The sequence below is a fragment of the Vibrio hepatarius genome, assembly GCF_001274785.1.
GTDB lineage: Bacteria > Pseudomonadota > Gammaproteobacteria > Enterobacterales > Vibrionaceae > Vibrio > Vibrio hepatarius.
This window is the reverse complement of record NZ_LHPI01000001.1, coordinates 288,358-346,028: the sequence shown is the minus strand read 5'-3', so window position 1 is coordinate 346,028 and position 57,671 is coordinate 288,358. Positions and strand designations below refer to the sequence as shown.

The 57,671-nt window shown below is 46.4% G+C and carries 56 protein-coding genes (2 of these 56 only partly in view); 28 read left to right on the top strand and 28 right to left on the bottom strand.

The genetic code is table 11. The features are described from left to right. Window positions 1–206 carry the beginning of a UTRA domain-containing protein gene (locus tag AKJ31_RS01635; RefSeq protein WP_245639010.1) on the bottom strand. Its footprint begins 529 nt before the window's first position, so 206 of the gene's 735 nt are visible here — the first part of the coding sequence; it begins with the start codon at window positions 204–206; its stop codon lies beyond the left edge, outside the window. Window positions 207–423: 217 nt separating this feature from the next. Between AKJ31_RS01635 and AKJ31_RS01630 the strand changes: the two genes are divergently transcribed. The 10 genes from AKJ31_RS01630 to AKJ31_RS01585 all read left to right on the top strand — a co-directional run bounded on the left by AKJ31_RS01630 (window position 424) and on the right by AKJ31_RS01585 (window position 12,458). Beyond that, window positions 424–1,491 (top strand): ABC transporter substrate-binding protein, encoded by a 1,068-nt coding sequence (locus AKJ31_RS01630; protein WP_053407342.1) that lies wholly within the window; start codon window positions 424–426, stop codon window positions 1,489–1,491. A 9-nt stretch (window positions 1,492–1,500) separates the two neighbouring features. Further along, complete coding sequence (locus AKJ31_RS01625) at window positions 1,501–2,307, top strand: alkaline phosphatase family protein (RefSeq protein WP_053407341.1); 807 nt, start codon at window positions 1,501–1,503, stop codon at window positions 2,305–2,307. Next, window positions 2,304–3,206 carry an ABC transporter permease gene (locus AKJ31_RS01620; protein ID WP_053407340.1) on the top strand — a complete coding sequence of 301 codons (903 nt, stop codon included), beginning with the start codon at window positions 2,304–2,306 and terminating at the stop codon, window positions 3,204–3,206. The genes AKJ31_RS01625 and AKJ31_RS01620 overlap by 4 nt, the downstream gene beginning before the upstream one ends. Further along, entirely contained in the window at window positions 3,193–3,981 is a 789-nt protein-coding gene (locus AKJ31_RS01615) for an ABC transporter permease (protein WP_053407339.1), read from the top strand. Before AKJ31_RS01620 ends, AKJ31_RS01615 begins: the two co-directional genes overlap by 14 nt. Next, on the top strand, window positions 3,978–4,997 hold the full coding sequence (locus AKJ31_RS01610) for an ABC transporter ATP-binding protein (RefSeq protein WP_053407338.1): 1,020 nt from the start codon (window positions 3,978–3,980) through the stop codon (window positions 4,995–4,997). The genes AKJ31_RS01615 and AKJ31_RS01610 overlap by 4 nt, the downstream gene beginning before the upstream one ends. A gap of 1 nt (window position 4,998) precedes the next feature. Continuing rightward, complete coding sequence (locus AKJ31_RS01605; protein ID WP_053407337.1) at window positions 4,999–5,658, top strand: HAD family hydrolase; 660 nt, start codon at window positions 4,999–5,001, stop codon at window positions 5,656–5,658. Window positions 5,659–6,045: 387 nt separating this feature from the next. Then, a complete protein-coding gene (locus AKJ31_RS01600; protein WP_053407336.1) occupies window positions 6,046–6,705 on the top strand; it encodes a TetR/AcrR family transcriptional regulator in 660 nt (219 codons plus the stop codon). After that, complete coding sequence (locus tag AKJ31_RS01595) at window positions 6,692–8,002, top strand: efflux RND transporter periplasmic adaptor subunit (protein WP_053407335.1); 1,311 nt, start codon at window positions 6,692–6,694, stop codon at window positions 8,000–8,002. Before AKJ31_RS01600 ends, AKJ31_RS01595 begins: the two co-directional genes overlap by 14 nt. After that, window positions 7,999–11,100 (top strand): efflux RND transporter permease subunit, encoded by a 3,102-nt coding sequence (locus AKJ31_RS01590; RefSeq protein WP_053407334.1) that lies wholly within the window; start codon window positions 7,999–8,001, stop codon window positions 11,098–11,100. Before AKJ31_RS01595 ends, AKJ31_RS01590 begins: the two co-directional genes overlap by 4 nt. Window positions 11,101–11,129: 29 nt before the next feature. Beyond that, complete coding sequence (locus AKJ31_RS01585; RefSeq protein WP_053407333.1) at window positions 11,130–12,458, top strand: D-serine ammonia-lyase; 1,329 nt, start codon at window positions 11,130–11,132, stop codon at window positions 12,456–12,458. Window positions 12,459–12,501: 43 nt separating this feature from the next. Here AKJ31_RS01585 and AKJ31_RS01580 read toward each other — a convergent pair whose 3' ends face one another. Both AKJ31_RS01580 and AKJ31_RS01575 read right to left on the bottom strand, forming a co-directional pair. Continuing rightward, the gene (locus AKJ31_RS01580; RefSeq protein WP_053407332.1) at window positions 12,502–13,017 is read right to left on the bottom strand and encodes a cytochrome b/b6 domain-containing protein; all 516 of its coding nucleotides are present in this window, start codon (window positions 13,015–13,017) and stop codon (window positions 12,502–12,504) included. Next, window positions 13,010–13,291, bottom strand: coding sequence for a PepSY domain-containing protein (locus AKJ31_RS01575; RefSeq protein ID WP_053407331.1), 282 nt, complete (start codon window positions 13,289–13,291; stop codon window positions 13,010–13,012). Before AKJ31_RS01575 ends, AKJ31_RS01580 begins: the two co-directional genes overlap by 8 nt. A 455-nt stretch (window positions 13,292–13,746) precedes the next feature. Here AKJ31_RS01575 and AKJ31_RS01570 point away from each other — a divergent pair, with 455 nt between their 5' ends. After that, a complete protein-coding gene (locus AKJ31_RS01570) occupies window positions 13,747–14,946 on the top strand; it encodes a type III PLP-dependent enzyme (protein ID WP_053407330.1) in 1,200 nt (399 codons plus the stop codon). A gap of 72 nt (window positions 14,947–15,018) precedes the next feature. On the opposite strand, the gene tyrS is transcribed toward AKJ31_RS01570, so the two are convergent. The 4 genes from tyrS to AKJ31_RS22930 form a co-directional block, all read right to left on the bottom strand. Continuing rightward, the gene (gene tyrS / locus AKJ31_RS01565; protein ID WP_053407329.1) at window positions 15,019–16,275 is read right to left on the bottom strand and encodes a tyrosine--tRNA ligase; all 1,257 of its coding nucleotides are present in this window, start codon (window positions 16,273–16,275) and stop codon (window positions 15,019–15,021) included. An 89-nt stretch (window positions 16,276–16,364) separates the two neighbouring features. Next, window positions 16,365–17,162: a helix-turn-helix transcriptional regulator gene (locus tag AKJ31_RS01560; protein WP_053407328.1), complete on the bottom strand. Its 798-nt coding sequence runs from the start codon at window positions 17,160–17,162 to the stop codon at window positions 16,365–16,367. A gap of 160 nt (window positions 17,163–17,322) precedes the next feature. After that, a complete protein-coding gene (katG, locus tag AKJ31_RS01555; protein ID WP_053407327.1) occupies window positions 17,323–19,488 on the bottom strand; it encodes a catalase/peroxidase HPI in 2,166 nt (721 codons plus the stop codon). A 368-nt stretch (window positions 19,489–19,856) separates the two neighbouring features. Then, window positions 19,857–20,009: a hypothetical protein gene (locus AKJ31_RS22930; protein WP_157052293.1), complete on the bottom strand. Its 153-nt coding sequence runs from the start codon at window positions 20,007–20,009 to the stop codon at window positions 19,857–19,859. A gap of 167 nt (window positions 20,010–20,176) precedes the next feature. On the opposite strand from AKJ31_RS22930, the gene AKJ31_RS01550 reads away from it, so the two are divergent. Further along, complete coding sequence (locus AKJ31_RS01550; RefSeq protein WP_053407326.1) at window positions 20,177–20,641, top strand: HAD family hydrolase; 465 nt, start codon at window positions 20,177–20,179, stop codon at window positions 20,639–20,641. Window positions 20,642–20,738: 97 nt separating this feature from the next. On the opposite strand, the gene AKJ31_RS01545 is transcribed toward AKJ31_RS01550, so the two are convergent. From AKJ31_RS01545 to AKJ31_RS01535, 3 genes are all read right to left on the bottom strand, one after another. Beyond that, a complete protein-coding gene (locus tag AKJ31_RS01545) occupies window positions 20,739–21,341 on the bottom strand; it encodes a DUF6198 family protein (protein ID WP_053407325.1) in 603 nt (200 codons plus the stop codon). Window positions 21,342–21,495: 154 nt separating this feature from the next. Then, window positions 21,496–22,860: a diguanylate cyclase domain-containing protein gene (locus AKJ31_RS01540; RefSeq protein WP_053407324.1), complete on the bottom strand. Its 1,365-nt coding sequence runs from the start codon at window positions 22,858–22,860 to the stop codon at window positions 21,496–21,498. A gap of 14 nt (window positions 22,861–22,874) precedes the next feature. Beyond that, the gene (locus AKJ31_RS01535; RefSeq protein WP_053407323.1) at window positions 22,875–23,876 is read right to left on the bottom strand and encodes an ABC transporter substrate-binding protein; all 1,002 of its coding nucleotides are present in this window, start codon (window positions 23,874–23,876) and stop codon (window positions 22,875–22,877) included. Between the two features lie 453 nt (window positions 23,877–24,329). Between AKJ31_RS01535 and AKJ31_RS01530 the strand changes: the two genes are divergently transcribed. Next, window positions 24,330–25,208 carry an AEC family transporter gene (locus AKJ31_RS01530; RefSeq protein WP_053407322.1) on the top strand — a complete coding sequence of 293 codons (879 nt, stop codon included), beginning with the start codon at window positions 24,330–24,332 and terminating at the stop codon, window positions 25,206–25,208. On the opposite strand, the gene soxR is transcribed toward AKJ31_RS01530, so the two are convergent. Then, window positions 25,179–25,646, bottom strand: coding sequence for a redox-sensitive transcriptional activator SoxR (gene soxR, locus AKJ31_RS01525; RefSeq protein ID WP_053407321.1), 468 nt, complete (start codon window positions 25,644–25,646; stop codon window positions 25,179–25,181). The genes AKJ31_RS01530 and soxR overlap by 30 nt on opposite strands. A gap of 94 nt (window positions 25,647–25,740) precedes the next feature. Between soxR and AKJ31_RS01520 the strand changes: the two genes are divergently transcribed. From AKJ31_RS01520 to AKJ31_RS01500, 5 genes are all read left to right on the top strand, one after another. Further along, window positions 25,741–26,952, top strand: a complete 1,212-nt coding sequence (locus AKJ31_RS01520; protein WP_053407320.1) for an MFS transporter — start codon at window positions 25,741–25,743, stop codon at window positions 26,950–26,952. A 335-nt stretch (window positions 26,953–27,287) separates the two neighbouring features. Continuing rightward, on the top strand, window positions 27,288–28,907 hold the full coding sequence (locus AKJ31_RS01515) for a methyl-accepting chemotaxis protein (protein WP_053407319.1): 1,620 nt from the start codon (window positions 27,288–27,290) through the stop codon (window positions 28,905–28,907). Window positions 28,908–29,353: 446 nt separating this feature from the next. Then, on the top strand, window positions 29,354–29,659 hold the full coding sequence (locus AKJ31_RS01510; protein ID WP_053407318.1) for a helix-turn-helix domain-containing protein: 306 nt from the start codon (window positions 29,354–29,356) through the stop codon (window positions 29,657–29,659). A 257-nt stretch (window positions 29,660–29,916) separates the two neighbouring features. After that, window positions 29,917–31,083 (top strand): substrate-binding protein, encoded by a 1,167-nt coding sequence (locus AKJ31_RS01505; RefSeq protein ID WP_053407317.1) that lies wholly within the window; start codon window positions 29,917–29,919, stop codon window positions 31,081–31,083. Continuing rightward, window positions 31,073–32,866, top strand: a complete 1,794-nt coding sequence (locus AKJ31_RS01500) for a sensor domain-containing diguanylate cyclase (protein ID WP_053407316.1) — start codon at window positions 31,073–31,075, stop codon at window positions 32,864–32,866. The genes AKJ31_RS01505 and AKJ31_RS01500 overlap by 11 nt, the downstream gene beginning before the upstream one ends. 48 nt (window positions 32,867–32,914) lie before the next feature. Here the strand turns inward: AKJ31_RS01500 and AKJ31_RS01495 are convergent, their stop codons facing one another. Further along, the gene (locus tag AKJ31_RS01495; protein ID WP_053407315.1) at window positions 32,915–33,109 is read right to left on the bottom strand and encodes a hypothetical protein; all 195 of its coding nucleotides are present in this window, start codon (window positions 33,107–33,109) and stop codon (window positions 32,915–32,917) included. A 339-nt stretch (window positions 33,110–33,448) separates the two neighbouring features. On the opposite strand from AKJ31_RS01495, the gene AKJ31_RS01490 reads away from it, so the two are divergent. Then, window positions 33,449–35,215 (top strand): alpha-amylase family glycosyl hydrolase, encoded by a 1,767-nt coding sequence (locus AKJ31_RS01490; RefSeq protein ID WP_053407314.1) that lies wholly within the window; start codon window positions 33,449–33,451, stop codon window positions 35,213–35,215. Between the two features lie 78 nt (window positions 35,216–35,293). Here AKJ31_RS01490 and AKJ31_RS01485 read toward each other — a convergent pair whose 3' ends face one another. Genes AKJ31_RS01485 through AKJ31_RS01455 form a run of 7 tightly spaced genes read right to left on the bottom strand, consistent with a single transcriptional unit; the run spans window position 35,294 to window position 41,703 of the window. Continuing rightward, window positions 35,294–36,079 carry a LytR/AlgR family response regulator transcription factor gene (locus tag AKJ31_RS01485; RefSeq protein ID WP_053407313.1) on the bottom strand — a complete coding sequence of 262 codons (786 nt, stop codon included), beginning with the start codon at window positions 36,077–36,079 and terminating at the stop codon, window positions 35,294–35,296. A gap of 18 nt (window positions 36,080–36,097) precedes the next feature. Continuing rightward, complete coding sequence (locus AKJ31_RS01480) at window positions 36,098–37,126, bottom strand: sensor histidine kinase (protein WP_053407312.1); 1,029 nt, start codon at window positions 37,124–37,126, stop codon at window positions 36,098–36,100. Further along, window positions 37,126–38,391 (bottom strand): hypothetical protein, encoded by a 1,266-nt coding sequence (locus tag AKJ31_RS01475; protein WP_053407311.1) that lies wholly within the window; start codon window positions 38,389–38,391, stop codon window positions 37,126–37,128. Before AKJ31_RS01475 ends, AKJ31_RS01480 begins: the two co-directional genes overlap by 1 nt. Window positions 38,392–38,394: 3 nt before the next feature. Further along, window positions 38,395–39,132, bottom strand: a complete 738-nt coding sequence (locus tag AKJ31_RS01470) for an outer membrane lipoprotein-sorting protein (RefSeq protein WP_053407310.1) — start codon at window positions 39,130–39,132, stop codon at window positions 38,395–38,397. Further along, entirely contained in the window at window positions 39,125–40,384 is a 1,260-nt protein-coding gene (locus AKJ31_RS01465) for an ABC transporter permease (protein WP_053407309.1), read from the bottom strand. Before AKJ31_RS01465 ends, AKJ31_RS01470 begins: the two co-directional genes overlap by 8 nt. Further along, on the bottom strand, window positions 40,372–41,055 hold the full coding sequence (locus AKJ31_RS01460) for an ABC transporter ATP-binding protein (protein WP_053407308.1): 684 nt from the start codon (window positions 41,053–41,055) through the stop codon (window positions 40,372–40,374). Before AKJ31_RS01460 ends, AKJ31_RS01465 begins: the two co-directional genes overlap by 13 nt. 9 nt (window positions 41,056–41,064) lie before the next feature. Next, window positions 41,065–41,703, bottom strand: a complete 639-nt coding sequence (locus tag AKJ31_RS01455; RefSeq protein ID WP_053407307.1) for a hypothetical protein — start codon at window positions 41,701–41,703, stop codon at window positions 41,065–41,067. 228 nt (window positions 41,704–41,931) lie between these two features. Between AKJ31_RS01455 and AKJ31_RS01450 the strand changes: the two genes are divergently transcribed. After that, window positions 41,932–42,180, top strand: a complete 249-nt coding sequence (locus tag AKJ31_RS01450) for a hypothetical protein (RefSeq protein ID WP_053407306.1) — start codon at window positions 41,932–41,934, stop codon at window positions 42,178–42,180. A 268-nt stretch (window positions 42,181–42,448) separates the two neighbouring features. After that, entirely contained in the window at window positions 42,449–42,982 is a 534-nt protein-coding gene (locus AKJ31_RS01445) for a hypothetical protein (protein ID WP_053407305.1), read from the top strand. A 64-nt stretch (window positions 42,983–43,046) separates the two neighbouring features. Here AKJ31_RS01445 and AKJ31_RS01440 read toward each other — a convergent pair whose 3' ends face one another. The 4 genes from AKJ31_RS01440 to AKJ31_RS01425 form a co-directional block, all read right to left on the bottom strand. Next, a complete protein-coding gene (locus AKJ31_RS01440; protein ID WP_053407304.1) occupies window positions 43,047–44,141 on the bottom strand; it encodes a YdcF family protein in 1,095 nt (364 codons plus the stop codon). Between the two features lie 197 nt (window positions 44,142–44,338). Then, window positions 44,339–45,595, bottom strand: coding sequence for a PTS ascorbate transporter subunit IIC (locus AKJ31_RS01435; protein WP_053407303.1), 1,257 nt, complete (start codon window positions 45,593–45,595; stop codon window positions 44,339–44,341). Window positions 45,596–45,607: 12 nt separating this feature from the next. Beyond that, window positions 45,608–45,895: a PTS sugar transporter subunit IIB gene (locus AKJ31_RS01430; protein WP_053407302.1), complete on the bottom strand. Its 288-nt coding sequence runs from the start codon at window positions 45,893–45,895 to the stop codon at window positions 45,608–45,610. A 46-nt stretch (window positions 45,896–45,941) separates the two neighbouring features. Next, on the bottom strand, window positions 45,942–46,385 hold the full coding sequence (locus AKJ31_RS01425; RefSeq protein ID WP_053407301.1) for a PTS sugar transporter subunit IIA: 444 nt from the start codon (window positions 46,383–46,385) through the stop codon (window positions 45,942–45,944). A gap of 485 nt (window positions 46,386–46,870) precedes the next feature. On the opposite strand from AKJ31_RS01425, the gene AKJ31_RS01420 reads away from it, so the two are divergent. Then, complete coding sequence (locus AKJ31_RS01420) at window positions 46,871–47,884, top strand: LacI family DNA-binding transcriptional regulator (RefSeq protein ID WP_053407300.1); 1,014 nt, start codon at window positions 46,871–46,873, stop codon at window positions 47,882–47,884. Between the two features lie 204 nt (window positions 47,885–48,088). On the opposite strand, the gene AKJ31_RS01415 is transcribed toward AKJ31_RS01420, so the two are convergent. Beyond that, the gene (locus AKJ31_RS01415; protein ID WP_053407299.1) at window positions 48,089–49,354 is read right to left on the bottom strand and encodes a RidA family protein; all 1,266 of its coding nucleotides are present in this window, start codon (window positions 49,352–49,354) and stop codon (window positions 48,089–48,091) included. A gap of 596 nt (window positions 49,355–49,950) precedes the next feature. Here AKJ31_RS01415 and trpB point away from each other — a divergent pair. The 6 genes from trpB (at window position 49,951) to AKJ31_RS23585 (ending at window position 56,110) form a co-directional block, all read left to right on the top strand. Next, window positions 49,951–51,174 (top strand): tryptophan synthase subunit beta, encoded by a 1,224-nt coding sequence (trpB, locus tag AKJ31_RS01410; RefSeq protein WP_053407298.1) that lies wholly within the window; start codon window positions 49,951–49,953, stop codon window positions 51,172–51,174. A gap of 475 nt (window positions 51,175–51,649) precedes the next feature. Further along, window positions 51,650–52,630 carry a helix-turn-helix transcriptional regulator gene (locus AKJ31_RS01405; RefSeq protein ID WP_053407297.1) on the top strand — a complete coding sequence of 327 codons (981 nt, stop codon included), beginning with the start codon at window positions 51,650–51,652 and terminating at the stop codon, window positions 52,628–52,630. Beyond that, window positions 52,611–53,003 carry a tellurite resistance TerB family protein gene (locus AKJ31_RS01400; RefSeq protein ID WP_053407296.1) on the top strand — a complete coding sequence of 131 codons (393 nt, stop codon included), beginning with the start codon at window positions 52,611–52,613 and terminating at the stop codon, window positions 53,001–53,003. The genes AKJ31_RS01405 and AKJ31_RS01400 overlap by 20 nt, the downstream gene beginning before the upstream one ends. Window positions 53,004–53,005: 2 nt before the next feature. Next, window positions 53,006–54,070: a hypothetical protein gene (locus tag AKJ31_RS01395; RefSeq protein WP_053407295.1), complete on the top strand. Its 1,065-nt coding sequence runs from the start codon at window positions 53,006–53,008 to the stop codon at window positions 54,068–54,070. Between the two features lie 64 nt (window positions 54,071–54,134). Next, window positions 54,135–55,841, top strand: coding sequence for an ATPase (locus tag AKJ31_RS01390; protein WP_053407968.1), 1,707 nt, complete (start codon window positions 54,135–54,137; stop codon window positions 55,839–55,841). Beyond that, complete coding sequence (locus AKJ31_RS23585; RefSeq protein ID WP_072161201.1) at window positions 55,838–56,110, top strand: YkgJ family cysteine cluster protein; 273 nt, start codon at window positions 55,838–55,840, stop codon at window positions 56,108–56,110. Before AKJ31_RS01390 ends, AKJ31_RS23585 begins: the two co-directional genes overlap by 4 nt. Window positions 56,111–56,321: 211 nt before the next feature. Here the strand turns inward: AKJ31_RS23585 and AKJ31_RS01385 are convergent, their stop codons facing one another. The 4 genes from AKJ31_RS01385 to AKJ31_RS01370 form a co-directional block, all read right to left on the bottom strand. After that, window positions 56,322–56,567: a hypothetical protein gene (locus AKJ31_RS01385; protein WP_053407294.1), complete on the bottom strand. Its 246-nt coding sequence runs from the start codon at window positions 56,565–56,567 to the stop codon at window positions 56,322–56,324. A 43-nt stretch (window positions 56,568–56,610) separates the two neighbouring features. Continuing rightward, complete coding sequence (locus tag AKJ31_RS01380) at window positions 56,611–56,826, bottom strand: DUF3820 family protein (protein WP_053407293.1); 216 nt, start codon at window positions 56,824–56,826, stop codon at window positions 56,611–56,613. Between the two features lie 84 nt (window positions 56,827–56,910). Then, window positions 56,911–57,279 (bottom strand): helix-turn-helix domain-containing protein, encoded by a 369-nt coding sequence (locus AKJ31_RS01375; RefSeq protein WP_053407292.1) that lies wholly within the window; start codon window positions 57,277–57,279, stop codon window positions 56,911–56,913. Between the two features lie 204 nt (window positions 57,280–57,483). Further along, window positions 57,484–57,671: the 3' end of a D-alanyl-D-alanine carboxypeptidase family protein gene (locus AKJ31_RS01370; protein ID WP_053407291.1), read on the bottom strand. It continues 967 nt past the right edge of the window; the window shows 188 of its 1,155 coding nt (coding positions 968–1,155); the start codon falls outside the window, past its right edge; the stop codon is at window positions 57,484–57,486.

The following is a 57,671-nucleotide window of genomic DNA, read 5'->3' as shown; positions in this document are numbered from 1 at the left end:
CCGCGTCGTTCTTCGCGATAGATGAGCCCTTCGGTTTCTAGTGAGACTAACGCATCTTTGATTGTGATTCTCGTGGTGGAAAATAGCACGCTGAGGTCTCGTTCAGAAGGCAGCTTCTGCCCTTTCAGCATCATGCCTGTATTGATTTGTTCTCGTAAGCTGTTCTTTATTCGACTTAATTGGGTCGTTGGGGACGCTGTTTGCACTCTGAGTCCTGATCTAGTCCACGTTATGATTGGCGTTCAAGTTAAGCCAATCAGATAACAGAAATATGACACTGCGTGCAGCGTTATTTTTTGAGCAAATGAAATATAAGTGACACGAAAAATAACAAAAACTGTCAATGGAACTGCGATAAACCGTCACACTCGATCCATAGCATACAAAGCGAACTTACTGACCTAGTCCAGAAGGATAGAGACAATGAAAACTTTGCTTTGCCGCACTACCGCGCTCTCAGCAGCGCTAATTGCTACCACTTTTTCTGCGCACACTTTTGCCAAAGACGCAGACCTACAATCACTGGTGAAAGCTGCGCAGAAAGAAGGCGCGGTTTACAGCGTAGGCATGCCTGATAGTTGGGCAAACTGGAAAGGAACTTGGGCGGATTTGAAATCAAACTATGGTTTAAAGCACCAAGATACCGACATGAGCTCGGCGCAAGAGATTGCGAAATTCGAAGCAGAGAAAAAGAAAGCAACCGCAGACATCGGTGATGTAGGCTTTGCTTTTGCACGCGTTGCGGTTAAGAAAGGCGTGACTCAACCATACAAGCCGACAACATGGAGCGAAATCCCTGATTGGGCAAAAGACAAAGATGGACACTGGGCACTGGCTTACACAGGCACGATCTCGTTTATCGCCAACAACAATCTAGTTAAAGACGCACCACAATCTTGGGACGACCTACTAAAAGGCGACTACAAAGTTACCGTCGGTGACGTCGGTGTGGCGGCACAAGCGAACAACGCGGTACTTGCTGCGGCATTCGCTAAAGGCGGCAACGAATCGAACCTCAAACCAGCGATCGAGTTCTTTAGCGAGCTAGCAAAACAAGGCCGCCTATCGTTCACCGATCCAAACATCGCGAACTTAGAAAAAGGCGAAGTCGAAGTTGCCATCATGTGGGACTTCAACGCGTTGAACTACCGCGACCAAATCGACCGTGAACGCTTTACAGTAACGATTCCACAAGATGGTTCTGTGATTTCGGGTTACACCACTATCATCAATAAATATGCTCAGAACCCAAACGCGGCGAAACTAGCACGTGAGTACATCTTTAGCGACCAAGGACAAATCAATCTGGCTGAAGGCTACGCGCGTCCAATCCGTAGCAATGTCACTCTTCCTCAATCAATCAAAGACAAGCTGCTACCAAATGACCAGTACACCAACGTACACCCAGTCACGAACTTCAAAGCGTGGGAAAAATCAGCGCGCAAACTGCCGCGTCAATGGCAAGAAAGCGTGTTAATCCACCAGCAATAAGAGGTCACTATGAGCAATAAGGTTATCCTTGTTGTTCTGGATGGACTGAACTATCAGGTAGCCCGTGACTGCATGGGCTACCTAAACGGTCTATTGGAACAGCAACGCGCTACTCTCTATCCGATTCAGTGTGAACTACCATCAATGTCTCGCCCGCTATACGAGTGTATTCTTACCGGAGTCCGACCTGTCGAGAGTGGCATCGTTAACAACAACATCGTTCGCTTATCTAAGCATGACTCGATTTTCAGCTTGGCAAAGTCACAAGGTAAAGTGACCGCTGCTGCCGCATACCATTGGGTCAGCGAACTGTACAATCGAGCGCCGTTTGACGCACCACGTGACCGCTTCACTAACGATAAGAGCCTGAACATACAGCACGGCTGCTTTTACCACTGGGATCACTACCCTGATGAAGCGTTGTTCCTCGATGCAGAACATTTACGTCGCACCTATCAGCCGGATTTTCTCTTGATTCATCCGATGAACATCGATGATCTCGGACACAAGTTCGGCCTGGATTCGCGCCAGTACAGAAACAGCGCCCGCGCAGCCGATATCTACTTATCAAACTACATTGAACAATGGCTCTGTGACGGCTACCAAGTGATCATCACCAGTGACCACGGGATGAACAACGACTTGTCACACGGCGGCATTCTGCCTGAAGAACGCGAAGTGCCTTTCTTTGTGATTGGCGAGCGATTCACTCATCAAGATTGCCACATCAACCAGACCGACATCTGCGGCATCGTGTGTCAGCTCCTCGGTCTTGAGCACCACAAACCTTACTCTCAGGAATTGTTAGCATTATGAGCAGTTCTGCCATTTCTCAAACGCAACAAGTACCGCAAAAACGGATGTTAAAGTCGCTGCAACGCTTTAAGCCGTTAATTTGGGTCACGCCGCTTGCGCTATTTTTCTATCTGTTTCAGTTAGCGCCAATGATTTGGGTCCTGATTAACAGCTTTGTTTACGAAGAGGAATTCTCACTGGAGAACTACCTCGAGATCCTCGACTCCGGCTTTATGTTGCAAGCCTTTGGCAACAGCCTGTGGTTGGCGGTGTGGTCGAGTGTGTTTGGCTTGGCGATCGCAACGCTATTGGTGTCATCACTGCGCCGACTGGACTCTAAGATTCGTGACGGCGTGATTGCCTTTACCAATATGAGCAGCAACTTTGCCGGCGTGCCACTGTCATTCGCGTTTATCATCATCCTCGGCACCAACGGAGCCATTACCTTGTTGCTCAAACAGTATGGACTGATTGGCGATTTTGACCTTTACGGTAAATGGGGACTGCTGGCGATTTACGTCTACTTCCAGATCCCGCTGGCGGTGCTTCTGCTCTACCCTGCGTTTGATGCATTGAGCGATGACTGGCAATCCGCCGCGTCTCTACTAGGCGCGAACACCGCGCAATACTGGAGCAAAATCGCCTTACCAGTGTTATCTCCTGCTCTGTTTGGCACCTTCATCATTCTGATTGCCAATGCCATCGGTGCTTACGCCAGCGTTTACGCTCTGACGTCGGGGAACTACAACGTCATTACGATTCGTATTGCCAGCTTGGTTTCAGGCGATCTGTTCTTAGAGCCGAATCTCGCCGCCGCGATCTCGGTGCTGCTGATGCTGCTACTCGCTTTCATCACTGTCATTAACCAATGGCTTATTTCCAAGAGTTACGCAGGGAAGAAATCCAATGCAACACGTTAATACTGCTTGGCACAAAACCGTGGTTTATTCGATTGTCGGGATCATGCTGATTCCAATTATCGCCACTTTCATCTATTCGATTTCATCCCGTTGGGGCGCTACGATTCTCCCTGACGGCTTAACCTTTGACTGGTATATCAAACTACTGACTGACCCTCGGTTTATTGAGTCATTTGGTCGCTCACTGTTTATCGGTATTTCCTCGCTGCTGCTCAGCGTAGTGTTGATCCTGCCAGCCATCTTCGTCGTGTTTTACTACTTTCCTAAGCTCGACAAGCTGATGAACCTATTGATTCTGCTGCCATTCGCCGTTCCGCCTGTCGTGTCATCGGTTGGCTTGCTACAGCTCTACGCCGACAGCGAAATCGCACTGGTCGGCACGCCGTGGATACTGATTGGTACTTACTTCACGATCGCATTGCCGTTTATGTATCGTGCGATCGCAAATAGCTTTGATGCGATCAATCTGCACGATTTGATGGACGCCGCTCATTTGCTTGGCGCGAGCACAACGAAAGCGTTTCTGTTGATTGTGTTACCCAATATCAAAAAAGGCTTGATGGCGTCGCTGTTTCTCTCGTTTTCATTCTTATTGGGCGAGTTCGTCTTTGCCAATATTTTGGTCGGCACTCGCTACGAAACGCTGCAAATCTATCTCTACAACATGCGCCAAACCAGTGGCCACTTTACTTCGGCACTAGTGATGACCTACTTCCTGTTTATTTTCTTACTGACTTGGTTGGCAAGTCGTTTCAGCCAAGGAGCGAAATCATGAGTTACGTAACCGCGCAACAACTCAGCAAATCATTTGCTGACAACACGGTGTTTGAAGACATCCATTTTACGATTGAAAAGGGTGAATTTATCACTCTGCTAGGACCGAGTGGCTGTGGCAAGTCGACGCTTTTAAGAAGCCTCGCAGGACTCAACCCAGTCGACAGCGGTCAAATCTGGGTAGACGGCGAAGAGATCACTCACCAAGCGCCACAACAACGCGGCATTGGTATGGTGTTCCAATCGTATGCCCTATTCCCCAACATGACCGTTGAAGCCAACATTGCTTTCGGCCTGAAAATGAAAGGCTTATCAAGCTCAGCTATCAAGCCGGATGTGGCAAAAGTGATTGAACTGGTCGAGCTAACGGGCAAAGAACATCATTACCCACACCAATTGTCCGGCGGACAAAGGCAGCGTGTGGCACTGGCTCGCGCTTTGGTGGTAAAACCTCGCATCTTGTTGCTGGATGAGCCACTTTCAGCGTTGGATGCAAAAATTCGCAAACACTTGCGCCAGCAGATTCGTGATATCCAGAAAGAGATGAACCTCACCACCATTTTCGTCACACACGACCAAGAAGAAGCGATGATCATGTCTGATCGCATCTTTTTGATGAACAAAGGTGAGATCGTACAAGCTGGCACACCAGAAGAGATTTACACCCAACCTGCGGATGAATTCGTTGCCGGATTTATGGGCCACTACAACCTTGTAGCGGCCGATAAAGCCAAAGACTTGTTTAACATTGATGCTGATTCCAAGGTCGCGATACGACCTGAATCTATCTACGTGAAAGAAGCAGGCCGTCAGTACGGCAGTCACATTTCCGCCCCACAACTTGCGACCATCAAAAATCATCAACTGCTTGGCAACGTGATTCGCTACCAAGTCGATGTGCAAGAGTGCGAACTGACCGTTGATTTACTCAACCGTTCATCTGAGCGATTATTAGCGAATGGTAGCCAACTTGAGCTTCTGTTTAACCTCAACGAAATTCAGCCAGTGAGAGCTTGATATGTCTAAGCCTTTATACGTTTTCGATATGGACGAAACCTTAATCAATGCTGACTGCGCGATGATATGGAATGCTTTTCTGGTCGAAAAAGGCATCGCAACCGACCCAGACTTCATCGAACAAGACCAACGCTTGATGACGCTCTACAGCGAAGGAAAAATGGATATGGAAGACTACCTTGAGTTTTCTATTGCGCCGTTGACCTCAATACCCAAGCCGCAAGTCAAAGCACTGGTCGAAGAGTGCGTTGTTGAGCGCATCTTACCGAAGCAGTTTACGCAGGCAAAATCTCTGATCGAGCAGCTGCATCACGATCAAACTGAAATGGTGATCATTTCTGCGTCAGTAGCCTTTCTGGTTGAAGCCGTCGGCGAAAAATTGGGGATCCAGCACGCGCTCGGTATTGATTTGGTCGAAAAAGACGGTTGCTTTACCAGTGAGATTTCCGGTATTCCTAGCTATCGAGAAGGTAAAGTGGCTAGGTTACACCAGTGGCTAGCAGATCAGCCTCAGTCTTACTCAGAGATCCACTTTTTCACCGACTCGATAAACGATTTACCCCTTTGCGAGGCGGCAGACTTTGCCTACTTAGTTAACCCGTGCCCTCAACTAAAGCAGTACACCGATAGGCCAAACTGGAGCCTGTTAGAATGGCATTAGTTCAACGAACTTGTAGCCCGAACTTTTCATTAGTGGAATTTATCTTTTCACTTTTGATTGTTTAAATAAACGTGACAAAAGTGTTACTTTAAACGTCATTGGTTACACTGATATAAAGTGAAGTTAAAGACCGCAATAGCTTTATAACAGTTTGGATATGGATATTGGACCAACGATCTCCAAACTAACAACAAAAAATTGTTGCCCTTTTTGCCCGCAAGGTTTGCCCACTTTGCGGGTTTTTCTTTTTAAGACTCGCCACTTAGCACTCAGCTCACATTTTCCAAAAAATTAATCATTTGATTAAATAGCGTTGAATTATTCCCGTGTTGTTCATTTAAGCATCGCTCTATAATTAATCATCTGTTTAATATTGAGTGTTCAAGGATGAGTCATCACCAACGCAAAGTCGGACGCCCGAGCGACAACATCGACGCTCGTGAAAAACTAATTCATCACGCACGAGAACTGTTTGTTGTGATGGCGTATGACAAAGTCTCTACCCGGATGATCGCCACCAAAGCAGGGGTCAATGTTGCTATGATCCGTTACTACTTTGGTAGTAAGGAAGGCTTGTTCGAAACCATGCTGCGCGAGACCCTCTCGCCGATACAAAAGCAGCTACAAGCGCTCATTGCAGACAACTCTGAAAAAAACTTCCTCGATATCATGCGTACCTACTATCAGGAAATGATCAAAGTGCCGCAGTTTCCGCGTCTGGTCGCGCAAGTCATGCACATGCCGCCATCTGAAACCCAGCGTAAATTGCTGGAAAAGGTGTTCAGCGATATCAGTAAACCAATGCAAGGCATGATGTTTAACAAACTGGTTGAAAGCGGGATCTTAAGAAAAGACGCCGATCCGAAACTGTGCCGCGTGTCGTATCTCAGTTTGATGGTCTTTCCGTTTATCGCGCCACCAGCGTTACTGGCAGTGCATGGCATCGAGCTAACGGAAGAGTTCCTAAACCAGTTGCTCGAACACAACATCAAATTAATGAAACATGGATTCCTAGATACCCAAGGCGGTAGTCATGAAAATCAATAAAAAGCTTCTCTTCTTCCCTGCTCTTGCGGTTGGAATCGTCTTTCTCGTATTGGCAATCAAACTCAAACCCGAGTTGCCAGTTAAACCCGCAGGGGACCGAGCAAGATTAGTCGAAACGATTCCACTCGAGTTAAAAGCGATTGCTCCAGTGGCAGTGGGCTTTGGCAAGGTGGCACCGAAAGTCGAGTGGAAAGCGATCGCCGAAGTCACAGGTAAAGTTATCTACCGTCACCCTCAGCTTGAGAAAGGTCAAATCCTCAAAGCGGGAACCGAGATCTTACGTATCGACCCGCTCGATTATGAGCTTAAACTGGTGCAAGCGCAGGCTGATTTAAAATCTTCTCAGACCTCTTTAGCCAAGCTGAACCAAGAAGAAGCTAACCTCAAACAAACGCTAAAAATTGAAAAGAACCGTTTGGTGATTGCCAACAAAGAGTTGGAGCGTAAACGCAACTTGCGACAGAAGAACTTAACCTCACAGTCAGACGTTGACCAACAAGAACAGTCTACTCTGTCGCAGCGCAAACTGGTGTTGGATATTGAAAATCAGATCGGCCTGATGCCGGACGAGAAGAAAGTGGCAGAGGCTCTGGTGAAAGTAAGCGCCGCCAAAGTCGAAGAAGCTCAGCGTTCGCTGGATAAAACGGTGATCACTTTGCCAATGGACCTACGCATATCACAAGTGGATATCGAGCAAGACCAGGTGGTCAACTTGCAACAGACCATGTTCGTCGCTCACGGCATCAAGGTTATGGAAGTGGAAGCGCAACTATCTATCCACGATATGCGCACGCTGGCTTCAAGTATTGGTGAGTTCAGCCGCGACGAGTCCGGCATCCCACGCCCAGATATGACGTTTGTTAAAGCTGAAATCGAACTGAACAGCGGCAACTTACACGCGACTTGGCCCGCGCGCGTGGCTCGCATTAGTGAAACAGTCGACCCTAGTCAGGCAACCGCTGGCGTAATTTTGGAAATCAAACAGGATTATCGAGATCTAAGCCCAAGCAGCACGCCGCCACTGGTCAACGGCATGTTTGTCCGTGCCAACATTGAAGGCCAAGAAAACCCGAGTTGGGTGATCCCAGAGCGCGCGTTGCACGGCGACAAAATCTATATCAAAGACGAAAACAACACGCTAAAAATTGTCGCGGTTGACGTGCTCTATCGCAGAGACAATCAAGTGGTTATTGATGGCGAGTTGATGCAAGGCGAACGCTTGGTGATCAATGATTTGTTGCCAGCTATCGAAGGTATGGCGCTTAAAGAAGCAAACCTTGAGGAGTCTGATTCATGATTCGATTCTTCGCCAAACACCCAACCGCCGCCAACCTGCTGATGCTGTCGTTGCTGCTACTGGGGATCACCACTTTACCTAACATCAAGCGTGAGACATTTCCCGAGTTTGACCCTCCTTACATCATGGCAGGCGTGGTGTATCCGGGCGCTTCTCCACAAGAAGTGGAAGAAAGCCTTTGTGTGCGCATGGAAGACGCTGTCGACGGCCTTGCCAACATTGAAGAAACCCAATGTGAAGCGATTGAAGGCTCTGCACGTCTGATCCTTAAATTGAATGAAAAAGCCGATATCGGCCGAATGCTGGTCGACGTCCAGACACAAATCAACTCGATCAACGACTTCCCAGCAGAGATCGAATCGCCAGTGGTTCAAGAACTCGACTGGAACGAACCCGTTGTCGACGTCGCCATCACCGCCGATACCACTTGGCCAGAGCTGAAAGCGTACTCAGAGCAATTAAAACGTACATTGAAACTCGATTACGGCGTGTCCCTTGTCAGCGTCGCGGGCTTTTCTGACCACCAATATCGTGTTGAGCTTGATAGCCAGGCCATTCGTCAATTGGGCTTAAGTGTCGGTGATATTGCCGAGCAAATCGGACGCCAAAACGTCAAACTGCCGAGTGGTAATGTTGAAACACCAGACAAAAACTTTTTGATCCGTTTTGATGAGCGCCGTGTAACACCACAAGAGCTCGAAACCATCGTCATTGGCTCAGGTGAAAATGGCTCTATCATCCGTCTCAAAGACATTGCGAAAATCACCGATCGATTCGAACTGGATGAACAAAAGGTGCTGTTTGACGGCCACCCGTCTGCCCTACTTAAAATCAGCAAGAACAAAGAGGATGACGCGCTACGAATCAAAGACCGTGTCGCGCAGTTTGTTGAAGACCAGCAAGCTATCGCGCCCGACGGCGTTAAACTTGAATTGACCAACGATCTCTCCTCTGTACTTTGGGACCGTTTGACCATGATGGTTCGCAATGGCTGGCAAGGTATCGTATTGGTGTTCGCCACTATGTGGTTGTTCTTTAGCTTGCGATACTCGTTCTGGGTTGCAGCAGGTTTACCCGTGGCTTTCTTGGGCGGATTGTTCCTGATGGCGCAACTGGGCTTATCCATCAACATCATGTCTCTGGTCGGCTTATTGATGGCCATCGGTATTATGATGGACGATGCGATCGTGATAGCGGAGTCGATCGCCTCTCACCTCGACCGCGGCGAAGATATCGACAATGCCGTGGTCAAAGGGGTAAAGAAAGTGCTCCCTGGGGTACTTTCATCTTTCCTCACCACAGTGTGCATCTTTGGTAGCTTGCTGTTTCTTGAAGGGGAAATGGGCGCTGTGCTCAAAGCCGTGCCTCAAGTGCTGATTTTGGTACTGACGCTCAGCTTGATTGAAGCGTTTCTTATCTTGCCGAACCACTTGTCGCATTCACTGCACAAAGAAAAACACGACAAGCCACCAGCGAAGTTTAAGAAGAAGATTTTGGATGGATTTGAGAACTTTAGAAATACCCGTCTTATCAACGCAGTAGAAAAAGTGGTGGAATATCGCTACGCGTTTCTGGGTTCAGTGGTTGCCATTCTGCTAATATCCATCGCTACTATCGTTGGCGGTATCCTAAAGTTTCAACCGTTTCCCGACTTAGACGGAGATATTGCTGAAGCGCGGATTATTCTCCCGCCCGGATCTTCGCTATCGCAGACCGAAGCGGTAGTCGATCGAATCGTCGCGTCAGCACAAAAGCTAGCCGTGGAATGGAGTGAGAAAAACGAGAATGGCACGCCGTTGGTGGAGCATATCACCAGCCAATTTAACGCCAACGCAGACGCGAATGAATCTGGCCCACACATTGCCACCGTGCGTTTAGATTTACTCGGCGCAGAGAGCCGCAATACCGTCATCGACGACTTTATCAACGCATGGCGTGACGATATTGGCGAACTGGCCGACCCAATTTCTCTGGTGTTTAAACAACCGACGATGGGCCCTGGTGGACGTGCAATTGAGATTCGTGCTAAGCACGACAACCTTGATGAGTTAAAAGCCGCTTCCATCGATATTCAGCAGTATCTAAAGGAGTTTGACGGCGTACACGGTGTGCTTGATGACATGCGCATGGGTAAAGAAGAGATTCTGGTCAAACTGCGTCCGGGCGCAGAAGCGTATGGCATCAATGGTCAGTTGATCGCCGCCCAGCTTCGCGCTGCATTCTTTGGCCAAACCGCCGATGAAATTCAAGTTGGGGTGGAGAATATCTCAATTGAAGTACGCTTAGACAAAACCCAAGCGGGTGACTTGCAGCAGTTGGCTAACTTCCCGATCATTATGCCAAACGGTAGTCAGATTCCATTGGCGACGATTGCCACACTCGATTTCCAGCGTAACTACGTGCGCATTCAACGCATCGACGGTTTGAGAACCATCAGCGTGTTTGGCGATACCGACAATACCAAAGCGAACTCGACAGCAATCATTCGTCAGTTCCAGTTAGAAGAAGCGCCGAAGCTCGTCGCTAAGTATCCAGGTTTGCGTTTCGATTTCGAAGGTGAAGCAAAAGACGCAGCCGAAACTGGCGCTTCAATGGGCAAAGGCTTTTTGCTCGGCTTGTTCGGCGTCTTTGCGATTCTCAGCTACCAGTTCCGCAGTTATCTCGAACCGTTTGTGGTCATGCTCGCGATCCCTCTCGCCTTTATCGGGGTTGTTTGGGGACATATATTGCTGGGTCACTCACTGAGTATGCCGAGTATGATGGGCTTTGTTTCTTTAGCAGGGATTGTGGTCAACGACTCCATTTTGTTGGTGCAATACATTCGCCATCACGTCGATGAAGGCGACAGCGTGCACGATTCGGTGGTCAAAGCGAGCCGCGAGCGTTTTCGCGCCGTGTTCCTAACCTCAATGACGACAGCCGCAGGTTTATTACCATTGCTGACTGAAACTAGCTTGCAAGCGCAAGTTATCCAGCCACTGGTGATATCAATCGTATTTGGTATCTTTGCCTCGACGCTACTGGTACTGTTTATGATTCCTGCCGCTTATGCGATTCTTGCCGACTTTGGCTTGGTCCATAAACACGAAGAAATATAAAAGATAAAAATCAGCCCGTTAGGAATCCTATGACGAATGATATTGAAACGCTTAGCCGCGATTTTCCACTAGTGAAACAGCTTATTGAACTGGAAGAAGTGGCATGGTTTAACCCCAATGTGACCAGCCTAGAAAAAGGCTTGCCTTACGTGGGGCTGAACGCCAAAGACATTCAAGATGCGAGCGACAGGCTTAGCCGCTTCGCTCCGTATTTGGCCAAAGCCTTTCCAGAGACCAAAGCCAGCAATGGTATTATCGAGTCGGAGATCGCAGCGATTCCAGCAATGCAAACCTGGCTGGAACAAGAGTATCAAACCGAGATTCAAGGCAAGGTACTGCTGAAGAAAGACAGCCATTTGCCGATTTCTGGCTCCATTAAAGCCCGCGGCGGTATTTATGAAGTGCTGAGCCACGCCGAGCAGTTAGCCATCAAAGCGGGTTTACTCTCAACCAACGACGATTACAGTAAGTTGTTCAGCGAGCAGTTCCGCGACTTTTTCAAACAGTACAGTATCGCGGTAGGCTCAACAGGGAACTTAGGTCTGTCGATTGGCATCATGAGCGCTAAACTCGGATTCTCGGTATCCGTTCACATGTCGGCTGATGCTCGTCAATGGAAGAAAGACAAACTGCGCTTCCATGGCGTTAATGTGGTCGAGTATCAACAAGATTACGGGGTCGCGGTTGAGCAAGGACGAAAAGAAGCGGAGCAAGACCCGAACTGCTTTTTTATCGATGATGAAAACTCGAAAACCTTGTTCCTTGGCTACTCGGTGGCCGGAGAAAGAGTGAAACAGCAATTTGACCAACAGGGCATTCGTGTTGATGCAGAGCACCCTTTATTTGTCTATCTGCCTTGTGGCGTAGGCGGTGGCCCGGGTGGCGTCGCATTTGGCCTTAAAATGGCGTTTGGCGATCACGTGCACTGCATTTTCGCCGAGCCGACTCATTCACCGTGCATGCTGCTTGGCGTGCATACCGGATTGCACGACAAGATTTCGGTACAAGATATTGGTATCGATAACATTACCGCTGCGGACGGTCTTGCTGTCGGTCGCGCGTCGGGGTTTGTTGGCCGAGCGATGGAACGCTTACTCGACGGCTATTACACGCTCTCAGATGAACATATGTACCGCTTACTCGGGCAGCTCAACCAAACCGAGGGGATTCAGTTAGAACCCTCTGCCCTCGCTGGAATGCTTGGCCCAGTATTGGTCAGTCAGAATCCAAGTTATTTGAATCGCATTAGCATTAGTGAGAACGCATTCAAACAAGCGACGCATTTAGTCTGGGCAACAGGTGGCGGCATGGTTCCAAAGCAAGAGATGGAAAGTTATTTAAACAAGGCCGCTGGTTAGACTCTCAGTGAGTTACGGCATAGAGATAAAACGCCACTACGATTTAGTGGCGTTTTTGTTTCCAAAGCATTGAGCGGATATAGCTGTTTCCGGTCACTCGGCTCATCACCGCAATGGCCGTAACATGAATACAGACACATGCGAAAGTTAGATTCGCCGCCAATTCGTGGAACTCTTCGACCCAATCCTCACCCCAAAACTGATCGGTTTCCATCAAATAACCTGACAGTCCTGTCATCAACAACCCAATCCACATACACCAGATCATCACCGAACCTGCAGGATTGTGACCAGTATGTTGGTCCTCTCTAGTTTCAAATACCCGCTTTAAATGCAGCAATGCTGAACGTGGAGAAGGTAAAAACGAAGACAGTCTCGCCGGAGGTGAAGCAATGATTCCCCACAACAAACGAATCACTACCAACCCAACCACGCTGTATCCGACCCACTCATGGATATCGCTGCCCTCTTCGGTAACCAAGTAGTTAGCCAAAAACAAAGCAGCGACAGACCAGTGCGTCACACGCACCAATCTGTCCCAAACAAAGTGCTTAGTCATCTTTTTCCTCTTTCACGACTTTGAGGTTGGTTGGGTCATAATAGATTTCTACGCGTTTACCCTGTGCATCTTTGCCATACAGTTCGTAGCAACCCGTGTCTGTCGTTTTGAATTTTTTAATGCTATAGCCTTGGTCCATCACTTGCTGTTTGGCTTGTTCGAACGGAATCCAGGTGTCTTGGCTCGCTTTAGTGCAAGTTGGATCGGCGTAGGCAGAAGATGCAAACATACCCACTACTAACCCAGAAAGAACAAGTGCTTTGTTGATCGTCATGGTCTATCTCCATTGATGTTTGATTTCATAAACCACATTAATCAGCGAATCTTAAGAAACCCTTAAGAAAACTAAACTAATTGAATATTGCACTAAATGGCTTGCCTCAAATACCAACAATTTAGCCCCTAGACTTACGTAAAAATTGCCACACCGCCCATGTGACGGGAGGTCGCAATCACGTTCAACAATTTCTATCCTGACAACAAAAATGTTTTGCTTTCAAAAACCGCATTGGGTGTTGCGCGAGAAAAATTATCCACTTAATATCGCCCTGCTTCTTGATGATAGCCAATCCGAGTACATCACAGCGTGTTTTGTGGCAAGGCGATAGAGCAACTATCCAAGAGTGACTTTGACTGCGCAATTGCGCTTTTTTTGACGCTCCACTTTTCATCATTACCTCACTGTACAAAGTGCGAATGAAAAGTGCCTTTACACGTTGGAGGTTTACTATGGCTCACGCTCATTCTGTATTGGATTTTCAATCTTTTTCTTCTCAAACTCTGTCTGCTGCTGAAGTTTCTCTTATCGAGTCTTCTGTTGAGCAGTTCGGTGCGCCATTACTGCTACTTGATTGCGACGTCATTCGCAGCCAATACCGTGAGCTGAAAAATGCACTACCGACGGTTACGTTACACTTTGCACTTAAGCCATTGCCACACCCAGCAGTTGTAAAAACTCTGCTTGAAGAAGGGGCGAGCTTTGACCTAGCAACCACAGGCGAAGTGGAGTTAGTCGCACAGCAAGGCGTCCCAGCGGAGCGTACTATTCACACGCATCCAATTAAACGCGATTCGGATATTCGTGACGCGTTAGCGTACGGCTGCAATGTGTTTGTGGTGGATAACCTAAACGAGCTGGCAAAGTTCAAAGCATACAAAGACGAAGTTGAACTATTGGTGCGTTTGAGCTTCCGTAACTCTGAAGCGTTTGCTGACCTTTCGAAGAAGTTTGGCTGCTCACCAGAGCAAGCTCTGACCATCATCGAAACAGCGAAAGAGTGGAATATCCGTATCAAAGGCCTGTCGTTCCATGTTGGTTCACAAACCATGAATCCACAGAAATACGTAGATGCGATCCTCACTTGTAAACAAGTCATGGAACAAGTAGTGGAACGCGGTCTGCCAGCGCTTAGCACACTAGACATCGGTGGTGGTTTCCCGGTGAGTTACTCAAAACACGTGACGCCAATCGATGAGTTTTGTGTGCCGATTAACGAAGCGTTGAATGAGTTGCCAGAAACGGTTCACGTCATTGCTGAACCAGGACGTTTTATCGTTGCGCAGGCAATGATGAGTGTCGCATCGGTGATGGGCCAAGCAGAGCGCGAAGGTCAGATTTGGTACTACTTGGATGATGGTATTTACGGTTCATTCAGCGGCTTGATGTTTGACGACGCACAGTACCCACTAGTTACACTAAAACAAGGTGGCGAATACCTACCAAGCGTTTTGGCCGGCCCGACTTGCGACAGCATTGATGTGATTGCAGAAAATGTCATGCTGCCACAACTGGACAACGGTGACTTAGTCGTTGGCCGCATGATGGGCGCTTACACGAGCGCAACAGCAACGGATTTTAACTTCTTCAAACGTGCACAAACGATTGTGTTTAACGAGGAAGCAGCAGCGCAAGAGCGCATGATTGGTTAATAGCCAAACCATAACAGGTAGAAAAAACGCTCACTTCGGTGGGCGTTTTTCTATAAACAAATACTACTAGGATTAGCGACTCAATAAGCGGAACGCTTTCTTCCCGCGTTGAACAATCCAATATTTATCAAACAAAGCAAACTGTTGCTCAAGAGACTCTCCCGACACTACCTCGCCATTGACCTTAATCGCATTGCTGGCCAAAAGCTCGCGCGCGATACGCTTTGACTTGGCCAAATCGCTTGCCACTAAGGCGGTGGGCATATCCCATTCAGACTCAATAGTGAACGTTGGTAGGCCATCAAGTGCCAGTTGATTCACCTCTGAGCGGCTGAGTGTTTTGAGCTCGCCATCAAACAACGCCTGGGTAATGCGTTTTGCGCTGGCCAACCCCTCTTCACCATGAACAAATCGCGTCACTTCTTCTGCCAAAATACGCTGCGCTTGTGGTTTACCGGCTTGGTTTTGGTCTTGCTGTTCTATCTCTTCAATTTCGCTTAACGACAAGAAGGTGTAGTAACGCAGAAAGCGGTAAACATCGTCATCAGCGGTGTTAAGCCAGAACTGGTAAAAAGCATAAGGCGAAGTTTTCTCCGCGTCTAACCACACTGCGCCACCTTCGGTTTTACCAAATTTCACGCCGTCCGATTTAGTGATCAACGGAAGCGTCAAACCAAACACGTTGTCGTTGTTGATACGACGCGTCAAGTCAATTCCGCTGACGATGTTACCCCATTGGTCACTGCCGCCGATTTGCAGCTTGCAACCAAACTCTCGGTTAAGGTGAACAAAATCGTAGGCTTGCAGTAGCGCATAACTAAATTCGGTAAATGAGATACCTTGCTCTGGACGCTGCAAACGCTGCTTAACCGACTCACGGTTAATCATCGCGTTGACGGAGAAGTGTTTACCGATATCACGTAAAAACTCAATCACGTTGATTTGCCCTGTCCAATCGGCGTTATTGACGATCTTGAGCGGGCGACTTAAGTGAGAACCCATCACTTGATTAATCTGTTGCGATAACTGTGATAGCCAAGTTTTTACCGTTTCTTCGCTGTTCAAGCTACGCTCGGTCGCTTTAAAGCTTGGGTCACCGATCATTCCCGTTGCACCGCCTATTAGCGCGATCGGTTTGTGCCCTGCGTTCTGAAAACGTTTCAGCATCATCAAAGGAACCAGGTGGCCGATATGCAAACTACCCGCGGTAGGGTCAAAGCCACAGTAAAGCACTTGAGGCGTTAATAGTTGTTCACTGAGCTGTTCTAGGTGGGTGGTTTGCGCGATCAGACCGCGCTGCTGTAGGTCTTGAATAAGTGACTGTGTCATGGCTTCCTCTCTCTGCTAGACAATCAGAGTACTGGTGCTGGAAACCATCAGACATATCCCTAAAGGGACAATTTTGGCTTTATTTTGCCTTAACCTGTTGCGATAAGCTGACTTAAAAAGATACGAAACAGTTCGCTGAGCGAAGAGACGTTCAACTTGGCGTAAATACGCTTACGATGATTTTTGACCGTGCCGACACCAATCTCTAGTTGGCTGGCGATCTCTTTAGAATCAAAACCCTGCACCAACAAAGCCGCGATCTCTTGCTCTCTTGAGGTAAGTAATTCTGCACCTAACTGCGCTAAGGTTTTCTCGATCGCGTGACGTAAATGAACCGCCTCATCGCCAACTTCCGGCAACGAAAAAGCGCTTCTTGCCCAATGTTGCTGACACAGAGAACTCAATACCGCAAAGCGCGCTTGCAGGTCCGCCAAGTGCTGCGTACTAAACGATGTATCTCCCATGACACCAAGGTAAATCGCGATACCACGCGACGCATCTAATGGAATCGACAAGCAAAGCTCATCATTCCAGCCCGTTTCTAAATAGAACTCACGTTGGTATTGCTTGTACTCGGTCGCCGAGGACAACACATCTTTGAGGCGATAAATTCGCGCTTGCGGGTGTTGTTCGATTTGTCGATAGAAAGGGTCATTTTGAAATGAATCGGTCAGGTAGCGCTGAAACAACAGCTCACGAGACTCGTTGATCGAATCATAGAGATAAACCGGACGTTTTCCTTGGCGATAGCCGAGCACCACAGAGCAATCAAACGGCACAACCGCATGAATAAAAGTACAGAGTTGGGAAGTAAAACTCGGAGAATGCACCGCACTGATCGCGTTCGCGAGTGCCTGATATTCATCTGGAGTTACGTCTGTTTTCATCGTCTAAGCCTAAAAAGTAGATAGCGTCAGCTTACTCAATTTCAGCCGCGATTCAAACGCTTGCTCTCAGCTTGTTGACTCAGAGTGAATTGGACTAATCGAAAAACAAAGCCACCCCAAAGGGTGGCTTAATTGCTTTACGCTTAGGTTCACACTACGACTAGATGTCGAAACGGTCAGCGTTCATCACTTTAGTCCAAGCTGCAACGAAGTCATTGACGAACTTCTCTTGGTTATCGTCCTGTGCGTACACTTCTGCGTAAGCACGTAGGATTGAGTTAGAACCAAACACTAAGTCAACGCGAGTTGCAGTCCATTTGGTTTCGCCAGACTTACGCTCAACAATATCGTAAGAGTTGCGACCTGTTGGTTTCCAGCTGTAGTTCATGTCAGTCAGGTTAACGAAGAAATCGTTGGTTAGACTGCCGACGCGGTCTGTAAACACGCCATGCTGACTGCCACCGTGGTTAGTGCCAAGAACACGCATACCGCCCAATAGAACCGTCATTTCCGGTGCGGTCAGACCAAGCAGTTGTGCTCTGTCTAGCAACAACTCTTCCGGTTTAACCGAGAAATGTTGCTTCTGCCAGTTTCTAAAGCCATCAGCGACAGGTTCAAGAACGTCAAACGAATCAACATCGGTTTGCTCGGCTGACGCATCACCACGACCCGGTGCGAATGGAACAGTGACGTTAAAGCCAGCCGCTTTCGCCGCTTGTTCTACACCCACGTTACCAGCTAGAACGATTGTATCCGCGATACTCGCACCCGTTTCAGCCGCAATTTGCTCTAGTGTATTGAGCACTTTGCTCAGGCGCGCAGGCTCGTTACCTTGCCAATCTTTTTGCGGCGCAAGGCGAATACGAGCGCCGTTTGCACCACCGCGTGCATCCGAGTGACGGAACGTTCTCGCGCTATCCCAAGCGGTCGATACCATATCTGCCACGCTTAAGCCACTTGCAGCGATCTTCGCTTTTACTGCGTCGACATCGTACTGCGCATTGCCTGCTGGGATTGGGTCTTGCCAGATCAACTCTTCCGCTGGTACATCTGGGCCGAAGTAACGAGCACGTGGGCCTAAGTCACGGTGAGTCAGTTTAAACCAAGCGCGCGCAAACACTTCTTCAAAGTATGCAGGGTCGTTATAGAAACGCTCAGCAATCTTGCGGTATTCTGGGTCCATCTTCAGCGCCATATCCGCGTCTGTCATGATAGGGTTGTAGCGAATCGATGGGTCTTCTACGTCAACTGGTTTGTCTTGCTCTTCAATATCCACTGGTTCCCACTGCCATGCACCTGCTGGGCTCTTGTTCAGTTCCCAGTCGTATTTGAATAGCAATTCAAAGAAGCCGTTGTCCCATTGTGTCGGATGTGTTGTCCACGCACCCTCTAGGCCACTGGTGACTGTGTTTCGACCGATACCACGTGATTTGTGGTTCATCCAACCAAAGCCTTGCTCTTCAAGATCCGCGCCTTCTGGCTCAGGTCCAAGGTCTGCTGCATCGCCGTTGCCGTGTGCTTTACCAACAGTGTGACCACCCGCAGTTAGCGCAACCGTTTCTTCGTCATTCATCGCCATACGCGAGAATGTCACACGCATATCTTGCGCTGTTTTCAGCGGGTCTGGGTTGCCATCCACACCTTCTGGGTTTACGTAAATCAAACCCATCATTACTGCTGCGAGAGGATTTTCTAGGTCGCGCTCACCAGAGTAACGGCTGTTCTCAGAACCACTTGGCGCTAACCATTCTTTTTCTGCACCCCAGTAAGTGTCTTTCTCTGGGTGCCAAATGTCTTCACGACCAAAGGCGAAACCGAAGGTTTTAAAGCCCATTGACTCGTAAGCCATGTTACCTGCGAGGATCATCAGATCCGCCCAGCTGATTTTATTGCCGTATTTCTTCTTGATTGGCCAAAGTAGACGACGCGCTTTATCTAGGTTGCCGTTATCAGGCCAAGAGTTTAGTGGTGCGAAACGCATGTTACCCGTCGCTGCGCCACCGCGACCATCTGCAGTTCGGTAGCTACCCGCAGAGTGCCATGCAAGACGAATCATCAAACCGCCGTAGTGCCCCCAGTCTGCAGGCCACCACTCTTGGCTATCCGTCATCAGGGCTTTTAAATCATTCTTGAGCGCTTCTACGTCTAGCTTCTTAAGCTCTTCACGATAGTTGTAGCTTTCGCCTAATGGGTTGGTCTTAGAATCGTGCTGGTGCAGGATGTCCAGATTCAGTGTTTTTGGCCACCACTCTTTCGCCATGTTATTGGATGTCATGCCGCCGTGCATTACTGGGCATTGACCTGCTGTGCTTTTATTATCTGTCATTTATATTTCCCTTCTGTCGTAGTCGGTATTGGATTTGGACAAATAACCCGAGGGGTAAATTAGCCATTTCGAATCCGCCTCTACTCAACGTTATTTATAGATTCGAGTACGGCGTACATTATAAGTTCGTGTTCTGATAACCAGTTTAGATGAAGTGCACAAAAACCACATATTGATAATGGTTATCAATTCAATAGGAGAAAGCTATCAGTAGTATTAAACTGTAGTAAAAGATAATAAAACGTGGGTATAAGAGGCGTTTTTAATTTTTGTTAAATATAGATTAAGTCTAATAACAAATAAAAAAGGCTTGGTTATAAACCAAGCCTGAATAATTTATAAAAGGTCTTAAGATCGAGATCTCATTATTACACTTTTTTTAGGTCTTTAGCTGGGTAAGTCAGTGTACTTTCTCCAGCTTTAACATGGACATAGTAACCACCAGCACTTAAACCAGTAACAACCATCTCACCTAAATCGATACCTTTGATCGCTACTACGACATCGTTAATTGATAGCATTTTTATACCCTTGACTGAAATATGATTGGATTTCAGTGCGGTATTTAATACGAGCTAAATCATTTGTCCAAATCAGGTTTATTATCGTTTGGATTAATTTTGCTTTTGAAGCGCAAACGCTCCACACTTGATATACCAAGGAAAGACAGCAACACACCGAGGAATAAATGACAAAAACGTATTTATTTGATTGGGGCGACACTTTGATGGTGGATGATCCAAACAACCAAGACAAAATGTACTTGTGGCCAAATGTCGAGGCAATCGCAGGCGCAGAAGAGACGTTAAAAGCGCTCTCAGCCGATCACACCATCTATATCGCCACCAGCGCCGAGCAATCGACAGAAGCAGACATTCAACAAGCGTTTCAACGTGTCGGGCTGGATCGTTACATCAATGGCTATTTCTGCCGCGCGAATCTTGGCATAGAAAAAAACTGCGCTGAGTTTTACCTCGCGATCGCGCAGGAGCTCGGAGAAGAGCCAGCGGAGTTAACCATGGTGGGCGATGTGCTCGACAAAGATATCTATCCAGCGCAGAAAGCAGGATTAAAAACGGTGTGGTTTAACCCAAACGGTGAAGCAGTGCCTGACAACGTCACCAGTATTAGCAAGCTAGAAGAGCTGATCTAACCAACGTCAGAAGTAGACAAGAAACAGCACATTCTTGATAGCAACAAAAAACGGCTTAGTGAATCACTAAGCCGTTTTGGATTCTGTCTCAGAGAACTTAAGCTGCTTGGGGTTGATAACGCCCTGGCTTATGGTTCATCGCAAGAATTAGGTTAGTCGCTACCGCGCCCAGCACTGATAGTAGGATCAACTGAATATCAACAATAAACAGTGACATCACAACGATAGTGCAATCAAGAGCCATTTGTACTTTGCCTGCACGAATACCGAATCGTTCTTGAAGAAATAGCGCGAGGATATTAAAACCACCAAGACTCATCTTATGGCGGAAGATCACCAGCATCCCGATACCAATTAGTCCACCACCTAACAGTGCAGCATAAAAAGAATCGATACGCGCAATCTCAATCACATGATGTAAATGGTCAACGGCGAGAGAAACAATCGTGACCGCAATAAATGTATTGACGGTAAAGCGCCAGCCCATACGAGTGACCGATAAAATGTAAAACGGCAGGTTAAGTAAAAAGAACACCTGTCCAAAACTGAAGTCACTAATTTTGGTGAGAAAGATAGCCAGCCCTGCCGTACCACCAGTTAGCAAGCCTACCTTATTGAAGAAGATAACGCCGAGAGACACCAACGCACTACCCAGCACCAGCGCGAGCATGTTCTCGCGAAAACTATGTTCTTTGTCCATTTCGAAATCCTATCCTTGGGCGATTCACTCAAAAGGTGGTGAATCAAACGGGCATAAGATGTCGATATTTGGGATTAATGTCGAGATTCAGGCTTAATTCTATTGATAAATAGGTGTTAAAAGAAATTTACACCTTGGTTATCGCTATCAAGTCTCATTGCTTTACTGAAGCGAGCGTGACTACCGACTCACATGTTTCAGGGCTAAGGTTGGTATCACTTTCGTTGCTGGCTGAACGTTTAAGCTGTTTAGCACGATACATCGCCTCATCGGCGATACTAAGTAGCGTTTCTTTGTTCAGGGTTTGGTCTGGGAAATAACTTACCCCTATACTCGCCCCGACTGTGTAGCTGTGTTCGTTAAACGTAATCGGTTCGTTGATAACATCAATCAATTGCTGCGCCTTGTTTGGCACAATATCGAAATCGTGCAGATGGTCCAAACAGACAAGGAACTCATCGCCACCAATGCGCCCAACAAAGTCAGTATCCCTAACCGCACTAGCCAAGCGTTCTGCCACGGCAATAAGGATCGCATCTCCGGCGTCATGACCACGCGTATCGTTCACGTCCTTGAAATTATCTAGGTCGATAAAAAACAGCGCCAGTTTGGTGCGAGTTAATTTGGCGTTCAAGATGGAGCTTTCAAGCCGACTGTCAAACGCGCGGCGGTTCATAATATTAGTCAGAGAGTCATGCTCAGATAAGAAGATCAATTGCTCTTGCTTCTGTTTTAACTGCTCAGTTTGACGCCTAACCTCTAACTCCAACTCTTCTTTTGTAACAGTGGTTTCTCGCAGGGTTTTGGTCATCTTGTTAAAGAATTTGGCAATGGCTAAAAACTCACTATCGAAGTTTTCACCTTTAATTTGTGTATCCAGCTTGCCTTCCGTGAGATCGACAATTGCGTTTTTAATCGCACTAAAGCCGTTGCGAAAGCGGAAAAACATCCACCACGCGATGCCCGTTACAACCACCGAGCAAGCAATCAACCAAAGTGCGGCCTGTTTCATTACAAGATTCTGCCGCTCATCATTGTGATTCATTACCGCGTTATGCACATACGCCAATTCTTCGGTCATGTTTTGCACGATCATGTTGTATCGAGAATGCAGTAAACCACGTGCGGTAATGTCATCCGCTCCAAGCGCTTCCAGTCCCCCTGACTCATCAAAGTAGACATTTTTTTCCTGTTCGAGAATCGAACTCAGACTGCGATTCATGCGGATAATGTTGTCGAGCATACTGTTGCCCTGCTGGTACTTTTGAAGTTTAGTCGCCAGTTCCTCTTTAGCGTATTCCACTTGATCCAAACTTTGCTTGTCGCCAAATTGCAGAAAGACCCATAGCTGGCTGCGTAATAGGTCAACACTGAGTTGCAGATCGACAACTTGGTCGAGTTCAGCTTTGGTTTCTTCCCTTTCTGAACCGACACGAGAGAACGACAAAATAATCGACAAAGTTAGAATCATTGTCGTAATAGAGAGCGCCAGTAGTTTTTTGTATAAGGAACCCAGCATAAGTCTGTCTCTATCTAATCTCGCGTGACCCGAACCTGTCGATAGGGTTCGGAATAAAATACTTTTCTAAAGTCAGGAAGCGCATCATCCACCAGACCGCGCTCGATCGCCCAGCGAGCTTGAAGTTGAATATTGGATAGTAATGAATTGCCCAGCGCGAGACGGAACATCAAGTCTTCCCACGACCATTCCACTTGACTGACCGACAAATTCAGCTGCTTAGCGATCATTTCTAGCGCTTGGTTTGGGTTCTGGTTTATCCACTCAACCGCAGAGTCTAGTGCACGAATCAGCTTGATTGGTTCTTCGCCTGACATCTCAAGATGCTCGGTTACTGATAACAAGTTGAATGAGAGCTGATAAATACCATGATTGCCTAAATTAATCACTTTAGCAGCAGACAGGGTATCCGCTTTATAACCGAGTGGCTCCCATGCGGATATCGCATCGACTTGATAGGACAAAAGAGCTGGCACCATTTCTTGGGGCGAAAGATAAACCTTTTCAATATTTAGATTCTTTAAGTTGTTAGCGATCAAAACAGAATCAAAATAAAACTCACTGGCGCTGCCTTTTACCACTCCCACTCTTTTACTATCTAAGTCTGCTACTGAATTGATATTTGACGGTTCTAAAGTTAACAGCTTCAAATCGTTGTCGGTTTCAACAAAACTGACCAATAAAGCAACATCGTTGTGCTTAAAGCTCTGGAACATCACCACAGATTCCGACGCTGTTGCGTATTCAACTTCACGGTCAATCATCATCTTGGTACATGCAACGCCACCATCACACGGCATCAAACTAACGTTTAATCCCTGTTGCTTGAAGAATCCTAGTTTCTCTGCAACCAAAAACGGCGCAGACAACGGAGTCCGTGACACTGCGATGGTAACAGTGGCGTCGTTGATTTCCTGTTCCTCGCCTTTCAAGCTATGTGTTGCGTAAACAACAGCAGTGGCAAGCAAAACAGAAATAAACCCAAAAGCAATAAATGTTCGCTTGGTTGGCGACATATTAAACAAATCCATGTTAAGAAAATAGGCTCATATAATATTTAGCGCATTAATTCTTTCGAAGGCGTTAAAAACCTAGCTTTCCATCAAATGAAACACACACATTTACCAAAGTGTGTTCGGTATCACTCGCGCGTACGGTAATTTGCTTTCATTACGCCAAGAATGAGTTGAATCCATATCAACTTATATGATTAATAATAGGCTATGTGGGCAGGTTATGTGTGGGCTGGAAAATTAATTGACTAAATAAACAGTACGTCACACTTACAATGAGAGTAATCAATACGTAACATCAATCAAATCCAACATAAGCAATAAACACATAGCAAAAACTTATGATTTACAAACGGTGAGCACAAAACAACTTTTAGCCTTAATGACTGTTTAATCGCTATGATTTCAGGTAGTTTGGAAATATAAGGATAAGAATTCAAAGCGTTAAGGAAAGTCATGCTTCAACAAGTCATTGGAATATTATTTCCAGTGTTCGCACTGGTATTGGTCGGTTTCTCTGTCGGCCGCTGGTTGAAGCCAGATTTTCGGCCGATAAACCGTATCAACATGGATACATTCACGCCTGCCTTGGTGTTCTCATCGCTTGTTTCCATGCCACTAGACACCGAGCAGGTACCACTCCTTTCCGCCTCACTGGTTGCTGTTCTGCTACCTGGCTTGATTATGATTCCGGTGTGCAAGTTCTCAGGTCTAAATTTCAAAGCATGGGCGCCGCCGCATATGTTTCGCAACAGTGGCAACCTCGCTATCCCACTATTTACTTACACTTTCGGTGATACCGCACTGGCATCTGCCGTACTGCTATTCGTGGTTTCAGCATGCGTACATATCAGTGTGGGTTTAGCGTTACTTAGTGAAGGAAATCCACTCAAGCAAGTGGTGCGGATGCCTGTGTTCTTGGCTGCCAGCAGCGCATTGATTCTGAACCTCTCCGGCATTGGCGTTTGGCCGCCACTGTATGAAGCGACCAAATTGCTCGGACAAGCCGCGGTTCCAGTAATGCTCTTGTCGCTCGGCGCGCAAATGTGTCACTTGCGCCTAAGCGGTTTGCGAGTCGGTTTATTGTGTACGCTACAGTCACTCTTTACTGGTGCCATTGCGTTTTCGGTAATTTACTTCTTTATTCCATTACCAACTATGCAGCTACAAATGATGGTGCTGTTTACCATGCTGCCACCAGCGGTGATGAACTACTTATTTGCCGAGCGCTTTCATATTGAACCGGTCAATGTTGCGTCTATGGTTTTGTTCGGCAACTTTCTTAGCATCATCACGCTGCCGTTACTACTCACGTTCGCCCTCTCCTTGGGATGACCATTCTTCGGGCGCGGTCAGCAAAGTTTTGCCTTTGAATGTTTCTGCACGGATATCTTGTGGATTGTAGATCGCGCAAGATTCCATCGACAAACAGCCACAGCCGATACACCCACCGAGGTCTTCTTGCAGCGCCTTTAGCTGCAATATGCGGTGCTCTAGCATGTCGTGCCAACCTTGTGCCATTTGCTCCCATTCTTTACGACTGGGCGCTTGGTGCTTAGGTAAATGCGCTAACGAATCGACGATCTCTTCGAGTGTCAGGCCAACTTCTTGCGCCGCTTTAATCACCGCCAGCCTGCGCAGGACACTGCGTTCATAACGTCTTTGATTACCTTGATTTCTCCAGCTATGAATCAGACCTTTCTGCTCATAGAAATGCAAGGTCGAAACCTTGATACCCGCGCGTTTCGCCACTTCACCAACCGACATTTCCATAATTACGTCCTTTTAAATGAAAAAGTGCTTTACCTAAAGTTTACTTGAGGTTTTACATTAATACTAAATCGCCTACCTTTTCGGAGCAATATAAATGGAATTTTTCAATAAAAACAAATCTTTGCCCTACCTTAGCGGACGGTTCTTTGACGGCATTTCGTCAGGCCTGTTTATGATGGCTCTACCCTGGATTATGCTTGCCACGCCTAACATGGGCTCATTTGTTGCTATGGTCGCGCTAACCTGTACTGCAGTTTCATTCTTTCTTACGCCCTTTTTTTCAACACTGATTGACCGCCACTCACGCAAAGCGCTATTGATTTGGGTGCAGGTTATTCAAGCGATAACCGCAGCCGCTTTGTTTATTGTCTATTGGTTTGAACTTGGCTCTCCTTGGATACTCGCGGCAGCGCAGTTGGTGTACTGGGTATCAAGCAATTTGGGTTGGTCGACCAATAACGCCTTTACGCAAGAAAACTACGACCGCCACGAATACGCATCGATATCCGGCAAGCAAGAGATCATCATGCAAGGCACAACGCTAGGCGCAGGGGCACTTGGGGTTGTGTTACTGGAAAAATGGGGCATGCTCGAATTCGCAGCGTTTGCAGCTATCGCTGCAGGCATTGCGACATTGAGTTACATAGTCACGCCGTATCGACGACAGCTAAGACAAAGCCGCAACAGCTCGTTTGTCGATCAGCTCAAAGAGAGCAAAGACATTTTTACCCAAGCTCCGCGTTTCTATGGTTTCTTGATGTTGTCAGCACTCTCCTACCCTATTCTGACCTATCTGGGAAAATTGGTGCCAATCTGGTTCGCTGAAACCGGCGTTTCCGGAGACTGGTTGGCAGGCTACAACATTGCCTTTGGCCTCGGTTCACTGATTACTGGGTTGTTTGTGGCGAAGCTGCTCTCATTACATAACCACATGAATACGATTGTTTACTCAATGGCGATTGCCGCATTCGCAGTTGTGGGAATGAGTTTTTCTCCTCACCCTGTCTATCTATTGGCGTTTACTCTCGCGTTTGGCTTTTTCAACGCACTGAACCGCATTGCGCGCACTAACTGGATGCATCACACCATTGCAGTTGAACAACGCGGGCGTGCCGATGGCGGTCTACAAATGTTTGCAACCTTGGTGCAGAGCATTAGTTACGTAGTGATTGCACTGTTAAGCCATTACGGACTAACTCAATACGGATTCATTCTCGCCGCATTAACCATGCTTGGCGCGGTATTTGTAATGCGCTTTCTTGCAATGAACAGTTCTCAAGATCAAAACTTTGCCCCGATTAATTGAGATAAATAAAACTAACATCGCAATTTTTATTTCCCCGGGACACTAAAGACATAAATACAAGCAGTACCAAAGTTTATTTACAAAGATACTTACAAAGATATTTGTCAGTATCTTTGTGCTTGTCTCACGATTATTAGCTTAACAATTGGATGTTTCCTCAAATAGCTTTCTTGTCCGTAGAACCAATAACAATCGATAGTTTGACTAAGTACTAGTTATTTTCATGTAACAATATGAATACTTTTTTTTATGATTTTGCTAACTAGCACTAAAGCGTGAGATTGCTAGAGTAGTTAAATGAATAATTAATATTAACTAACTCGAGTCAGAGGCCCATGAAATTAAGCAATTTATCAGTAAAACTAAAGCTATTCTCTATTGTATTGCTTGCTTTTGCATTAATCGTTGTTGCCTGCGCTTATAACTTAATCCAACAACGCAACACTTCTATGGCAGAGCGTGAAAATAAGCTAAGCGCCCAGGTAGAGACAGCACTGAATGTTGCTAAACACTTTTACAGTCAACGTGAACAACTTGGTGAACAAACAGCGAAGCAAAATGCGCTGAATGCGATAGCATCCCTGCGCTACGACGGTGATAACTATTTCTGGATACTCAACCAGAAAATGAATATTGTCATGCATCCGCTCAAACCAGAACTCAACGGGAAAAACGCAGAGAGCTTCAAAGATGGTGCTGGCAAGTTTCACTGGCGCGAAATGGTCAGTATTTCACAAACTACTGAACAAAAGGGCTTTCTAGACTATCAATGGAAAAGTCCAGACGGCGCGCTAAAAGATAAGATCTCTTACGTTGAACTGTTCCCAGAATGGGGTTGGATTGTCGGCTCAGGTATTCTCGTCTCCGATATCAACGAAACATTTTACACGCTCGTGATCCAACAACTGATTTTTGCGTTGATCTTATCTAGCGTCTTGTTTGCACTCGGCTATGCTATTTCGAACAATATCGTTACACCACTCAATAAACTGATTGAAAATACACACTTAATCGCGGAAGGCGATCTGCGAGTGCGCATGAACCTAGCTCGCAAAGATGAACTTGGTCAAATGGCGAAAGAGATCGATAGCATGCTGAGTAAGCTGCAAAGCACGCTCAAAACGGCGCATGATTCGGCTGGCATCTCGAGCAGCATGGCAAGTAACATTGCTCAGGCGAGTGAAGAAGCGGCGACCAGCGTAAATTCTCAACACTCCCAATTAGAACTGCTTTCAACGGCAATGACCGAAATGAGCGCAACCATATCCGATGTCGCCAATAATGCCGAAAGTACCGCAGGCAGTACCAACAAAGTGATGGAACATACAGAACATACCGACCGCACCATGCAACTCACTTCTAAAGCTATTTCTGACGTTTCTCAAGATATTGCGATGGCAAACGAGCTGGTGAAAGAACTGCAAGACGGCGTCAATGAAATCAGCAACGTGGTTTCGGTTATTCGTGATATTTCTGAGCAAACCAACCTACTGGCGCTGAATGCCGCGATCGAAGCCGCTCGCGCTGGTGAGCAAGGTCGAGGCTTTGCCGTCGTTGCTGATGAAGTCCGAAATTTAGCCAGCCGAACTCAAAACTCAACTAATGAAGTGCAACAAACCATAGATACATTGCTTGAACATGCAGGACGCACATTTACTGCGATGCAAAACAGCAATAACAGCGTTGATAGCTCGGTAGAAGCGTCTCAACGTACTCGTAGCCAAATCAATGAAATCGTAGTAGAAATGCAAAATGCTAACGACATGGTGGCGCAAATAGCCGCTGCCTCAGAGCAACAAAGTGCAGTTGCCTCTGAAATGAATCAGAACGTCACAAGCATTCATCTTTCCGCTAACGAAGTGTTACAAGCGTCGCAATCTTTGGCAAAAGAAAGTCAGGAGATGGCGAATACCGCTGAACACCTTTCCACTCAATTGCAATATTTCAAAGTTTAGATACTCGAGGCGGAGAGAATTATGCTCCGCCCATTTTTACGTGGCACAAATAGCGGCAAAGTTAAACTGGGTAAACGGACAAAAACATTTTGAGCTTTAAGCTTTTTGAAAATAGCTTTTGCTCAACTTTAAAACAACTTCACCTACGTTCGCTGCAATTGAACGGTATTTTCAATCATAACTGAGTGCTACATCTAGGTGTTTACCTAGCAGAACAAACAAATTTTGCCTAATTTTTATCTGAGAGCGAGACATATACTTAAGCTGTTACAAAAAATAACAGAATAAAGCTCTATTGAGAGAGTTATAACTTTGAAATCCGGCTAAATTTAAAGAAAGTGCGTGATAGATTTCCCTAAATTTCTTAAATCTAAAAATTCCTTAGTCATATAACGAACAGTATAAGGGTAAAATGCACGAGCTTTGATTGTGGAGGTACTCATTGCATGAATAGCCCTTTACCTAGCAGGCTAAGATATATTAGAAAGTTGCAAGGAATTACCCAGCAAGAGTTGGGAATAAAACTAGGGATGGATCAAGCTGGTGCCAGCGCAAGAATTAGTCAGTACGAGACGGGAAAACACGCTCCTGACTATGCGACTGTTAAACGAATTTCAGAGGCTTTAAATACACCTGTCGCGTACTTTTACTGCGAAGACGACATTATTGCCAATATTGTTATCGAGGTATCAAGTCATAACTTAACGACAAAACTGGAGATTTTGAACTTAATCGAGTCTTACCAAAACTAACAACGTCGTACCGTTAAGTGGTTAGAGTCTCTACTTGGTGCCTTAGGCGCACCAAATATAATTTTAATTTCACTCCTAGTTATTGCTTTTAGCACCGCGGCTTAGAATGGTGCAAAAGTACCACGCTCTTTTGTAACACACGTCTATTGGTATATTTGGATGCTCATGATTTTGTTAGGCATTTCACTCTCTGTGCGGGCTGGAGTGTCTACAATCAAACGAGTAGAAGAGAAATTTCAGAGACAATCAAGCATATAATGAATATAAGAAAAGTCTTTTTGTCGTGCGCAGTGGTGTGTAGTGCACTGTTGACGTCAAGTTGTACGCAAGAAAAAGAAAACATCAAGATTGGCGCGGTTTTACCACTCTCGGGAACATTTGCGATCTACGGTCAACAGGCTTTGAAAGGTGCTCAGTTGGCAGTAGAAGAGATCAATCGTTCAGGTGGCGTACTTGGTCGTAAGCTGGAAATCGTTGTACGTGACAACGAAACCAACCCAGCTAAAACGGTTAACTACAGCCGTGAACTGATCGAGCAACAAGGCGTGTTCTCGTTGATGGGGCCAGTGAGCAGTGCGTCTCGTTATGCGATGGCGGAAATTGCTGACGAACTGAAAACTCCGATGTTCTATGGTATCGACTACGAAGGTCGGCACTATAGTCGCTATCTAGTCTGCTACAGCACCATTCCTGAGCACTATATCGAACCTGTCGTCCCTTACTTAATTAACAACGTCGGCAACCGTTTCTACATTTTTGGTTATGATTATATCTGGCCACACCGAATGTCGAAGCGGATTATCGAATCTGTCGCCCAGTATAATGGTACCGTCACCAATACGGAGTTTACTGGCTTCAATACCAGTGATTACACGCCCGTATTGGAACGCTTAAAACAATCCGGTGCACAGAACCTCATGCTTATCTTACCGGGTGCTGACGGCTTTAACTTCCTCACTCAAATGAAGCAATTCGATTTTGGACGCGAGATCCAAGTTGTTGCTTTCGCTGCCGATGAAACCTACATAAACAATGTAGATCGTGAAGCGTTAGAAGGCGTAATGACCGCCCTGCATTTCTTCACATCCATCGATAGCCCGATAGCAAAGTCATTCATTGCTCAGTATCAAGATTTTCATGGGGAAGAAGCACAGGCGACCTATTCAAGCAAAGCGCATTACGACTTAGTTTATCTTCTCGCTCATGCTTTAAGTAAAGCAGGTGAAGTGGATAAAGAAGCAACCATCGACGCGTTACCAGGCCTAGAACTCTACAAGGGTGATATGGAAATACGCGTGCGAGAAGATCATCACCTCGATTTACCCATGTATCTCGCTCAATTTCAATCAGGTGATCTGAACGTGATTCAAAACCTAGGCAATATTAGTCCGGCGGATCAAAGACTGAAACACGATGAAGAATAAGCTCAGCGTTAAAGTATTTTTTATCTTGTTACCACTCGCTATTAGTATCCTGCTGTTCAGCTATGGTTACTATCAAGCGAGAGAAAAGCTAACGATTGACCATGTTTTCCAATCTGGTCAGTTGTCGGCTTCGATCGGTTCAAGCGAAATTAGCCACTATATTGAAGGTCGTTTTGCTGAGTTCGACCGTCTTAGCGGCGTAATGTCGACTTGCGATGTCAGTACAGACACACTACCCAAGTTATCTTCTAACGCGATTAACTTTACCCGCGGCTTTTCCGCACTGATTATTTCAGACCTCTCAGGACGAGCGGTTAACTTCAACCTCTCTGCAAATAAAAGTAATCGCTATATTCTCAGGCAAGATATCGAGCAGTTGCAGGTCCTCACGCCGTTAGTTTTAGAGCGGCTAGAAAGCTCCTATCAGCAATGGCTAACCAGCTATCCTAAAAACCTCACCTTAGAGGAGCAAGCACTCAACAAGCTGCTTGATCTTAAACAAAGGGGCGAAGAAAACTCTCAAGCAAGTCGAGACATCAGCAATCAGTTAGTCGAACTGCGTGAGCAACGTAACTACCCAAAGCTCGTGTTGAGCTTTGCAACGACAGAAATCGTCTCTCAACTTGGGCTTATTTTTGACGAGGAAACTTATTTCTTCACCCGCCCTCTGGTGGATTGCGAACAAAATCTGATTGGGTACTACACCGCAGTGCTAGACCGTACCTTGATTGAAGAGCAGATCGCCAGCATCAAGCAATCCTTGATAGATAGTGGTCTTGAGCGTATCGACGTTTTTCTGGTACGTAACCACGACACCCAACCTTTGTGTGATGTGAACTACCTGTCGGTCGATAAATTTCAGCAATACGGTCTTAATGACACCATCGAACCTAGGTTCAGAAATGAGCTTAACGGCATTATGATCACTCACCCGATCACTCTTGAGCTCAAACAGCATCTCATTTTTGAAAGTATCTCCACAGAAGGGATTTCTGAGCCTGAGTTTGACCTTTCACTCGCGGTGTTTATCTCAAACTCAGAGTTAGAACAGAGTCACATCGACCACGTAAAAGAAGTCTCGCTGTACCTTCTTATTGCGCTCGCACTGTTCGCGGTGCTGACCATTTACTTGTCGCACTATATTGCCTCTCCAATTATCGACCTGCGCAAACGTATCTCGGTACTTTCGCGTCAAGGCGAAATCCGCGCAAACTTCAAAGTGCGTGACGATGAAATCGGAGATCTATTCAAAGCATTCAACGATATGGCGCACAACATTAAGAACAAAGAGTCTCAGTTAACCAAGCTCGCCACAGAAGACCCTTTGACCGGTATTCTTAATCGCCGAGCACTAGTGAAAAACGCCGTAGATAGCCACCGTGTCTACACACCCTCTTGTATCTGCATGATGGACTTAGACCACTTTAAACAAGTCAACGATGAATGTGGTCACTCTATCGGGGATAAAGTACTCGTCGCTTTTTGCGAAATCGTTGCAAGTGAAATACGACATTCCGATTTGCTGGGGCGATTAGGTGGAGAAGAGTTCGCCTTGGTATTACCGCAAACCAATCTAGATGACGGCATACAACTCGCAGAAAGGATCCGTAAACGCGTGGAAGCTGAACTGGCGGCAAGTGTCTACGGTAACTTCGATATCGCGATCACCGTTAGTATCGGCGTGGTTGAGTGGCATGCAGAGGATTTCAATAAAGCCTTGTCTCGCGCTGACAAGTGCCTGTATGAAGCCAAAGCGCTAGGGCGGAATCAAACCTGTTCATAACAAAAAGGGCTCTATTGCAGAGCCCTTTTTCGTTCTAGTTAAGTTTACTTACACGTCTAAAGACAGACCAATTTGGCTGAGTTTCGTTCTGAACTCGTCAATACTCTCAGCCTGATAGGTGGGAGCGCCATTAAAGTATCGAGGCTTTTCCGGTAACATCGCGTTTTTCAGAGTATTCTCTTGCTCAATGTCATCATGGTAAACCGTAACACGATGAGGGATGTCCTGCTTAAATGTCGCCATTAATGATCTCCTTTTTGTCTGACGTTGTTTTTAACTAAGCGTAGAAAAGAACCTATGTTTGTCAAAAACACTCATAACCAGAGTATGAGTCGTTAATCGTCGCAACACCCCCGTATTATCAGGCTCTCATAAAATTCCCATCTTCGTTATTAACCTCGATGTTATTAGCCATTTTGTGATTTCTGCTCCACATCGGGCATTTGATTACCCTCAGAGAAATCTTCTAACCCACTCACACTTTGTCCTTCTACGCCCAACAAATTATCTTTAGGGATGATTAGCACTCTCTCGCCATGCATTAGCCTATGATTAATGGTGAAACATAGGGTTAACCTAACAATGAAAAAGAATATTTATCAGGTCTTTACGCGTCTGTTTGGCAACACACAAACCAATAACCGCCCTTGGGGAACCATTGAGCAAAACGGAATCGGTAAGTTCAGCGACTTCACTGATAAAGCGCTACGAGAAATCAAGCAGCTTGGCATTACGCATATCTGGTATACAGGTGTGCCCCATCACGCGCTCATTAATGACTACACGCAGTTCGGCATTAGCAACGACCACCCAAGTATTGTCAAAGGCCGTGCGGGCTCACCCTATGCGGTTAAAGATTACTACTCAGTCAACCCTGATTTAGCCGACTACCCTAGTTGCAGGAACCAAGAGTTCTTCGACTTAGTCAACCGAACCCATCAAGCTGGGATGAAAGTCATTATCGACATCGTGCCCAACCATGTTGCACGTGTTTATCAAGGACGAAATAACCCAGAAGGTGTTGAAGACTTTGGCGCGAGCGACGACTCATCCGTTGAATACCACAAGCACAACAACTTCTATTACATTCCCAATCAAGCATTTTCAGTGCCTGAACAACTCGCGGAGTACCCTCCACTTGGCGGCGAAAAACACCTTAATTTAACCGTGCCGTATCAGGAGTTTCCCGCTAAATGGACGGGTAATGGCTCTCGATTAGCTACGCCAAAGTTTGACGATTGGTACGAAACCGTCAAAGTCAATTACGGAGTCAAGCCAGACGGCACCAAAGACTTCCCACAACTGCCAGAGGAGTACCGCCAGCTCGACCACCACGCACACTTTCAGTTTTGGCAGGGGAAAGAAATCCCGGACTCTTGGGTTAAGTTTCGTGATATTGCCCTCTACTGGCTAAAACAAGGGGTCGACGGCTTTCGCTACGACATGGCTGAAATGGTGCCAGTTGAATTCTGGAGTTATCTGAACTCGTCGATCAAACAAATCAATCCAGACGCCTTTTTACTCGCAGAGGTGTACCAAAGAGATTTGTATCGCGACTACATTCATCTAGGCAAGATGGACTATCTCTACGATAAAGTCGACTTGTACGATAGCCTTAAAGCGGTTATGCAAGGGCACGGCTCGACCAGTGAGATTAGGCGAATCCAACATCAACTCGCCGACATCGAACACCACATGCTGCACTTTTTGGAAAACCACGACGAACAACGTATCGCGTCGCCCGAATTCGCAGGGAACGCCGAAAAGGCCAAGCCAGCGATGCTAGTTTCCGCCTGTTTATCGTCTGCACCAACGATGATTTATTTTGGCCAAGAAGTCGGTGAGCCCGGCGCTGAAAACGCGGGATTTGGTCAATCCTCTCGCACGTCTATTTTTGACTATATCGGCGTTCCTCACCACCAGCGATGGATGAACCATGGCCAATTTGACGGCGCACTTTTAAGCCAATCAGAGCAATCGCTACGTTCGTTCTATCAAACATTACTAAGCCTCACCTTAAGTGAATTCGCTCTGACCGGCCAATACCACGACTTATACGCAGCGAACTATGACAACTTCGCCGACATGCAGCATCAGCTGTACGCTTTTGCGCGTTCAGATAAGCAGCAAAAGCTGATTGTCGCCACCAACTTCAGCGATACGTATTCCAAAGATCTCGATTTAATCATCCCGCCCGCATTGATTCAGGATTGGCAGCTTAGTGATGGTGAATACGCACTGCTTGATAAGCTCAATGGCCGTCACCACACCTTACGCGTTATCAATCAGCAAGGCTTAATTGCGCTCAACTTTGATCCGCTCGCCAGCCTGTTTCTGTGTCTTGGCTAACGAGCATATGTTTTACAAAAGAGAAGAGCTCAGCGCTTGGGTTAGCGCTGAGCTCTTCTCTTCTTTAGGACTAGGACGTTACTTGGTAAATCGGCTTTGCATTGCGCGGCTAATTGGCAGTTTGCTCTCTCCCACCAGAGCAACCATTTTACCGGTAAACTCCTTTTTCACCTTATCAATCGCCGACACGTTCACCACGATTGAACGATGGATTTGCCAGAACAATTCAGGATCAAGTTGCGCCAGCAACTCTTTGAGCGACGTTCTTAGCAAGTACTCCTCTTTCTTCCCCAACTCCATGCGATACAGAGAGACGTATTTATCTTCAGCTTTGAAGTAGAGCACTTCCGATGCGGGGATCATGTGGATTTCCTCTCCTCGGTTGGCGCGGATCCAGTGCAGATAAGATGGTGACTTCTTCTCGGTAAGATGTTGGATTTGCTCTAAAAGCTGGCTGAGATCAGGAGCTGGCACACTACTTTGCGGTTGCAGCCCAGTTTTAATCTTCTCCACGCATTGACTCAAGCGTGATTCGGAGACAGGTTTTAACAGGTAGTCGATGGCATTGGCCTCAAACGCTTTGACAGCAAACTCGTCATACGCGGTGATAAACACAACTTTGGTGGTGCTGTTTTTCTGAGCCAACTTTTTAGCCACCGCCATACCGTCTAACTCTGGCATTTTGATATCGAGGAAAGCGATGTCTGGCGAATGTTGTTCAATAAGCTCCAGCGCGATCTGACCGTTTTCAGCAGAAGCGATCACTTCCAATTCCGGCCAAACTTCGCCCAAAGCTTTATTGAGATGATGACGCAGTAATGGCTCATCATCGGCTATTAACGCGGTCACTGACTCACAATGCATTGTTGTTTCTCCCTAAAATCACACCACAGCGCGCGCTATCGTTAGTTTGGCAATTACACCGCCTTGCGGCGCTTCAACTAAGTTCAACGAGGCGTTGTTGCCATAAAGCGTTGTTAAACGTTCGCGAATATTTGCCAAGCCAATCCCTTGTCCAGTATGCGCCGATTCTCCGCTAAACCCGAGTCCGTCATCTTTTATTTCGATCAGTAGCTGGTCTTGATTCAGTTGCACGGAAATATCCAAACAACCACCCGCCGCCTTAGGTTCAATCCCATGTTGAATAGCATTTTCCACCAAAGGCTGCAGAATGAGTGGTGGTAGGTTCAGCGCAGTGTCGACTTGGTTGTCGATGTGATACGCCAAACGATCGCCCAGCCTGATCTTCTGGATTGCCAAGTAAGCGTCTACAAGCTCCAACTCACCTTGCAAAGTGGTACTTTCTTGGCGGCTTCTGGTCAAAGTAGCGCGCAGCAGTTCCGTCAGCTTTTCCAGCATCAGTTTGGCGCTTTTTTTGTCACTGTCTATCAACACACTAATGTTGGCTAAGGTATTAAATAAAAAGTGCGGTTCTATTTGGCTCTGCAGCTGTTTTAGTTGACTGAGAAGCAGCGCCTTTTCTTGTTCAGATTGAATCCGTTTCGAGCGCTCAAGTTGCTTTTGCGCTTCGATGCGCTGTTCGTGCGCGTAAAAATACAGAAAGCACGTCGAGGTAAAGATGAGCCCCAATACGATGACAGGTTTCAGCGCATTAAAGTCGGCAAATTGATCGTAATGTCTCAGCCAGTAGTACGCGTTCGCCGTACCGACAATCATCGAGCAACAAATCGCAAATAGGTTAATCAACCGAGGGGAAAGATCTTGGCGGAACCAAGCAATGGTATGCGCACTGAGTACCGCGCTGATGCCGAAACCTAAGCTGATTTTGATATGAATAAGAAAAGAACCGTTCCAAATGGTTTGAGTTGAAAAGGCAATCACCACACAAAAGAGCGAGGTAAACACCAGACTTTTCATTCCATTAATCGCATGTTGTTTGAGTTCAGACATTAGAACCTGCCTTTTAAATTTATAAAAATCATACTCTTATCAGAAAGCGTTGCATATACAGAATCACTCTCGCCAGTCATAAACCGGACCGCCATCTCGATATTGAGCGCTGCGTTGCCAGAATCGTATGCTTGATAATCGAGCCATTGCGTTGCAATCAAGCCGCCATCTTGCGGTGAGTACATCACATCAACCGTAGGCGTAAAGTGATTCAGCCAAGTGAGATTGTTTGACCACTGCCAATGACTCCAAGCGTTGCTATCTAGCGTCCAGTGAAACAATAGGTTGTGCTGCACAAGGTTGGCGCTCTCCAGCCCTTGGGCATACGAATATCCGAAAGCACGGGTTGAATCGCTAGCGTGTAAAAACTCCGCTCGCTCAAACGCCCGCTCCCACTGGTTTTTGTTCCAACTTCGGCTGTCGTACCAATACTCAACAATAATGTTGTTACCGACTGCATTCGCCCAGTTCAAACCCAATAGAAACTGATAGCCGTGATTGTCGGTCTCTAACGTGACAGGGGAATCCCACGCATTTGGTTGATAAGTAAGGTACTGGTGCTGATACAATGCTGAACTGTGCACAGCCCACGATGGGTCAAGCACCGAGACAAACGATGCTCCGACCAAGCCATGGCGAACATCGTCGTAATACGCCAACATTTGCCATTCACTCTCGCCCACTAAGGCGTAGCGACGAAAGCCGATGCCCGTTTGCTCTGTCGCTTTTTCCAACTTGCTGCCCGACTGCTGGGTAAAGGAAGAATCCGACGCGACCAGACTCCATTCACCTTGCAGATCAAAGTAAGACCCCAACGCGATCAACGCGCCCTCTTCTACTTGAATACCGACTGGATTACGTCGATACGGTTTAAAAATATCCAGCGGGCGATAGCCATACCCCACACCCCAGTCCAACCGGAGCTTACCTGCGGTCAAATCAATCGGTAGTTCAAACAGTGTCGCTTCGCCTTGCCAGAATAACTCTTGAACCACAAACTCGGCATCGTAATGCGCTGAACTGTCGTTGCTGAGTATGTTACTTCCTTTCGCCGCCAGTAGTGCGGTCCAATCGTAGCCACTTACTTCTACATCGAGCAAGGCATCTAACGCTTGCGTGTCATGGCGCGGGGACTCACCGAGTAACGCCGAATCCTGATGTTGGGTTGAACTCGCACTCACGGTCCAGTCCCACTCATAACTGAGCTCTTGACCACTCGCATTGAACGCACAAAGACTCGCTGGCAGTATCCATAGCCACTTCATCGCTTACAACTCCGAGTCCAGATTGCGCATCAGATACGCTGGGTTGTAATATTTCTCCTCCAACTCATAAGAGGTGATTTGCTGGTAAGCGATAACGGTTTTCTTCGCTGGTTGGATTTTGTCTAGCAAGGTCATCGCCACAACGCGGGTTCGCCCATCTCGCTGTCCTTGTTCAAAAATCGCCTGTTTCGCTAGCTTGCCAGAGCGTAGATAAAGGTCTGCTTTGAGTGGAAAGTCCGTTTCGGCATCGAGCCACAAATCAATCCGTTCGTAGCTCGCGCCTTTGGTGGCCGATTTCAGGCGCAACTGGTTAGTTTCTACCGACTGCTCAATCAAGGTTGCTTGGTAATCTTCACTCCAAGTCAGCGTTGAAATGTCTCCTACCGAGGCTTCACCGAGCAGCTTTTGCATTGGCGTAATACGGATCGGACGACGGCTTTTCGGCATCAGCAACCAATAGTTATCGCCAAGCATCAACATTTTTTGTCCCGCTTCTACTTGTGACTTAAACACCACCAGTGATTCACGATTAGGACGCGTGTAAACATGATACTGACGCGTTTTATCCAGCTCGCCGTTTTCAAATAACGACACTTGCGACACGACTTTAGCCGACAGGTACCCTTGACGATAATCGTCAGCATTTTTAACCATCTGTCGAACGTCACTAACACTCGCTGCCGCAGATGAACTGATCACCGCCAGTAAGAGAGTCGCCATTGTTTTTATTGCATTACACATAAGCCAACGCCTCAGTAATAGGTTTATTGACACCCTTTCGGGCAGAAAGCCAAGCAGCAAAAGTACAAATCGCGAATACGCCCAAGGCACAAAATACAAGCAGTTCTAACGAGAAGTAGATATTCAGCGGGTAGCCTTCACTTCGCCCCGGAGGCGGTGGCATTTGGATATCAACCACAAGCAACAACACCGAAGTCGCCGCGCTGAGCAGTCCGCCGAGCATCGCACCAATTAGCGCCAACAGACCGGCTTCCCGAACAAATCCAGACACGATTTCACTTGGGTACGTACCGAGCGCTGAGAGTGTGCCGATTTCTCGCGTTCGCTCGGTGACCGACATCGTCATGGTGTTGAACAGCGCCACAAACACCACCAACGCCATTACCGCGCCCATAATGCCGAATATGCGGTCATAGAGGTCTTTGACCTTGGTGTAGAAAAAAGCTCTGTCTTGCCAAGGGGTCAGTTCAATAGGTTGTTCGAGCGTGGTGTTAGAAAGCTGATCAGACACCCACTGCTGAACCTGAGCAGTTTTTTCTGTTTCAAACAAGAATACAGATAAGGTGCTGACTTTATCGCTAGTTAACAATTCCTGAGCAGACTGAATATGCAAGTAAAGCTGGCGCTTATCTAACTCAGGTACGCCCGTCGAGTAAATGCCGTGCACTTTAAAATCGAATGCATTCAGTGCGCCGTCACTGGTGGTAGCCAAAAGGGTAACCCAATCTCCTATTGTCACTTTAAGGTTCTTCGCCAGCTCAACCCCTAGCATCACTTCAGGCTCAGCAGCGTTATAACGTGAAGCGTTGACACTCGACAAGGTTTTACCGGTTCTGACATCGAGAAACGGCCCTTTCATATCGAATTCGCGGTCATTTACGCCGCTACCAACGAAGATAGTCGACTTGCTGCCGTTAGAGATCAATCCGTTAAATTCAATCCGCGGTTGTATGCCACGAATCTCATCGTTTGCGAGAATAAGGCGTGAGATAGACGCCGCATCCGACAAACCATTTTCCAGCGGCATGTCTTCATCCTGCTCAAAAAAGCCCGGCTGACTGATCGTAATATGTCCTGTATCTCGAGCGGTGGATTCTTTCAGCGACTCGTAGGTATAAAGCCCAAAGCCACCTGCACAGGTCAGCGCAAACACAGCAATGGTAATGATTAGTACCGAGAGTAGACTGCGGCGACGGTTCCTCAGTAAGTTGAGGTATGCCACACGCAGCGTGATTGGAATTAGCTTGCCCATTTCATCAGCCCCTTATGAATTTGCCCGTCCACCAATTCAATACTGCGGTCACATTGAACAGCCATGCGCGGATCGTGGGTCGCGACAATGAACGTCGTTCCCAGTGAGTGACCGAGCGTTTTCATCAACTCGATCACGACTTTTGCGGTGTGGCTGTCTAAACTGGCGGTCGGTTCATCGGCAATAACTATTTGTGGTTTGTGAACCAATGCTCTGGCAATGGCAACACGCTGTTGTTGACCACCAGATAAATTATCCGGTCTGTGGTCCGCAAACTCACCCAACCCGACTTGTTCCAAAATATCGAGCGCTTTAGTACGCTGCTGGACGGGATTGTCACCGTTTAACATCAATGGATACGCGACGTTTTCCCATGCACTCATCACTGGAATAAGATTAAAGCGCTGAAAGACGAAGCCAAATTGCGAGCGGCGATACTGGGCCGCGTCTATGGGATGCTTGGGGTAAGGATGCCCATCGATATTGACTTGCCCTTGGTAATTCATCTCTAGCAAACCCAGCACATTCAACAAGGTGCTTTTTCCTGAGCCTGAAGGTCCGCACAGTGCCACCATCTCGCCGCGTTCTATCTGCCCATCGACGCCTTTCAGCGCTTCCACACTTTGTTGACCTAATTGATAGGTTTTAAAGATCTGAGAAAAGCTAAGCATAATGTCACCTTAAGCCGCTGAATTGATCATGTTGGCCGCTTGCTGCGTTAGTGGGTGTTGTGCTCCACGTTGCTGCATTTGATCTAGCCACACCTTAGCCTGTGGCATATCTCCTGCGTTGAGCGCTGCTTGAACGGCATACAGATAAACCCACGCTGTCGCTGCATATTTCTGCTGCTTAAACTCATCGTCGTCGAGCAGTTCTAAAAACAGCTCATAGCCTCGGTCGAAATGGTTAAACATCTCTGGCAGCAAGGTGAATGTAGAAGCCGCGAGAGATTTCGCCAGAAAAGATTCTGGTAAGCCTTGACGTGTTTGTTGTTCAGCCAGCGGTGTTGGGTTAGCAGCCAGGAGATCCAGCCCTTTTGCAATCGTTGCGAGTCCTTTTTCGGTATACGTCATTTTGTTCCACGGCATCCACGCATCTCTGCCCATCAGGGTTTGCGTACTACCGAGATACACCAAGCTCAGCGCCTCCGCGCCTCGTTCGGCGATATGCTGCTCAAAGGATTGATGTGCGACTTCAACCAAGCTCTCGTCACCTTGCGCGGCTTTATTGTAAATTTCGATCGCGGCATCACTTGGAATTGCCAGCGCGTTAGCACTAAACAAACACGCGGTCACTAAAGCCAATCTGAATGTTGTCATTTCTTCGTCCCTTAATGTTGATTCGATACTGAAAGATTAACGAGCAAATAAAAGGGCTGCGGGGGTTTGCGACGAACTGTCGTGAACGGGAGTGAATGGTCGAAATAGAGTGTAAACGGTGAATCTGTAAGCAGGCAGCCTTTCAACTAGTAGAATTAAGGGAACAGGACAGTTAAAGTGCTCAACAACAAGCAGCACCCATTTGTACAAGAATTAAGAGTAAATTTGATGATTAATGACGATAAAGTAATAGACAACCTAGATGACCTAGAAGCGTTTCTAATTAGCGTAGAAAGCGGTTTGCTGGGTTTACAAAACGTTGCGGGCGTTGCGATGGCTACGCAAAACTCAACCGGTCGCCACTTTGTTGCGGTACTTGACGACAAGCATCAACTGCTACTTGGCCACTGGGTTACAGAAGAAGTCTTCAATACCGGTCAAGAATTGGTACGCAACGGTCCAAAACGCCCACACTAAATCTCCACTAGCCCGCATTGCCCGCGGGCTTTTTTGTTTCGCTTCTAGTTCGTTAGTTATAGCCGCTATCTGGCCTAGCTTGCGATAAGAATAGGCGATTCAAAACCTTACCATCCAAGCGTATTTGAATTAAGCATAACCCTTGCCAAAGCCAATAAAACAAAAGCACCAAGTCTTACTGATAAGACTATAATTTGCATTCATAAACGAGACGAACTCCTATAATTATTTTCGATTAAACCCTCGTTGAATCGAACAAGGAATCGTTATGAAACGTTTAATTCGCTACTCGGTAGCGCTCATTTCCGTTGGCTGCGCTTTTGGCGTGCTTGCCGACAGCCACTCTGATGCACTGCTGCAAGATGCACTCAGTGCCGCGCCTCCAACATTAAGAGACAAGGTAACGGTCGTCGACTGGGATAAGAATGTCCTCCAAGAGGGCGACAGCCAATACACTTGTTTTCCAACCCCACCGCAATTACAGGGTGTCGCACCAATGTGTTTCGATGGACCATGGATGGCTTGGGCTGATGCATGGATGAACAAAAAGCCGTTTGAGGCCTCGGAATTGGGCATCTCATACATGCTTGCCGGGGATGGTGGCGCCAGTAACACTGACCCGTATGCTGAGGGTGAAATGGCGGACAACCAATGGATTGTCGAAGGCCCTCACTTAATGATCATTACCCCAGACCAAGCACTATTGGACTCGCTGCCCACTGACCCGTATTACGGCGGTCCTTACGTAATGTGGAAAGGTACACCTTACGCGCACATTATGATCCCTGTCGGTGAACGCTAACAAAAAGCCAGCACTCAAACGTGCTGGCTTTGTTATCTTATTGACGTCCATTTCGACTAGGGCATTAACGCGCTTCTAACGGGTAAGAGCGGTAACTCCACATACCATACGTTCTCAGAGCATCACGGTAGATACCTAATACTTCGCTATCGCTCGCTTCTTTTAACTCTTCAAGCGGCTTATCTGGGTAGGCAACGGTATCGAACGTAATGCCTTGTGGGCCAGTTTGCCAACTTGCGATTTCAAACAGGGTTTGACCGCGTCGAACGTGGCTGGCTGAACTGATGATGGTGGCGTGGTCGATATTGTGTCGCGCCAATGCATAACTACTGAATAACGCGTTACCCACGGTACTGGTTGCGTAGTTTTCTTCGATGATGCGGTCAGCGCTGACACCTTTTGCAATCAACCAGTCTGCCATTAGTTTGCCTTCAGTTTTGTGATTCTTCGGCACACCGCCAGTCAGAACAATAACCGCATCTTGGTCAGCTTTGGCCATCTTCAAGGTAGTTTCTAGACGCTGTACTAAGATATCGTGCATTGAACCGTCTGGGTTAAGCGCATAACCTAGCGTGACAATCGCGCGATTACCCGAGTTGGTGTTTTCTGCTTTATCTTTTAGCGGCGTCGCTAATACGCGGTCTACGGTAGCGAAGATCTTTTTCAGGTCAGCCTCACGCCCCGGATTAAGTTTCGCCAGCGCTTGCATGTGCTTGGTTGAACTCGCGTCGTCACCTTTGAAGCGAGTCCACACCGCTAGGTAAGAGTGAAGATCAACATCATCCGGCGCGACAGAGAGAGCTTGATTAAACAGTTCAATCGCTTTATCAACGTTCTTGTTGTAGATCTGAGCATTAGCCGCAGAGATCAACAAATCGGTTCGGTAAGGCTCTAACTGATACGCTTCCAACAGGCGGCTGGTCACGATCTCCATATTACTTGGCATTTTGGCGGTGAAACCCGCATGCGAGATACGTGATGGTGACTTAAAGGCTGTCAACGCGTCTTGCAACAGTTGGTCGACCACTTGGCGCTTGGTTACAAACTGCGAGTAATCCACCGACGACTGGATAGTTGAATGGTTATCAGCGAGTGAGAACATAGGAGCAGATAGCGCGATAACACTACCCAAAGCGATGGCAATTATATTTTTCTTCATTGGTCTAATTTCCTATACGGACAAGCAAGTGAATCATTTGATTATAAATTTCACCTATGAAGAATGTGTGACTCCAATCCCATGCATATTAGACTCACCGAAAAGTTGAGTAAATTCGTGACAATGAGCCCAGCAAAAATAAGGCGTTAACACGCAAAAAGCCCTCCAATGGAGGGCTTTGTTCGTCAACCTTTGCTCTATCGAACAATCAGACCAAGAATGATACCGACCGCACCAAAGTCTGCGTCACTGAAGGTAGTGTTCGCATAACCCAAGTCACCCAATACTGGCATTAGGAACACCGGCAGGAAGGTAATCAAAAGACCTTGAGCAAATGCCCCTAAGATTGCGCCTCGGCGGCCACCTGTCGCGTTACCAAATACCCCCGCTGCTGCGCCGACGAAGAAGTGTGGTACAACGCCAGGGATAATGACCGTCAAGCCCATCATGTAAAGCAAGCCCATACCCACTAAGCCTGCCGCAAAGCTCGATAAGAAACCAACCAATACCGCGTTTGGCGCGTAAGGGAACACAACTGGGCAGTCTAGTGCCGGTTTTGCGTTTGGTACTAGCTTATCTGAAATACCTTTAAATGCAGGTACGATTTCCGCGATAACCATACGTACACCTTGCAAGATGACGTACACACCAGCAGCAAAACTGATCGATTGCATGAGTGCGAACATAAACCAATGTTTACCACCGCTGACTTCACGGACAAAGTCACCACCAGCGAACAGGCAAGTCACAATAAAGATGATACTCATGGTAAACGAAATTGCGACTGGCGTATCACGCAAGAACAGCAAGCTCTTTGGCACGTCCATATCTTCGGTAGAGTGCTCTTTGTTACCCAGTTTGCTACCGATTGCACCCGCTAAAACATAAGACAAAGTGGAAAAGTGACCAATCGCAACATCATCCGAGCCTGTAACTTGCTTCATGTACTTGTTCGCCATCGCTGGGAACAGCACCATAACAATGCCCACAGTAATAGAGCCAACCGCAATCAATGACACACCTGACATGCCGCTTGATGCAAGAATTGCCGCCACCATCATTGACATAAACAGCGTGTGGTGACCAGTCAGGAAGATGTATTTCCATGGCGTAAGTCTAGCGATAGCGATATTCACTAACATCGCAAACAGCATGATCATGGCCATCTCTTTACCAAACGATTTTTGTGCGATAGAAACGATCGCTTCGTTGTTTGGAACCACCCCAGAGATGCCGAAGGCTTCTTGGAAAATCGCCGCGAAATCACCCAAAGACGACACAACCAGACCAGCACCAGCGCCAAGGATGACAAAACCCATAATGGTTTTTACTGTGCCTTTAATCACCTCGGTGACAGGCTTTTGCTGTGCAACCAAACCGATCAACGCGATCAAACCAACCAAAACAGCCGGCTCGGACAACACGTCCTGCATTAAGAAGTTAAAGAACTCCATTGCCTACCTCCTTTATAGTGCGCCCAACTCTTTTAGCGCTACTGTTAAGCTCTCTTTCATCGCTGCTTTATCAACCATGTTTTTCAGCGAAACAATTTTGCCATCCACACCTTGTGCGACGAGCTGTTCGGTAATGTCGCTCGTGCCGACAAAAATGTCGCAGTCGGTTCCTTTCGCCGAACCCAAATCGCAGTGATCGACCGAAGCGTCAACTTCGAGTTCTTTTAAGATGTTTTTAATGCTCATTTCCATCATTAGGCTTGTTCCTAGCCCATGACCACAGACAACCATAACTTTCATAATGCTCTACCTTCTTACCGTTCTTGTTCGTATTAACTGACTTGTTTTAGTACTTTTCTATAATGTTGCGAATCGCGGCTACATCCGTCGCTTCGCAGATTTGCTGCACGTGCTCTTCGTTCATAAACAGCTCGGCCAATTGTGCAATTGCGTTAACGTGGCTACTGCTGTCAGTCGCGGCGAGAGTAACCAGCAAGCGAACCGGATCGTTTTCATCTGCGTCAAAACTCACTCCTTCTCGAATCACAGTGAGGCTCAACGCCAGTCGATTCACTCCGTCTTCCGGTCGTGCATGAGGCATGGCGATCCCAGGACCAACCACATAGTAAGGCCCCATTTCGGCGTGCGAGCGGAAAATCGCTTGAACATAACTCGAATCAATCGCGCCGTTCACAATCAGAGGCTCACAAGCGAGTTCAATCGCGTTTTGCCAGCCGTCGGCAGAATCGTGAATACGAATAACGTCTGTGCTTAATAGTTCTTTTAGCAATGTCTGGCTCCTCTTCTGCGTTTACCTCGTTATCAGTTGGTGCAATAGTAATCAGTCGAGCTATAGATTTTTGTGATTAAAATCTCATTTGATAGCGCTACCTGATAGCGCTATCAATAGTTGTGATAACGCTATCATTATTATTTTCTGGATTGATGATTTTGTGTGATAGCGCTATCATTTTTATGAGCAGTAGATAATCTAACCGTTTGGAATACGCATAAATTGAGATATTTTTGAAGATGACTTTGCAATGCCACTCAAGCGAACCGACGATCTCGCCGAGTTGATTTAGATAAGTACCCCGTCACTTATCCTTAGTTTATGCAGACGGTGTTAGGTGCTGAATGATGCTGTTAGAACGAGAAAAAACAGTTACATAGAGCACATTGCAAGTGCCTAACTCTCGCGTTGATAGCAAATTATGATAGCGTTATCATGATTGCCTTATGTAATGTTGTATCACTGAATTATCTGGAGTCCTGATGTCTGAACCGCGTAAACGTCGTAGCACTGGCCGAGTTACACTCGCCGAAGTCGCAAAGCTTGCTGGCGTGGGAACAATGACCGTGTCTCGAGCACTGAGAACACCCGATCAGGTTTCGGACAAATTAAGAGAACAGATCCAAAGAGCGGTTGATGAATTAGGCTATATCCCAAACAAAGCCGCTGGTGCACTAGCTTCCGGACAAAGCTATTCGGTCGCGGTATTGTTGCCGTCTTTGAAAGAGAAAGCCTGTACTGATTTTATGAGTTCATTCCAGCTACAGATGAACAAAAAGGGTTATCAATTGCTGTTGGGTTATACCAACTACTCTTCCGACCAAGAAGAAGAACTGCTCCAAACATTAATTGCGAGTAGTCCAGCGGCTATTGTTTTGTTCGGCAGCGAGCACTCAGACAAAACACTGCAAATCTTACAAAGTGCCAGAGTTCCGGTGATGGAAATCGCCGAGCTGAATGCAGACTCAACCTATTTAAATGTTGGTGTGGACCATGGCGAAATCGGCAAAGTCATGACCGATTTTCTGATCGAACACGACTTTAAGAACATTGGATTTATCGGCGCGCGCGGCAATCACTCTATTTTGCGTAAACAGCTGCGTGGCTGGCAAAATGGCATGCTTAAAGGCTACCTTCCACCTGACCATTTCTACACAACACATGATGGCCCAAGCCTTGAGTTTGGCGCTGAAGGTGTGGCTAAGTTGCTGCTGCGTGAACAGAATTTAGACGCCATTATCTGTAGCCATGAAGAAATTGCGATTGGTGCGATGTTTGAATGCCAGCGCCGAGCCATCAAGCTGCCGGACGAACTGACCATTGTTTGCCTAGATGGCTCGCAGCTATGTGAAAAGTGTCACCCACCGCTCACCGCGATTCATATTAACTACGAAAAAATGGGCATCGAAGCAGCGGAGCAATTAATCTCAGCGATTAATAATCAAGAAGAAATATTTAAATCAACCAATATTGGTTTTACGCTTCGCCGAGCTTAGTTAATTAACAACCTTTATTAACATTTAAATATCATAATAAACCAATACAGTTATAATATATTTAACGTCAAATTGGTTTATTAATATATAAAAACAAAGAGCAGGTATATTAATCACTTCTTAAACTAGAAGAAAATAATATACCTGCTCTTTTTCATTTTTAAAGTGGCAGACTAAATAACCTGCCACTTCAGTTTATACAAATTATGCTCTAGGTGGAGTACCTTCGCCGTTAGAAACAACAGCGTCGATCTGTACTGATGCGCCCATTGGCAGAGCCGCAACACCCACTACCGTTCTTGCTGGTAGGTCACCGCTGAAGAAACTTGGGTACACTTCGTTGATTGCATCGATATCTGCCATATCTGTTACGTGGATGTTCACTTTCACTAGGTCATCCATTACGTGGTTGATGCTTTCAACAATCGCTTTAATGTTGTTTAGACACTGAGCCGCTTGCTCTTTTGCACCACCAGCCACAAGTGCATTGCTTTGTGCTTCTAGAGGAAGTTGAGCAGCAATGTGGTTGTAGTGAGAAAACGCGACAGTTTGCGTGTACAACGGGTTCAATGGCGCTTTATCTGTGTTGTTTGCACGAATAACAATGCCATGGCGGTCTTCGACTTCCTGAGGAGGTGTGCCGTCACCGTGAGAAACAACCGCATCCATTTGAACAAGCGCGCCCATAGGCAGTGCTGAAGCCGCAACAACAGTACGTGCTGGAACGTAAGCAACTGTTCTCGCGATTGCAGAATCAGGGAAGAAAGTCATGTAAACTTCGTTCACTGCGTCAACGTCCGCTAGGTCAGTCACGTAAATAGTCACTTTCACGATATCGTCTAGTGGTACATCGATGCTTTCAAGAATAGTCTTGATGTTACGTAGACACTGAGCAGACTGCTCTTTAATGCCGCCCGCAACAAGCGCGCCTGTAGCTGGATCAACAGGTAGCTGAGCAGAAACGTTGTTGTAGTGTGAGAATGCAACAGTCTGTGTAGAAAGCGCATGAGTTGGTGCTAGCTCTGTGTTTCTAACTAATTTGATTAGGTCACAAGGCTCTTGGCAAGGCGTGCCTTCGCCGTTAGAAATCACCGCGTCAATTTGTACTAATGCGTCGCTCATTGGCAATGCCGCAACCGCAACAACAGTGCGAGTCGGTGCGTAGCCGTTGAAGAAAGTGGCATAAACTTCGTCTACCGCTGCCATGTCTTCGATGTTTTTCAGGAAAACATTCACTTTTACGACGTCTTCCATCACATGGTCGATGCTTTCAACGATCGCTTTAAGGTTGTTCAAACATTGTTTAACTTGGTCTTTTACATCACCAACAACAATGTCACCCGTTGCTGGATTAACCGGTAGCTGCGCAGAAATATTATTGTAGTGAGAGAATGCAACTGTCTGTGTAGAGAAAGCATTTACTGGTGCATTTTCTGTATTTCTTGAAACTTTAATGATACCGCCACTCATGTAATTCTGATCCTTATGTAGAGTAAAGAAATATTATATTTATCGTTATTTGAATAAATGTTTTTATTTATGAAGTGACGGAATAGTAAGTGAAATGAATCAGTGCAAATGTGATAAAAATCAAAATATAATTTCACTAGACTGGTTGAAAAATTCGGATAATTAATCATTGCGCGACTAATTATCCGCATTATTGTTCTAAATTAAGCAAATGATGAATATTTAATTCTATTGATTCGTTAAACCTGAATATTCACCCACAGGGTCACCTACGGAAGTCAGTGGTTTTTGTTCGGATCTGATAGATTGTTCACAATAAAAACGCACAAATTGGCGCTTTGTCACCATCTAAGCGCTTGTTCAAACGATATAACTGCATAAACATTCTCTGGATCTGATTTACCCTTACGCTCTCAGAGCAAAAATCAACCGAACCAAGCCGCGTTCAAGCCTGAAACTTGAATGCACTCGGCAATCGCCTCGTATCAACCAACTAGTTCACGAGAACATCATCACGCTTTACGCAACTGATTACTTACTTCCTGTTTGGTTTAGGTATAAATGTATCAATACCCTCATTCACTAGGACGTAAACAATGAAAAACTCGTTTGAACACTCAATGCCTAACAGCGAAGGATACTTTGGCGAATATGGTGGCAGCTTCGTACCACCTGAGTTGGAAAAAATCATGCGCGAGATAAATGAAGCGTATGAAGAATGCTGCAAAGATCCTGATTTTCAAACTGAGTTAGCCCGCCTGTACAAGCACTTCGTCGGTCGTCCTAGCCCGATTTTCCACGCAGAAAACCTGTCCAACAAATACGGCGTTGATATCTACTTAAAGCGTGAAGACCTCAACCACACTGGTGCGCACAAGATCAATCACTGCTTAGGTGAAGCGATTTTGGCGAAGAAGATGGGTAAAACCAAACTGATCGCCGAAACTGGCGCGGGCCAACATGGTGTGGCACTAGCGACTGCTGCCGCGTTGGTTGGATTAGAGTGTGATATCTACATGGGTGAAGTCGACATTGCCAAAGAACACCCGAATGTGGTGCGTATGCGTATTCTTGGCGCCAACGTGATTCCTGCTACTCATGGCCGTAAGACACTAAAAGAAGCGGTCGATGCGGCGTTTGAAGCCTATTTGAAAGACCCAATCACTCAACTCTACGCGATTGGTTCGGTTGTTGGTCCTCACCCTTTCCCGAAAATGGTACGAGATTTCCAATCGATCATCGGTAATGAAGCACGCGTACAATTTCAGGAAATGACCGGCAAGTTACCGGACAACTTGGTCGCTTGTGTTGGTGGCGGTTCAAACGCAATGGGTTTATTCAGCGCATTCTTAGAAGATGAGCAAGTGGCTATTCACGGTGTTGAGCCAGCGGGTCGCTCACTACAAACGCCGGGAGAGCACGCTGCAACCTTGACGCTTGGTGAACCTGGCGTGATGCATGGCTTTAAGTCATACATGCTGAAAGATGAACAAGGCGAACCGCAAGAAGTGTATTCAGTTGCCAGTGGCTTAGACTACCCATCAGTGGGTCCACAGCACAGCTACCTAAAAGACTTAGGACGCGTCAGCTACGGTTCTATTAGCGATGATGAAGCCATTGATGCGTTCTTTGAACTGTCGCGCCAAGAAGGCATTATCCCAGCGATTGAATCATCCCATGCCGTTGCGTACGCGTTAAAACTTGCCAAACAAGGCGTGAAAGGTTCGATTTTGATCAACCTATCTGGCCGAGGTGATAAAGATATCGACTTTGTGGTTGAGAATTACGGCGCCAAATACGGGATTGAGTCTTTGATATAACCGCCATAAACGCATATAGCCACCTGAGCGTCGGTGGCTATATCGTTGCTAGCATCGAAGATACGCAGACTGGCGGCCACATTCTTTTTAGCGGTTTAACGACGCTATCGAGCCCTTCAATCTTCAAAGCCAAACAAAGCTTTAGTAGCTTAACTAACTCCCCCTTCCGGCCAACCTTTTTGCTGTAACTCACAATTGGACAGAACCTTGTTACCAATTTTAGAAGGTTGAAAGATTTCGGATAACTTCAGCTACTGCAAATTATTCAAATTATCTTCAATGTAACGGCCAACTGTATTTATCCACTACATAGCTCATCTAACGAAAACTCCTGCGACGTAAGTTGTCGCAGCTACCAAATATAGTTTATGTGCATTAGCGCACATGAAGAGACGCTTGATAATGTGTAATATGACCACCAAAGATCATGGAATTAAGATCTCATCTCTAATTAAAACAACGGAATAGTCTAGCTTTGTCAAACAGAAAAAGTACACAAGATTCATTGGCTATTGCGCTTGAAATCTTAAAAAGAATACCGAGGCACAAAAAGATCACCGCCCTAGAGTTACGAGATCAACTCGAAGCAATTGGTATCTTTAGAGATATCCGCACGATACAGCGCAACTTGGAGATGTTAAGTGAACACTTTGACATCGATAGAGATACACGCTCCAAACCCTATGGTTACAGCTTTGGTAGAAGTTGCCATGTATTAGGCGTAAGTTCACTCAATGCACATGAGTCCCTGCTTCTTGCGTTAGCTGAAAAACACTTAAAGTTTTTGTTACCAAAAGACGTGGTGAGTTCACTGCGGACCCATTTTAACGAGGCAAAATACAATCTCGAGTTTGATCCTAAAAATCATAAAGATCGAGTATGGAAAAATAAAATAAAATTAGTAAGAGAGTCTCAACCTCTTTTAGCCCCAAAAATTGATAAAACTGTCCTAGAAAACATAAGTAAGGCGCTATATGAAGATCGCTTACTGAAGGTTACCTATCACAACGCCAATAAGCAAACGAGAAAGGCCACAATTATGCCACTCGGGTTAGCACAGCAAGGCGTTCGACTGTATCTGGTCTGTCGCTTTGAAGGCTTCGATAATGAAAGGAGCTTGGCCGTGCACCGTATCAATGATGCGACAGTATCGTCATTTCGCTTCAAGAGGCCGGAAGGTTTCTCGCTGGCAAAATACGACTCCGATGGCAGGTTTGGCTTTGGTGAAGGCGAGCATTGTCGAGTCCAGTTCGACATCAACAAGCAGGCCGGATACCACCTACTTGAGACGCCGTTATCAGAAGATCAAGTTGTAGAAGAACTTGAAAATATCTACAGAATTTCAGCCACCGTAATCGACTCATTATTGCTCGATAGATGGCTAAAGAGCTTTGGCTCTGATGTTTGTAATATTCATAAAAAGAGAGGACATAATAATGTTTATTCAGCACCTTAACCGTGAACAACAATCAGCGTTGTATCATTTTTCCAAACAACTCATTGCAGCAGATGGCCACATTGATGAGCGTGAAACCTTACTTCTGGAAACCATCGTGGCTCAATGCAGCGAAAATGTTGATTTAGATAGAACGTTCGACTTGGTTGAACTATCGGCACTGTTTTCGGAATACTCGGAGAAAATGGCCTTCCTGATTGAGCTTGTCGGTGTGGGCTATGCAGATCAGACTCTTCAGGAAAGCGAAAATAATTTCATCAAGCACATTGCAGAAACAATCGGTGTCGAATTGCCACGCTTGGAAGAACTGAAGAACTGGGTTCAGCGCCAGATGGCACTTGTAGCAGAAGCACAGAAGTTGTTGGGGGTATAGACATGCCACTACCATTTATTTTAGCGGGTGCGGCGGTAGCAGCGGCAGGTTACGGCGCCAAAAAAGGCTATGATGGCTACCAGGATAAATCTGAAGCAAACGATATTATTGAGGCTTCTAAAGGAAAGTACGACGACGAAAGATCAGTCTTCGACGAGCAGAATGAGTTGACAAACCAAAGCTTAACCAAGCTTGGTGAGCTTCAATTAAAGATCGGTAATGATTTTAAGGAATTCAGAACTATTGCAGAAAGGCTCCTAGAAAAGCTGAACCAAGCAAGCTCCAAAGACCTTGAGATCGACTTCCCACAGCATAAACTCGACGAAATCGATGGCCTCGCACTATCCACCACTGCCTACATGGGCAAGATTGCAGGTGCTAGCGCGGCCGGTGCAGCGGCAGCATATGCCGTATATGGCGGCGTAATGGCTGTCGCTGCTGCTTCAACAGGTACACCTATTGCTGCTCTATCGGGTGCGGCTGCCTATAACGCCACGATGGCTGCAATCGGTGGCGGCTCCATTGCCGCTGGCGGATTCGGAATGGCCGGAGGCGCGATGGTACTCGGTGGCGTCGTTGCCGCTCCCATTATGGCAATCGCTGGCTGGGCCTTTGCGTCACACGCAGAAGAAGCATTAAGCGATGCGAGAAAAACCCGAACAGAAGTCAATGAAGCCGTTGGCAAGATGGCAAAAGGACGCAATCAGCTAAGCAAAACTAAGCTCTACGTCGATAGGATCTACGCCGAAACAGAACGTCTGTATGCGATATTCAAAGAATACTTTGACAACCTGAAAGCCTTTGACCAGCTCATTACAGCAAAAACTGACATTTCTAAATTTGAAGATGACGTTATCCGTTCGATTCATAATGGCTACCAAATTTCAGCCATTCTCACCGATATCATCACGACACCGTTGTTTAAACCTAAGCAGGACGAGCAAGGTAACGTAGTGCTGAGTGATGAGAATATCGTTGAAATAGAAACTGACAGTGAAGGGATGCAAGTGATCAACGAATCAGCAATCAATACTGTACTTGCGGCATCGAGTAACACACAAAAATAGCATCGCCATCATTGAAATATAATGTAAGGGAGGTACGCCTCCCACCCTTATGGAACTGTATGACATGTCAGGAACTAATACACAAAATTTCCGGTTAGTCGATGAGCTAAACAAAACTGTCACTAAAAGCTTAGTAACCACATTCGGCCTAGATTTTTTACTTTTCGAAGACAAAAAAGGCGGTGATGTCGCGACGATCCATAATGCTCGTCAGCACCAAAAAGGCGACACGGATATTTACATGTCCGATAGCGTTCAACAAGACTATGCTAATAGAGGTGACTACAAACCCATCAAGCGTGATGCGAATGGCAACATCATGACCGATGGAAAAGGCAGACACAAAAAGGAAGATCTTTACCATTCACACCCGAGTTATAAGGCCAAGGGCAAAGAAGACAAAAAACAACAACAAGGCGGTGAGTTGGTTGATGAGTACCGCGGCAAAACAATGTCTAGTGAAGAACAGCGCCAGCTCGACCATATCATCTCATCCCATGAAGTCCACGACGATGCAGGAAGGGTGCTTGCTGGTCTCAGTGGCGTAGAGCTTGCCAACCAAGACTCAAACTTTCAATCGACCCACAATTACATCAACAACCTCAAGTCAGATCATTCAATGGATGATTTCCTGACTACTGTCGTACCAAAGACAATCGAAAACAAGCGCAAGAGCATAGAAAAAGACAGGCAACGTTTAGAATCTATGCCAACAGAGACTAAACAGCAACGGCATGAAAAGCGTCAGTTAGAGAGCAAAATTGCCAAAAAGAACGAGCACATTGAGGTTCTTGAGAGTATTGACGAAGACAAAATGCGAGAAGCCGACAAGAAGGCAAGACAAGAGTACGATAAGCAGATTAATTTCACCTACTACACCAGCAGTAAGTTCTTTAAGAGTACAGCGATGGAATCTGGCAAAGCTGGCTTGAAGATGGGGGTAAGGCAGGCATTGGGGCTTGTTCTTGCTGAGGTCTGGTTTGAACTAAAAGATGCCATTCCTCAGGCTCTTAAAGATACAGAGGATAACTTTACCCTTGAGAAATTTCTTGAGAAGCTAAAGGCCACGGCTCAAAACATTTGGAACCGGGTGAAAGTTCGATTCAAAGATATCCTGGATGAATTTAAAAATGGAGCCTTGGCGGGGGCTTTATCTAGCTTAAGCACAACCATAATGAACATCTTTTTCACCACTCAAAAGTTGATTGGCAAGCTCTTGCGAGAAACCTGGTCTAGTTTGGTCTCAGCGGCCAAGATCCTATTCTTTAACCCCGAGAACCTTGGCCCAGGCGCACTGGCACGTGAAGTAACACGTATCTTGTCGACAGGTGTCGCCGTTGCCATGGGGGTTATGTTCAACCAGCAACTTGCCTCTTTAATGACTTTCCCTCTTGGCACCGAACTGGCCTCCTTCGTTAGTGCTGTCGCAACGGGTTTAATGACTATCGGTATCACCTACTTTTTAGATCACAGTCAGTTAATGCAAAAAGTCTGGGATTACCTCGATCTGTTTAAATCAAAAACAAAGAGAACATTAGAGTACTTTCAGAAGGTGAATGCTGAGCTCGACCGATATTTGATTGAGCTTTCCCGGATTGAGTTCAACCTTTCGCCAGAAGAACTGATGAGGTTTGCAAGCAGCCTAGAATCCATCAGTTGCGAACACGAAAGAAGTCTCATGCTATCGAAAGAGATAAGTAAGCGAGAGATAGAGGTGCCATTCGAATCAAACAACCTCGATAGCACTCGAGCTTGGTTAATGAGCTTATGAACCGGGAAGCCCTAACCCCCTTCCCCTGCTATTCGTGTGGAAAGTGCTGTTCGAATGTACACTTATCACAAGAGACAAAAAGCTTGGATCGAGGTGATGGCATTTGCCGTCACCTCAATATCGATAACAAACAATGCAGCATCTATCATACGAGGCCCGATATCTGTCGAGTGGAACTACAGTATCGAAAACACTATTCATCCACTTACACATGGAAGGCCTTCGTCGAGATAAACCTCTCAATCTGTGAGCGCTTACCAGATAGATAAAGGTAGGTGTAATTGATCAGCAGATTTGACCACATAGTCAACTCTCTAGACATAAGGAAAAGTAAGTCAAATTGCGAGTCTTGAAATTAGCCTCAATCTTGCTCTAGCTTGCTTTGGGGCAAAAAGGAGTCAGCCTGACGGTCTGACTCTTTTGAATGAAAACTTAGGGTATCGGGGAAGGGTTTAGGGGGCTGTGGCAGGTTACACTCGCTTACTTTTTAGTCTGGTGACCAGTCTTCTTCGCAAGCTCTTGCATCGCCTCGGCAAACGTTGTTGTCCCGCCTTTCGCTTTAACCTGTACTACCTTGTATCCCATCTTTTCCAACGCTTGGCGTTCTGCTAAAACAGCTTTGTCATCTTGCTGACTACCTTGAGCAGGCTGATGAATGTAACACCCCTCTAGTTGACCATCTTCGACCAATTGGTGGTGTTTCAGTGCATCGATATCAAAATTCATAATAAATCTTTTAATTAAAAATGGGGGGAGTTTCTAAAGCAGTTTATATCCGCTTCAAAGGCTTCACGACACTATCTAAGCCTTCAATTTTCAGAGCTAAACACAACTTGAGCAAATCACCTAACTCCCCTTCTGGCCAACCTTTTTTGTCGAACCACAGCAGGTACTCTTCAGGTAAATCAATCAATACTCGGCCAGCATACTTACCAAAAGGCATCTGTATTCTTGCCAACTTAAGCAGGTTTTCTTTTTCCAACATGACGTGAATTCAATGGTCAATTTTGCCAAAGGTTACCATTAAAATCCGATTCACTGTAGCGAGTTGAGCGCTTCAACCCTCAACTTAGTTTGGCAAAGAGTCGTCATCGTTAATGATATGCGCGTACTCAACAATCACTTGATTGCCTTCGATGTAAGCATTTTGTATTTCGCCATCAACACTCATACGGCTTTGTAGGTAAACCACTTTCGGTCCTGTATCTGACTGTTCTTTCAGTGATGGAAAGACATGATTTGGTTCTAAGCGCAACAAACGGCAAAAGTGGCTGATGAACGACATGTTCAGCGGCTTTTCCCCACGTAGCATTTGAGAGAATGCGAGTTGGCTCATACCGAGTTTTTTGGCGAATTCCATCTGGGTCAAACGCATTTTGGATTTCTGTGACATCCAAGTTTGATAAAGTGCGTCTCTGTCGCGTTCTGTAAATTCCATGATGATTCCTTGTATGAGTTAGTGGCGCTGATTGTCAGCCTTTTCAGACAAGGTCATGTCATCAAAACGTTAGAGCAAATTAAAGGTTCGGTTGAATAAAGTGCTTATTTGCTGTGGCTCGAGCCCTTTCTCGAACAGGGATGTACTAGACCAACAAAAAAAGCAGACACCTTAAGTATCTGCTTTTCCATAAAAGTGAATCGCTTAGAACCAGCTGGCTACCAAACGTTTGACCCAATCAAGCATTCGCTTGAAGAATCCACCCTCTTCTACATTATTTAAGGCAACTAAGTCCGTTCGTGCAACTTCCTTATCATCAACAACGTAAATCACGTCGCCAACTTTATCGCCTTTGCGAATGGGTGCGGTGAGGTCACCTTGCGTTTCCAGTA

Bases quoted from the DNA above. Each gene is read 5' to 3' on its own strand.
- AKJ31_RS01620 (WP_053407340.1), top strand. From the start codon at position 2,304: ATGAGCAGTTCTGCCATTTCTCAAACGCAACAAGTACCGCAAAAACGG.
- AKJ31_RS01440 (WP_053407304.1), bottom strand. From the start codon at position 44,141: ATGAAGAAAAATATAATTGCCATCGCTTTGGGTAGTGTTATCGCGCTA.
- AKJ31_RS01630 (WP_053407342.1), top strand. From the start codon at position 424: ATGAAAACTTTGCTTTGCCGCACTACCGCGCTCTCAGCAGCGCTAATT.
- AKJ31_RS01510 (WP_053407318.1), top strand. From the start codon at position 29,354: ATGAATAGCCCTTTACCTAGCAGGCTAAGATATATTAGAAAGTTGCAA.
- AKJ31_RS01605 (WP_053407337.1), top strand. From the start codon at position 4,999: ATGTCTAAGCCTTTATACGTTTTCGATATGGACGAAACCTTAATCAAT.
- AKJ31_RS01455 (WP_053407307.1), bottom strand. From the start codon at position 41,703: ATGACAACATTCAGATTGGCTTTAGTGACCGCGTGTTTGTTTAGTGCT.
- AKJ31_RS01475 (WP_053407311.1), bottom strand. From the start codon at position 38,391: ATGAAGTGGCTATGGATACTGCCAGCGAGTCTTTGTGCGTTCAATGCG.
- AKJ31_RS01610 (WP_053407338.1), top strand. From the start codon at position 3,978: ATGAGTTACGTAACCGCGCAACAACTCAGCAAATCATTTGCTGACAAC.
- AKJ31_RS01465 (WP_053407309.1), bottom strand. From the start codon at position 40,384: ATGGGCAAGCTAATTCCAATCACGCTGCGTGTGGCATACCTCAACTTA.
- AKJ31_RS01375 (WP_053407292.1), bottom strand. From the start codon at position 57,279: ATGGAATTTACAGAACGCGACAGAGACGCACTTTATCAAACTTGGATG.
- AKJ31_RS01595 (WP_053407335.1), top strand. From the start codon at position 6,692: ATGAAAATCAATAAAAAGCTTCTCTTCTTCCCTGCTCTTGCGGTTGGA.
- AKJ31_RS01460 (WP_053407308.1), bottom strand. From the start codon at position 41,055: ATGCTTAGCTTTTCTCAGATCTTTAAAACCTATCAATTAGGTCAACAA.
- trpB (WP_053407298.1), top strand. From the start codon at position 49,951: ATGAAAAACTCGTTTGAACACTCAATGCCTAACAGCGAAGGATACTTT.
- AKJ31_RS01500 (WP_053407316.1), top strand. From the start codon at position 31,073: ATGAAGAATAAGCTCAGCGTTAAAGTATTTTTTATCTTGTTACCACTC.
- AKJ31_RS01380 (WP_053407293.1), bottom strand. From the start codon at position 56,826: ATGTTGGAAAAAGAAAACCTGCTTAAGTTGGCAAGAATACAGATGCCT.
- katG (WP_053407327.1), bottom strand. From the start codon at position 19,488: ATGACAGATAATAAAAGCACAGCAGGTCAATGCCCAGTAATGCACGGC.
- AKJ31_RS01560 (WP_053407328.1), bottom strand. From the start codon at position 17,162: ATGAAAACAGACGTAACTCCAGATGAATATCAGGCACTCGCGAACGCG.
- AKJ31_RS01590 (WP_053407334.1), top strand. From the start codon at position 7,999: ATGATTCGATTCTTCGCCAAACACCCAACCGCCGCCAACCTGCTGATG.
- tyrS (WP_053407329.1), bottom strand. From the start codon at position 16,275: ATGACACAGTCACTTATTCAAGACCTACAGCAGCGCGGTCTGATCGCG.
- AKJ31_RS01495 (WP_053407315.1), bottom strand. From the start codon at position 33,109: ATGGCGACATTTAAGCAGGACATCCCTCATCGTGTTACGGTTTACCAT.
- AKJ31_RS01470 (WP_053407310.1), bottom strand. From the start codon at position 39,132: ATGTGTAATGCAATAAAAACAATGGCGACTCTCTTACTGGCGGTGATC.
- AKJ31_RS01420 (WP_053407300.1), top strand. From the start codon at position 46,871: ATGTCTGAACCGCGTAAACGTCGTAGCACTGGCCGAGTTACACTCGCC.
- AKJ31_RS01545 (WP_053407325.1), bottom strand. From the start codon at position 21,341: ATGGACAAAGAACATAGTTTTCGCGAGAACATGCTCGCGCTGGTGCTG.
- AKJ31_RS01485 (WP_053407313.1), bottom strand. From the start codon at position 36,079: ATGCATTGTGAGTCAGTGACCGCGTTAATAGCCGATGATGAGCCATTA.
- AKJ31_RS01575 (WP_053407331.1), bottom strand. From the start codon at position 13,291: ATGACGATCAACAAAGCACTTGTTCTTTCTGGGTTAGTAGTGGGTATG.
- AKJ31_RS01615 (WP_053407339.1), top strand. From the start codon at position 3,193: ATGCAACACGTTAATACTGCTTGGCACAAAACCGTGGTTTATTCGATT.
- AKJ31_RS22930 (WP_157052293.1), bottom strand. From the start codon at position 20,009: ATGCTATCAATTAACGATGTCGTAGTAGCGATCAAAGGTATCGATTTA.
- AKJ31_RS01430 (WP_053407302.1), bottom strand. From the start codon at position 45,895: ATGAAAGTTATGGTTGTCTGTGGTCATGGGCTAGGAACAAGCCTAATG.
- AKJ31_RS01385 (WP_053407294.1), bottom strand. From the start codon at position 56,567: ATGAATTTTGATATCGATGCACTGAAACACCACCAATTGGTCGAAGAT.
- AKJ31_RS23585 (WP_072161201.1), top strand. From the start codon at position 55,838: ATGAACCGGGAAGCCCTAACCCCCTTCCCCTGCTATTCGTGTGGAAAG.
- AKJ31_RS01530 (WP_053407322.1), top strand. From the start codon at position 24,330: ATGCTTCAACAAGTCATTGGAATATTATTTCCAGTGTTCGCACTGGTA.
- AKJ31_RS01450 (WP_053407306.1), top strand. From the start codon at position 41,932: ATGATTAATGACGATAAAGTAATAGACAACCTAGATGACCTAGAAGCG.
- AKJ31_RS01415 (WP_053407299.1), bottom strand. From the start codon at position 49,354: ATGAGTGGCGGTATCATTAAAGTTTCAAGAAATACAGAAAATGCACCA.
- AKJ31_RS01400 (WP_053407296.1), top strand. From the start codon at position 52,611: ATGTTTATTCAGCACCTTAACCGTGAACAACAATCAGCGTTGTATCAT.
- AKJ31_RS01550 (WP_053407326.1), top strand. From the start codon at position 20,177: ATGACAAAAACGTATTTATTTGATTGGGGCGACACTTTGATGGTGGAT.
- AKJ31_RS01515 (WP_053407319.1), top strand. From the start codon at position 27,288: ATGAAATTAAGCAATTTATCAGTAAAACTAAAGCTATTCTCTATTGTA.
- AKJ31_RS01580 (WP_053407332.1), bottom strand. From the start codon at position 13,017: ATGACTAAGCACTTTGTTTGGGACAGATTGGTGCGTGTGACGCACTGG.
- AKJ31_RS01585 (WP_053407333.1), top strand. From the start codon at position 11,130: ATGACGAATGATATTGAAACGCTTAGCCGCGATTTTCCACTAGTGAAA.
- AKJ31_RS01600 (WP_053407336.1), top strand. From the start codon at position 6,046: ATGAGTCATCACCAACGCAAAGTCGGACGCCCGAGCGACAACATCGAC.
- AKJ31_RS01535 (WP_053407323.1), bottom strand. From the start codon at position 23,876: ATGTCGCCAACCAAGCGAACATTTATTGCTTTTGGGTTTATTTCTGTT.
- AKJ31_RS01435 (WP_053407303.1), bottom strand. From the start codon at position 45,595: ATGGAGTTCTTTAACTTCTTAATGCAGGACGTGTTGTCCGAGCCGGCT.
- AKJ31_RS01390 (WP_053407968.1), top strand. From the start codon at position 54,135: ATGTCAGGAACTAATACACAAAATTTCCGGTTAGTCGATGAGCTAAAC.
- AKJ31_RS01505 (WP_053407317.1), top strand. From the start codon at position 29,917: ATGAATATAAGAAAAGTCTTTTTGTCGTGCGCAGTGGTGTGTAGTGCA.
- AKJ31_RS01520 (WP_053407320.1), top strand. From the start codon at position 25,741: ATGGAATTTTTCAATAAAAACAAATCTTTGCCCTACCTTAGCGGACGG.
- AKJ31_RS01480 (WP_053407312.1), bottom strand. From the start codon at position 37,126: ATGTCTGAACTCAAACAACATGCGATTAATGGAATGAAAAGTCTGGTG.
- AKJ31_RS01540 (WP_053407324.1), bottom strand. From the start codon at position 22,860: ATGCTGGGTTCCTTATACAAAAAACTACTGGCGCTCTCTATTACGACA.
- AKJ31_RS01625 (WP_053407341.1), top strand. From the start codon at position 1,501: ATGAGCAATAAGGTTATCCTTGTTGTTCTGGATGGACTGAACTATCAG.
- soxR (WP_053407321.1), bottom strand. From the start codon at position 25,646: ATGGAAATGTCGGTTGGTGAAGTGGCGAAACGCGCGGGTATCAAGGTT.
- AKJ31_RS01570 (WP_053407330.1), top strand. From the start codon at position 13,747: ATGGCTCACGCTCATTCTGTATTGGATTTTCAATCTTTTTCTTCTCAA.
- AKJ31_RS01395 (WP_053407295.1), top strand. From the start codon at position 53,006: ATGCCACTACCATTTATTTTAGCGGGTGCGGCGGTAGCAGCGGCAGGT.
- AKJ31_RS01445 (WP_053407305.1), top strand. From the start codon at position 42,449: ATGAAACGTTTAATTCGCTACTCGGTAGCGCTCATTTCCGTTGGCTGC.
- AKJ31_RS01490 (WP_053407314.1), top strand. From the start codon at position 33,449: ATGAAAAAGAATATTTATCAGGTCTTTACGCGTCTGTTTGGCAACACA.